Consider the following 51,449-nt stretch of genomic DNA (forward strand, 5'->3'; position numbering starts at 1 on the left):
CCGATCAGATGGCCAACCGAAGGCCCGGTCGGATACCAGCGTGAATAGCCGCGCTGGGCCAGCACGCCGGGCAGGTCGGGCAAGCGCACGCTGACCGCGGCAAAATTGTCCCAATCGAGCCCCGAGGCGACTTCGACGGGGCGAAAGCCGTGGGCTTTTTCCATCTTGTCGCGCAGGTCGGTGACCTTGTCGTCGGGCAGCTTGAGCAGGCGGGCCAGTTCGCTGATCGTCGCGTCGGCGTCGTCGAGCCGGTCTGGGATCAGGTCGACGCGGAAGTCGGCGCGGTTCGAGGCCAGCGGCGCGCCCCGGCGATCAAGGATCCAGCCCCGCCGCGGCGGGATGAGCGACAGGTTTACCCGGTTGCTTTCGGACATCATGTTGTACTTGCTGTTCTGGACCAGCCCGATCCAGCCCATCCGCACCGCGAGCAGCACCCCGACGCCGGTCTGCAAGCCACCAATCAGGACGCTGCGGCGGTCAAAGCTGTTGCGGAGCGTGCCGGAACTGACGTGTCGGGGTTCCCCGAACATCTAGATCTTCCTCACGCGCATCAGCCGCAGCCGGTCGACCCGGCCGACCAGGCGGGCGGCGAGCGGGTAGCATAGCACGGAGATCACCAACTGGGGGACAAGCACGGGTAACAGGGTATGCCCGCCGCCATGATTGGCGATGCCCAGCGAAAGCAGGATATAGGCAACGATGATCGCCGCGGCGGCCACCCAGTTGTGCGCGAAATCGCGCCAGGGAAAGCGCATCTCGATGATGTCCAGCGCGATCATCGCTGCAGACCACAGCAGGACGGCGCTGCCCATCGGTTGTCCGCTGTAGAGGTCGTCGATCAGGCCCAGCGGCAGGCCCGCCCAGATCGGGAACAGGCCGGGGCGCAGTTGCTGCCACGCGACGAGGAACAGGAAACCGAGCGGGGGAACCACCGGCGCGGAGGCAATCAGCGGAAGAAGCGGCGCGAGGCTGCCGAGGATTACAAGCAGCCACGGCGCGGCGATCGCCAACACGGGCGAGGGCGCGCGGTTGATCCTGACGCGGGTGATGCCGTGGAGCGAATCGGACAGCGTCTGGGCCATCACTTCGTCTCCGCCCCCGGTGTACCGGGCTCGGGCTTCAGTTCGCTGCCCTTCTGGGCTTCGTCCCACAGTGGGTAGACAGCGACGAACTCGGTCGCGCCCGGATCGCTCAGCGGGCGGGCAACAGCGCCGTCGCGGGTCAGTTCGCTGACCACGGCAACTGCGGTGCCGGGCCGGAACAGGCCGCCCTGGCCCGAAGTCACGAAGGCATCGCCGATCTTGACAGTATTGATCCCGGCATTGATCAGCCGCAGCTGGATCGTGCCATCGGCCTTGCCCGAGGCATAGGCTGGCAGACCGTCGGTGGCGCGACGCACGGGAACCATGCTTTCGCCATCGGTGATCAGCAGTACGCGGGACGAATTGTTGCCGACTTCAAGTACGCGGCCTACCAGGCCCAGCGGTGAGCGCACCGGCATGCCAACGCGCACGCTCTGCTGGCTGCCCGCGCCAAGCAGCGCAAACCGCCGCGAACTGGTTGAAGTCGAGGCGATCAGCCGGGCAACGACAACGGGTTTGGGTTCCTGCCCGACCAGGCCGAGCATTTCCTTGAGGCGGGCGTTTTCGTTCGCCAATGCCTGGGCTTCGGCCAGCTTGACGCGCGACAGGGCCACTTCCTGTTCAAGTTTCGCCACCCGGCTGCCCGAAGTAAAGAAGCCGGCGATGGTATCGTACCAGCTGCCAGCCTCGCTACGGGTCGCGGCAGCGGCCTGTCCGGCCGGCGCAGTAAGATCGTTGGCGGCCGAGCGCATCCCGCCAAAGACAGAGCCGTTGCCGCTCGAGACAAGCAGCAGCACGCCGCCGACGAGAGCCCCGGCGGCGGCGATCACGTATCCGAAGAATGTACCGTATTGCGCCCTGCGGGAATAACCGGGACGCCGGTTGCTCGGCGGCGCCATGCCTGCGCTACTCCTGCTTTCCGGCGCGCGGGATGAGCGGCCGGGTCATGGGCTCAGGCCGTCATCAGGACGCCGCGATAGATCGGGTCTTCCATGGCGCGGCCGGTGCCCAGCGCGACGCAGGAAAGCGGATCTTCGGCAATCGAGACGGGCAGGCCGGTCTCTTCGCGCAGGTACTCGTCAAGGCCCTGGATCAGCGCGCCGCCGCCCGTCAGGACGATGCCCTGGTCGACGATGTCGGCGGCAAGTTCCGGTGCGGTGTTTTCCAGCGCGATGCGCACGCCTTCGACGATTGCCCCGATCGGTTCGGCCAGCGCCTCGGCGATGTTGGCCTGCGTGATGGTGATTTCCTTGGGCACGCCATTGACAAGGTCACGGCCCTTGAGGTGGATCGTTTCGCCCACGCCGTCAGCCGGAACCGTGGCGCAGCCATAGTCCTTCTTGATGCGTTCGGCGGTGGCTTCGCCGATCAGCAGGTTGTGATGGCGGCGCACGTAGGACACGATCGCTTCGTCCATCTTGTCCCCGCCGACGCGGACCGAGGTGGTATAGGCGAGGCCGCGCAGCGAGAGCACGGCGACTTCGGTGGTGCCGCCGCCAATGTCGACCACCATTGAGCCGACCGGTTCGGTTACCGGCATGTCGGCACCGATCGCGGCGGCCATCGGTTCGAGGATCAGGTACACCTGGCTGGCACCCGCGTTCGAAGCCGCGTCACGGATCGCGCGGCGTTCGACCGAGGTCGAGCCCGAAGGCACGCAGATCACGATTTCCGGTGGGCTGAACACGCTGGTGCGCTTGCCGTTCACCTTGCGGATGAAATGCTTGATCATTTCTTCGGCGATTTCGATGTCGGCGATAACGCCGTCGCGCAGCGGGCGGATCGCCTCGATGCTGTCCGGGGTCTTGCCCATCATCATCTTGGCATCGTCGCCCACGGCCTTGACGCGCTTGATCCCGTTGATCGTTTCGATCGCCACGACCGAGGGCTCATTCAGCACGATTCCGCGATCCTGGACATAGACCAGCGTGTTCGCCGTCCCAAGGTCGATCGCCATGTTCTGGGAACCGAATTTCAAGAATCGCGAAAAGAACGAAGCCATTGAAAAACCTGTTTTATGTCGTGCGGGGCTAGACGCGATTCGCGTATAGACAAGCCGCTGCGTTGGCAAGGAAGCGGACCCCTTAGCGCATGGCCTGTGCAAAGGCCAAAAAATTAATCGGAAATTGCCCGTTTTGCACAGGCTCCATCTCGAATTTGGCGCACTTCGTCGCTACCCGTTTCGCGTGCCCCAGATCCGCCGCCTTCCCGAAGACCTCGTCAACCGCATCGCCGCGGGCGAAGTGGTCGAGCGTCCGGCTTCCGCGCTCAAGGAACTGGTTGAAAACGCGATCGACGCGGGCGCGCGCAACATTGCCGTGCGGCTGACCTCGGGCGGGCTCGACGGGATCGAGGTAACCGACGACGGCTGCGGGATGCGGCCGGACGAAATCGCCCTGGCGTTGGAACGCCACGCCACCTCCAAGCTGCCCGACGAACATATCGAACTGGTCGCAACGCTGGGCTTCCGGGGCGAGGCGCTGCCCTCGATCGCCAGCGTCGCGCGCCTCACCATCGAAAGCCGCCCGCGCGGTGCGGCCGAAGGCTGGAAGCGCGTGGTCGATCATGGCGAGGTGGTGGGCGATGGCCCCGCGGCGCTTCCGCCCGGCACGCGGATCCGGGTGGAGGACCTGTTCGGCAAGGTGCCGGTGCGGCGTAAGTTCCTGCGCTCGGCTCGCAGCGAATACGCCGCCTGCCTCGACGTCGTGAAGCGGCTGGCGATGGCGCGGCCCGATATCGGCTTCGTGCTCGAACACGATGGCCGCCGCGTCTTTGCGGTCCAGCCCGACGAGGAACTCGCAGGGCGCGTTGCCCAGATCGTCGCGCGCGAACTGGCCAGCGACGGCGTGGCGATCGAACTGGAGCGCGGACTGGCGCGGCTGACCGGCGTCGCGGGCCTGCCGACCTACAATCGGGGCGTGGCTGATCACCAGTACCTGTTCGTCAACGGACGCCCGGTGAAGGACCGGTTGCTCGTCGGCGCGGTGCGCGGGGCCTATGCCGATATGCTGGCGCGCGACCGGCACGCGGTGCTGGCGCTGTTCCTCGACGTTCCGCCCGAGGAGGTCGACGTCAACGTCCACCCGGCCAAAACCGAAGTGCGCTTTCGTGATCCGGCCTTCATTCGCGGCTTCATCGTCAGCGGTCTGCGCCATGCTCTCGAAGGCGCGGGGCAGCGCAGCGCGCAGGCTCCGGCAGCGCCCGCGATGGGCAATTGGCAGGCCGAGCCGATTACGCGGCTGAGTGAGCCCGCGCCCGCACTGTCATCGCTGTTCGCGCGCGAATATTCAGCGGCGAGTCTGGGTGTGCGCGAAGCCGCGCCGCAATGGCGCGCGCTTGACCCCGCGCCGCCCGCCGCCCGCGCGGAAGTGGCTGAGGAAGCAACCGTCCCGTCGGTCCAGCACCCGCTGGGCGTGGCGCGCGGGCAGGTGGCGAACACCTATATTGTGGCTGAGGCGGAAGACGGGCTGGTGCTCGTCGATCAGCACGCCGCGCACGAACGACTGGTGCTGGAACGGTTGAAAGCGGCCGGGGCGCAAGGCGCGGTCACAGCCGCGCAGGCGCTGCTGATTCCCGAAGTGGTCGAACTCGACGAGCCGGACTGCGACCGGCTTGAAACTGCTTCGGCACGGTTAGCAGACTTCGGGCTAACGCTCGAACGCTTCGGCCCGAAGGCGATGCTGGTGCGCGCCGTTCCAGCAGTGCTCGGCAAGGGCGACGTTCAGGCGCTGGTGCGCGACGTGGCCGACGATCTGGCCCAGAACGGCGATACGCTGCTGCTGGGCGAACGGCTCGACCTGGTGCTGGCGACGATGGCCTGCCACGGCTCGGTCCGCGCCGGGCGGGCGCTGTCGGTTGCGGAAATGAACGCGCTGCTACGCGAAATGGAAGTCACCCCGCGCTCGGGCCAGTGCAACCACGGGCGGCCCACCTGGGTGAAGCTCGCCCATGGCGATATCGAAAAGCTGTTCGGCCGGAAATAGCCTTCAGGCAGGGGCTCCGCGCACCCGGATCAGCCCGATCGACTTCATCGTGCAGACCATCACATCGTCCTGGTTATAGACCCTGACGATCGACTGGAAGCTGCCCATTTCAGGGCGCGACTGGCTTTGCTTCTTGGAGAGCAGTTCGGTTTCCACGCGCAGCACGTCGCCCGGAAACACGGGGCGCAGCCAGCGCAGTTCATCGAGCCCCGGCGAGCCGAGCCCGGCCTGCTTGCGCTCGGTCAGGTTGCCGACCAGCATCCGCATGACCATTGCGCAGGTGTGCCATCCGCTCGCGGACAGCCGCCCGAAATGGGTGGCTGCCGCGGCGGCATCGTCGAGATGGAAGGGCTGGGGATCGTACTTGGAAGCAAACTCGATCACCTCTTCGCGCGTCACCTCGTAACGCCCGAAGGCTGCTTTCGTGCCGACTACCAGATCCTCGAAATAAACCAGCCCGTCATCCATCCTCAATGCCCCAATGTTATCCTGGCGAACACTGTGTAGCCCCATGGACTGTCCCCGTAATAGGGGTCAAGCGCGGCGGGCTTGGCATAGAGGTTCACGCTGCCGCCCAGCGCCAGCTCGACCGGGCCGAGCGGGATGCGCCGGGCATAGCCCGTCTGGAACTTGCTGACGCGGAACTTCTGGTCGTGAAGCGGATCGTGGTGATCGGGGAAGAGTTCGTCGTTGGCGACGTTCTCGAACCGCCCGAACAGGGTGTTGTGGCGGTCCAGATCCCAGTTCACTTCGCCGATCCACGCGCTCAGGGTTTCGCCCGGAACGCGCTTCTTGGCTGAATATGCCAGCATCGCCGAGACACCGCCGCGCGCATATTGCGCCGAGGTGGTGAAGCGGTGCTCGTCCTCGCCGGGATGGGTCGCCTCGGGCTGCTTGATCTGGCCGTAACTGGCCTGGATCGCCCAGTTCGGCGTCGGGGTCAGGGTGGCGCGAACCGACCAGGAATCGAGCTTGGGCGTCTCGATGTTCCAGCGCTTCTCGTCAGGTTCAGCTCCGCGAAACGCGCTCGCCTCCAGTTGCCAGAGCGGAGCCGAATAGCCCGCCGTCACCACACCATAGGTGATGTGGGTGGAATCGAACCAGTGGTGGGTGATCGGCGGCTCGGGGTTCAGTGCGGCAGAGCCCCGATGCATGAATGCGCTGGGGCCAAGCGCAGGCTCGCCCACAGGACCGCCATAGACGAACAGGCTGCCATCGCCGACATCAAGGTCCACCCGCGCCGATAGTTCCATGAACAGGTCGTGCGGATGCTGCCGGTCGACCAGGGGCAAGCCTTGCGCGGTTTCGCCCGTTGCGAAGAGGTTGGGATAACCCGCCGCGTCCATCGCCGGCTCGAGGCTGAGCATGGACTTGAACTGGATCCGGCCCCAGTCGGTCGTGCGTTCTGCGCCCAGCATGGCCATCGAGGTGGCATAGGTCTTGCTGGCGCCGCGCGGGCCGGTATGGTCGGTATGCTGTAGCGAGACGGTGCCGTGGGCCATGAACATCCAGGGCATGTCCCCGGTAATCACCGCCATGCACGAGGAGCGCATCATCCTTTCGTGATAGCTTGCCTCGTCGCCGGGCAAGCGGCTCGTGCCGGAGCCGTCGACAAATCCGAGCGTGCCGGGCTGGCAGGTGGTGATCGCGGCGTGATCGCCATGATCCATCCCGGCCATATCGTCGTCCGGTTGGGGCTGCGGCATTTCCATGCCCGGGTGATGCTGCATTCCACCCATGTCGTGGCCGGAATGATCCTGCGCGAAGGCAGGCGATGAGAGTGCGCTGGCGCAGGCGAGCGCCAGCCAGATGCGGCTTTTCATGGTAAATTCCTGATCGTTCGTTGGGGGCGGCCCCCTGACTATGCGGTAGATGCGCGCGATCAGGTGCGGGGAGGGGGCGTATCCGGCCTCAGCGCGCTGCCGCTCAGGGCTTTGGCCAGCACCAGGACATGGGCTGTGGTCAACCGGCTCGGCGCGGCAGGCATCGCGGGCAGGCGGCACAGTGGGGCGATGCAACCGATACAGTCATGCGCCGCGGGCGGGCGTTGCTGCTGCTTGCCGTGGTCCGTTGGTGCCTGCTGCTCGTGGCACGAGGGCGCGGCTTCGTGGTGCATCGACCCGGCCATGCTGGTCGGCGCAGTCGACAGCGGCATCGCCGCCGCGGGCAGCGCAAGACACAGTGTCAGCAGGGCAAGAAGCAGGCGGCGCAACATCTGCCGCTGTTTAGGACAAGTTGGCTGCCCATGTCCAATTTTGCCAATAAGCACCTGAAATGGGGAGGGCTTTCTCCTTGACCGATGGGCCGAACAGCGCTTTCTTGTGGCCGAACTTTGGTTCGAGGGGGGATAATGGCAAGGATGAAACTTGCGGGGATTGGCCTCGCGTTAGCGCTGGCCATCGCGCCGATGCCACTGGTGGCGCAGGACAACGGCGGGCAGGCCGATGTCGCCGCGCTGGTCAAGACGCTCAAGCCGCAGCACGGCAAGATCGCCTTGCCCGAAGCGCGCGCCACGCTCGACCTTGGCACCGCCTATGATTTCTATGGGCCCGAGGATGCCCGCACGATCCTCGTCACGATCTGGGGCAATCCGCCGGATTCAGCCGAAGGTGTGCTGGGGCTGGTGATGCAGGCCGGAAAGTCGCCGCTGCAGGATAACTGGGGCGCCGTCGTCACTTACGAGGCGACAGGTTACGTCTCGGATGAAGATGCCGCCTCGACCGATTACGCCGAGCTCATGAAGCAGATGCAGGAGAGCGAGGTCGAGGTGAACAAGCAGCGCCAGGCTGGCGGCTATCCCGCGATCCACCTCACCGGTTGGGCCGAACCGCCCAATTACGACAGCGGGTCGCATTCGGTGGTCTGGGCGCAGGAACTGGCCTTTGCCGATACCAACGTGCATTCGCTCAACTACGATGTGCGGACGCTTGGGCGGGGCGGGGTGCTCAGCGTCAACCTGATCTCGTCGATGCCGCACCTGGCGGAAGTGAAGGCCGCCGCACACGAATTTGCCGGCCATGCCAGCTTCGATGCCGGAGCGCGCTATGCCGATTTCGATCCCAATCTCGACAAGAAAGCCGAATACGGGATCGGCGGACTGGTTGCGGCCGGGGTTGGCGTGGCAGCGGCCAAGAAGCTTGGCCTGCTGGCGATCTTCGCCAAGTTCCTGAAGCCGCTTCTGGTGGCGGTGGTGGTTGCCTTCGGGGCGCTCAGGAACAGGATCATGGGTCTGTTCGGGCGCGGCCGGGACGAGCTGGAGGGCTGATCCCGGCGGCTGGCTTGAACCGGGTCAAACGTTGAACTTGAAGTGCATGACGTCACCGTCGTGCACCACGTATTCCTTGCCTTCCTGGCGCAGCTTGCCCGCATCCTTGGCGCCGGTCTCGCCGCCCAGCGCGATGTAATCGGCATAGGCGATGGTTTCGGCGCGAATGAAGCCGCGCTGCATATCGGAGTGGATTTCGCCGGCCGCTTCGGGGGCCTTGGCGCCCTGGTGCACGGTCCAGGCGCGGGCTTCCTTGGGGCCGACGGTGAAGAAGGTGATGAGGTGGAGGAGGTCATAGCCCGAGCGGATCACGCGGGCGAGGCCGGTTTCATGGAGGCCCATTTCCTCAAGAAAGACCAGCCGGTCTTCCGGTTCCATGCCGACCAGATCAGCCTCGATCGCGGCCGAGACGATCACGGCATTGGCGCCCTCGGCCTTGGCCTTTTCGAACACGCGGGCGGAAAAGGCGTTGCCGTTCGCCGCGCTGTCTTCCTCGACGTTGCAGACATAGAGCACCGGCTTGGCGGTGAGCAGCTGCGCCTGCCGGAACACGCGGGCTTCCTCGTCGTCCTTGGGCTGGGTCAGCCGCGCGGGTTTGCCTTCGCGCAGGAGTTCGAGCGCCTGGCCAAGCACCGAGGCGATGATCTTCGATTCCTTGTCGCCCGCGCTGGCTTTCTTCTGGGCGGCCGGAACGCGCTTTTCGAGGCTTTCCAGGTCGGCCAGCATCAGTTCGGTTTCGACCGTTTCAGCATCCGAGATCGGATCGACCTTGTTGTCGACGTGCTGGATGTCGTCGTTTTCGAAGCAGCGCAGCACATGGACGATCGCGTCCACCTCGCGGATGTTGCCAAGGAACTGGTTGCCCAGCCCTTCGCCCTTCGATGCGCCGCGCACGAGCCCCGCGATATCGACGAAGCCAAGCTGGGTCGGGATGATCTTCTGGCTGCCGGCGATACGGGCCAGTTCGTCAAGCCGGGGATCGGGCACGCCGACGTTGCCCACGTTCGGCTCGATCGTGCAGAACGGATAGTTCGCCGCCTGCGCCGCCTGCGTTTCGGTCAGCGCATTGAACAGGGTGGACTTGCCGACATTCGGCAGGCCAACGATACCGCAACGAAAACCCATCACTCACTCCGCCTGGGGGCCAAGGCGCGGCCCATAGCGGGGGGCGGGCGGTTTGACCAGTGGGGGCGATGGGGCAAGCTAGGCGCTTGCGCGGCGCGGCAATCGCGGCAAAACTTACCGGCAGGGGCAAATCGGGGGTAATTCGATGACTGGGGGGCTTTTCGAGCATCAGGGCACAACCTTGCTCTTTCCAACTCCGCTGCTGACCTATCAGGTTGCCGGGGCCGCGCAGATCAATGCGCTGCTCCTGCAGGAAGTCGAACTGCGCAAGGTGCGCGATCCCAATGTTTCGCGCAGCGGGCGCAACGGCTGGCACAGCCGGGTGGACTTCTTCACCCGCACGGAACCAGGCCACCGCGCGCTTGGCGCGGCCATTCGCGGCGCGGTGGAGGATGCCACGATCCGCCTGTCGGGCGACGCGTCGTTCTTTCAGCGCGTGAACTACCGCATCAACGGCTGGATCAACGTCAACCCACAGCACGCCTACAACGTTCCCCACGATCATCCCGGCAGCTATTGGTCGGGCTGCTACTATGCAGCGATTGCCAGGGCGGAGGAGGGTGGCGGGGCAATTTCCTTCATTGACCCGCGCTGTGCCCCCACCGGGCAGGCGATGGTCAGGGCGGAGGTTTTTTCGGGCGCGCACAGCGTCGTTCCCGCACCGGGAATGTTGCTGCTGTTTCCGGGCAATGCCAAGCACTGGGTCCACCCCAACGAGGCAGAGACCGAGCGCGTGACGGTGGCCTTCAATGTTGCCTTCGGCGGGGCAGGGCAGGGGGGCTAGCCAGCGTCACGGCTGACTTGTGCTTCGTCCGCCCGCTTCAGGTATTCGCGCTTCTTGCGGGTAAGGTAGCTGCTCAGCGCAGCGCCGCCCTTTTCCATTCCCGGATGGATGAAATAGCCCTTCACCCAGAAATTGCACCAGTGGCGGGCCGGGTTTTGTGAGCCATCGATCTGGATCTCCACGTGATAGCCCGGCACGCGGAAGTTATGCCGCTTGCGGATCGAGACGATCTCGTTCCAGCGCAGGCGATGGCAGTAAAGGTTGCCTACGATCCGCAAGCCTGCGCTGTCGAGCTCCACACGGTAGACGAACAGCGCGTTGAGCCCCACGATGAAGCCCACCACCATGACCCATGCGCCCAAAGCGAAGAGGGGGGGCTTCCACCACCCGCCTTCGCCGGGCAGTTTGGTCAAGACGGCAAGGATCATCACGGCCGCAAGGCAACCGATCACCACCGTCATCACCAGATTGAGCAGATGAGCCCACCAGTGCCGGCGGATCACGATCGACCCGGCGGGCATGGTCAGTCCTGCATCCTTCGCGCAACATCGCTCATGAAGCGGGCATCGTCGCCCTTGGCGAGCCAGTCGGCCTCGGCTGAAATAGCGCCCAGCATATCGGTCAGCGGGTCGAGTTCGGCCTTGGCATAGTTGCCCAGCACATAACCCGTCACCCGGTCCTTGTGCCCCGGATGGCCGATGCCGAGCCGCACGCGGCGGAAATCGGGGCCAAGGTGCTGGTCGATCGAGCGCAGCCCGTTATGCCCCGCATGGCTGCCGCCCTGCTTGACCTTGACCTTGAAGGGGGCAAGATCGAGCTCGTCGTGGAACACGGTGAGGGCATCGGTGCCCAGCTTGTAAAAGCGCAGCGCCTCGCCCACCGAACGGCCGCTTTCGTTCATGAAGGTCGCGGGCTTCAAGAGCAGCACCTTCTGCCCCCCGATCCGGCCCTCACGCAGCCAGCCCTGGAACTTCTTCTGTTCGGGGCCGAAATTGTGGACGTCGGCAATCGTGTCGAGCGCCATGAATCCCACGTTGTGACGGTGCATCGCATATTGCGGACCAGGATTGCCGAGACCGACCCAGAGCTGCACGTCATTCTCCAAACGAAAACCGGGCCGCATTGCTGCGGCCCGGTTTGCATTGGGGCAGACTGGCCGCCCCGGTCAACCAAGAGCTGTTTAGGCTTCGGTCTTGCTGTTGTCGCCTTCTTCGCTGCGCAGACCCGAGGGGGCAACGATGGTGGCGATGGTGAAGTCGCGGTCGGTGATCGCGCTCTTCACGCCAGCCGGCAGGGCGACGTGGCTGATGTGGATCGAGGCGCCGACATCGAGGCCGGTCACGTCGATCTGGATGTCGTCGGGGATCTTGTCCGCTTCGCAGACCAGTTCCAGCTCATGACGGACGATGTTGAGCACCGCACCGCGCTTGAGGCCCGGCGAGGCGGCTTCGTTCACGAACACCACCGGCACTTCGACGTGGACAGTCGCGTTGGCCGCCAGGCGCAGGAAGTCGCCGTGCAGCGGGCGATCGGTGACGGGGTGGAAGGCAACGTCCTTGGGGAGCGTGCGCACGACCTTGCCGCCGACTTCGATCTCGACGATCGAGTTAAAGAAGTGGCCGGTACCCAGCTGCTTGACCAGCAGCTTTTCCTCGACGTGGATCGCGAGGGGTTCTTCGTTGCCACCATAGATCACGGCGGGGACGCGGCCGTTGCGACGCAGATCACGGGAGGCTCCCTTGCCAGCCCGTTCGCGCGTCTCGGCCGGCAGGTGCAGAGTATCGCTCATAGCATTGCCTTTCGAATACGAGATTAAATCGATCTTCTCCGCCACGCCTCCAGGGATGACCATGACGGGAAGCGCGCGCCCCTAACGGGCATTCACGCAAAAAGCAAGCGTTCTACTGGAGTCGCGTGACCTTGTAGCCTTGCGCCGCGAGCAGCGCGGGCAGGCCCTCCGGCCCGGCCATGTGCCCGGCTCCCACGGCGACGAAGGGATGGGCCCCGCCGCGCAGCAGCGCGACCAGCCGCGCGGTCCAGGCGCGATTGCGCCCCGTAAGCAGAGCGGTGCGCAGTTCTGGATCATTGAGGAAGCCGCGCTCGGTCTCGGCCAGGATCGGCTGAAGGTCGCCATTTGCCCAGCCTTGCTGCACCGACAGGTCGGCGCCCTTGGGCTGCGCCCCATCGCGCAACACGCTTTCCAGCAGCACGCGCTGGTCTTCCTCGGGCAGCCCGTCGAAGATCGCCAGCTGCCGCCGCGCGCCCTCGAATTCATCGACCGGTCCCATGTAGTCGGCCACGAGCGCACGATCGACGCCGTTTTCGTTCTCGATCCCTTCTTGCGCCGCTATCGCCTGTTGCAGCGCCAGCGCGGCGGCCCAGGTTTCAAGGCCATCGAAAGTCGCCGGGTCGAGCTTGTACTTCGCCATCACCGCATCGAAAGCTGGCCGCATTGCTGGCGAGACTCGTTCGCGCAGCGGCGGCAGGCCGGGCGAGTGCGACAGTTCGGCAAAGATTGCCGGGGCCTGTTCGATATGCGCGACTTCGACCAGCAAGCTGTCGGAGCCGCGCAGCGCGGACTCGATCTTGTCAGAACGCCAGTCGACCGGATCGTGCAGCGCGTGGATCGTCCCGAACAGCCAGGCCTTCTGCCCGTTCGGGCCTTCGACCAGCCACAGCGCGGGGTGGACTTCGACCGGCTTGTGGCAGCCTGCCAGCGCGAGCGCGCCAAGCGCCGCAAGGACGAGCTGTCGCCAGCGCTTACTGGACACGTTCGGACTTGATCCCGGCCTTGGCGAGCTCGTCCTGCACGCTGCCTTCGCCGCCGAGGTGGCCTGCGCCCACGGCGATGAACACCACGCCGGGGCGGTCCAGCCGCTGGCGGATCCACGCGGCCCAGCTCTTGTTGCGGGCGGTGATCAGGGCTTCCTTCATTGCCGGGTTGTCCTCATCGGAATTGAGCGCGCTTGCCAGTGCAGTCGGATCGCCCGCGGCCCAGGCGTTGACCATGGTGTCGATCTGGTTGCTGAGTTCAGGCAGGCCGTCGATCACTTCGAACAGGTATTGCTTCTGCACTTCAGCCGAGAACTGATCGAACAGGCCCAGCTGGAAATCCAGCGTTTCAAGACCATAACGCGGGCGGCCCATCGCCTTGTTCTTCGCGGCAAGCTCGGCTTCCACCCCATAGGACGGATCATAGCCTTCGCGGATCAAGGGCAGGGTGGCCAGGCCGACCGCGGCGTACCACGGCTTGAAGCTGTCGAACGCGGCGGGCGGCAGGCCCAGCCCGGTCATCGCCTTTTCGAAGCGGGCCTTTTCAGCGGGGTTCATGCCCGTGCGCAAGCTCTGGCCCTTGGGCAGCATGCCGTACTTCATCACCAGCCGCGGGGCCTCCGCCTCGGCGCCGTCGGGGATCTCGGTGACCAGCTCATCGGCGCTCTCAAATGCCTTGGCCAGATCGCCGTGATACCAGTCGATCCCGCGCGGCAGCAGATGGATCGTGCCGAACAGGTAGATCGTGGTGTCGGCATCCTGCACGACCCACAGCGCCGGGGTGGCGACGCGGGTGTCGGGAACGGCCTCGACCGGCTGCGGTGTCGGCTCGTGCTGCTGGGCGAACAGGGCGTTCGGTGCAAGCAGCGCCGCGATCGCAAGAAGGGGCGCGAAAAGACGTGATTTGAGGGTCATGGCCGGGCTTCTACCCCGCCAAACCCTGTCAGTCGATGAACGAGTTGGCGGTGCTGGAACTTGACCGGTTCCGGCCCATCGGCCAAAGGCCCGCGCATGAGCGAAAATGCGCCCCTTTGCTTCCAGGAGATGATCCTGCGGCTCCACTCGTTCTGGAGCGCGCAAGGCTGTCTCATCCTGCAACCCTATGACATGCGCATGGGGGCAGGCACGTTCCACCCCGCGACCACGCTGCGCGCGCTTGGTCCCGAGCCGTGGAAGGCCGCCTATGTGCAGCCCAGCCGCCGCCCGACCGATGGCCGCTATGGCGAAAATCCCAACCGGCTGCAGCACTATTACCAGTATCAGGTGATCCTGAAGCCGAACCCGGCGAACCTGCAGGAGCTTTATCTCCAGTCGCTCGCCGCGATCGGGATCGATCCGCTGGCGCACGACATCCGCTTTGTCGAGGATGACTGGGAAAGCCCGACGCTGGGCGCCTGGGGACTGGGCTGGGAAGTGTGGTGCGACGGGATGGAAGTCACCCAGTTCACCTATTTTCAGCAGGTCGGCGGGTTCGATTGCAAGCCTGTGGCGGGCGAACTGACCTATGGCCTCGAACGCCTCGCGATGTACATCCAGGGCGTCGACCGGGTCTATGACCTGCGCTTCAACGATCACGGCGTCAGCTATGGCGACGTGTTCCTGAAGAACGAGCAGGAGCATTCGAAGTACAACTTCGAAGTGGCCGACACCGCCAGCCTGTTCGACGGTTTCGCCAAGGCCGAGGCCGAATGCATGCGCTGCATCGAGGCGAACGTGCCGCTCGCCGCCTATGACCAGGCGATCGAGGCCAGCCACCTGTTCAACCTGCTGCAGGCGCGCGGCGTGATTTCCGTGCAGGAACGCGCCAGCTACATCGGCCGCGTGCGCGATCTCGCCAAGGGCAGCTGTCAGGCCTGGATCGAGAAGAACAAGGACGAATGGGCGGCGAAGTATCCGGAGTGGAGCCTGTGAGCGATTTCCTTCTCGAACTGCGCTCCGAAGAAATCCCGGCGCGGATGCAGGCGGATGCCCGCGCGCATCTTCAAAGCATGTTTGCTCGCTTGATGGCGGAAGCCGGTGTCGATTTCGGAGAAATGGACGCATGGTCGACGCCGCGGCGCCTCGCCTTGATTGTGCGGGATTTGCCTGTTTCCACCAAAGCCGTGCGCGAGGAAACGAAAGGGCCCCGGACGAGTGCGCCAGAACAAGCGCTTGAGGGTTTTCTGCGCAAGACGGGCCTGACTAAGGACGAGCTCGAAGAACGCGACGGGGTTTGGTTCGCGGTTATTGAGAAGCCAGGTCGCTTGGTAAGAGACGTTCTCGCTGAAGCTATTCCGCAAATTGTTCGCCACTTTGGTTGGCCCAAGTCGCAGCGCTGGGGCGTCGCTTCGATCAGCACCGAAAGCCTGCGCTGGGTGCGGCCGCTCTCGGGGGTCGTTGCGATCCTCGGCGAGGATCTGGTCCCGTGCGAAGTCGGCGGCATTGCCTCTGGCTACACCACGCGCGGGCACCGCTTCCACGCGCCGGGCGAAGTCACCATCGGCGGCGCGCATGACTATTCGGAAAAGCTGCGGCTTGCCCACGTGATCGTCAATCACGCGGAACGCCAGGACCTTATCCGCGAGCGTGCCAAGGCCGCCGCCGAAGCCGAGGGGCTGACCCTGGTCGAGGACGAAGGCCTGGTGATCGAGAACGCGGGCCTCACCGAATGGCCGGTGCCGCTGCTCGGCCGGTTCGACGAAGCCTATCTTGAAGTGCCGCCCGAAGTGATCCAGCTGACCGCGCGCACGAACCAGAAGTATTTCGTGTGCGAGAAGGACGGCAAGCTTGCCAACGCCTTCGTCTGCACTGCCAACATCGCGGCGACTGATGGCGGGGCCGAGATCGTCGCGGGTAACCGCAAGGTCCTCGCCGCGCGCCTGTCGGACGCCAGCTTTTTCTGGAAGCAGGACCGCAAGACCACGCTGGAAGAACAGGCGAAGAAGCTCGCCCGGATCACCTTCCACGAAAAGCTTGGCACCGTCGCCGACAAGGTCGAGCGCGTGGCCAAGCTCGCCGAATGGCTGGCAAGCGAGGGCATTGTCCCGAACAGCGATCCCTCACTTGCCCGCCGCGCGGCAGAGCTGTGCAAGGCGGACCTCGTCACCGAAATGGTCGGTGAATTCCCCGAACTGCAGGGCCTGATGGGCGGCTACTACGCCCGCGCCGAGGGGCTGCCCGATGCGGTGGCCGATGCGATCCGCGATCACTACAAGCCGGTCGGGCAGGGCGACGATGTCCCCACCGCGCCGGTTACCGTGGCCGTGGCGCTGGCGGACAAGCTGGATACGATCCGCAGCTTCTTTGCCATCGATGAAAAGCCGACCGGCTCGAAGGATCCCTTCGCGCTGCGCCGCGCGGCGTTGGGTATCATCCAGATCATCACCGCCAACGGGCTGCGCTTTGGCGTGGGTGAGGGCGATGTGCTGGCCTTCTTTGCGGACCGCCTCAAGGTTCAGCAGCGCGAAGCGGGCGTTCGTCACGACCTGATCGACGCCGTGTTCGCGCTGGGCGGTGAGGACGACCTCGTCCGCCTGCTTGCCCGCGTCCATGCGCTCCAGGCCTTCATGGGCACCGAAGACGGCAGGAACCTGCTCGCCGGCTACAAGCGCGCCGCGAACATCCTCAAGAAGGAAGAGTTCGAGGCCGGGGCGATCAATCCCGCGCCGGAAGCCGCCGAGGCCGCGCTGCTTGCCGCACTCGAAGCCGCCGAACCGCGCGCCCAGGCAGCGGTCGAGGCGGAGGACTTCACCGCCGCGATGGCCGCGCTCGCCTCGCTGCGCGCACCGATCGACGCATTCTTCGAAGCGGTGATGGTCAACGATCCCGATCCGGTAAAACGCGCCGCGCGTCTCTCACTTCTCGGGAGCTTTGTTGCTGCAGTGCACAAAGTGGCTGACTTTTCGCGCATCGAAGGCTAGTCCAGCCGCCACACCGGCACCGAATCGCCGGTTCCGGGGAGTGGCGGAAAACCATGGTTGCATACGTATTCACCTTCGGCGGCGGCGTTTCTCACAGCGATCCGCGCGCCAAGGACAAGACCATCGTCGGCGGCAAGGGCGCAAACCTTGCCGAAATGGCCGGAATCGGCCTGCCGGTCCCCCCGGGCTTTACCATCACCACCGAGGAGTGCGTGCGCTACCTCGCCGAGGGTGGCGACTTTTCCGACAGCGTGAAGGCCGAAGTCGCCACCGCGCTGGCCCATATCGAACAGGCGGTTGGCAAGAAGTTCGGTGATGCCGCCGATCCGCTGCTAGTCTCGGTGCGTTCGGGCGCGCGGGTTTCGATGCCCGGCATGATGGACACGGTGCTCAACCTTGGCCTCAACGACGAAACCGTGAAGGGCCTCGCCGCCTCGTCGGGCGACGATCGCTTCGCGTGGGACAGCTACCGCCGCTTCATCCAGATGTATTCCGACGTGGTGCTGGGCCTCGACCATCACCTGTTCGAGGATGCGCTTGAAATCATTAAGGAAGACAACGGCTTTTATGCCGATGTTGAGATGGGCGCGGAGCATTGGCAGGCGCTGGTCAAGCAGTACGAGGAGATCGTTGCCGACCAGTTGGGCCGCCCGTTCCCGCAGGACGTGAACGAACAGCTGTGGGGCGCGATCCGCGCGGTGTTCGATTCGTGGGATTCCGATCGCGCCAAGGTCTATCGCCGCCTCAACGACATTCCGGGTGACTGGGGCACTGCCGTCAACGTCCAGGCGATGGTGTTCGGCAACATGGGCGATACTTCGGCCACCGGCGTTGCCTTCACCCGCGATCCGGCGACCGGCGAGAAGGCCTATTACGGCGAATGGCTGGTCAACGCGCAGGGTGAGGATGTAGTGGCGGGCATCCGCACGCCGCAATACCTCACCAAGTACTCGCGCGAGCGGGCCGGGGCCAAGCCGCTCTCGATGGAAGAGGCGATGCCGCAGGCTTACGCCGAGCTGGCCGAGGTGTTTGAGCTGCTCGAAAAGCACTACCGCGACATGCAGGACATCGAGTTCACCGTCGAACGCGGCAAGCTTTGGATGCTCCAGACCCGTTCGGGCAAGCGCACCGCCAAGGCCGCGCTCAAGATGGCGGTCGACATGGTCGGCGAAGGGCTGATCGACGAAGCCACCGCGATCCGCCGGGTCGATCCGATGGCGCTGGACCAGCTGCTTCACCCCACGCTCGATCCCGATGCCCCGCGCGATCTGCTTGCCAAGGGCCTGCCGGCCTCGCCCGGTGCGGCCTCGGGCGCGATCGTGCTCGATGCCGATACCGCCCAGGCCCACGCCGAGCGCGGCGAAGCGGTGATCCTGGTGCGCGTCGAAACCAGCCCCGAAGACATCCACGGGATGCACGCGGCCAAGGGCATCCTGACCGCGCGCGGCGGGATGACCAGCCACGCCGCCGTGGTGGCGCGCGGCATGGGCCGCCCCTGCGTTTCCGGTGCCTCGGGCCTGTCGATCGACATGGCTGCGCGCACGCTGCGGATCGGCAACCGCGAGCTCAAGGAAGGCGATGTCATCACGCTCGACGGGACCACTGGCGACGTCATGGCCGGGCTGGTCAAGACGATCGAGCCGGAACTGGTTGGCGATTTTGGCACCCTGATGGAATGGGCCGACAAGCACCGCCGGATGAAGGTGCGCACCAATGCCGAAACCCCGGCAGACTGCCGCGTGGCGCGCCAGTTCGGTGCGGAAGGCATCGGCCTTTGCCGCACCGAGCACATGTTCTTCGATGACAAGCGCATTGCCGCCGTACGCCAGATGATCCTGGCCGAGGACGAGGCCGGCCGCCGCGCCGCGCTGGCCAAGCTGCTGCCCGAACAGCGCGCCGATTTTCAGGCGATCTTCGAGGTGATGGCCGGCCTGCCGGTGACGATCCGCCTGCTCGATCCGCCGCTCCACGAATTCCTGCCGCATGCTGACGCCGAGTTCGAGGAGCTGTCCGAGACCATCGGGATCGGCGTCGAAACGCTCAAGCGCCGCGCTGCCGAGCTCTATGAGTTCAACCCGATGCTGGGCCATCGCGGCTGCCGCCTGGGCATCACCTTCCCGGAAATCTACGAAATGCAGGCCCGCGCGATCTTCGAGGCGGCCTGCGATGTAGCCGCTCAGGGCGGCGAGGCGCCGGTGCCCGAGGTGATGATCCCGCTGGTCGCCACCGCCAAGGAGCTGGAAATCCTCAAGGCCGTGGTCGATCAGGCCGCAGCCGAAGTCTTCGCTGAAAAGGGCCGCACGCTGCACTACCAGGTCGGCACCATGATCGAGCTGCCGCGCGCCGCGTTGATGGCGGACAAGATCGCCGAAGTGGGCGAGTTCTTCTCGTTCGGCACCAACGATCTCACGCAGACCACGCTGGGCCTCAGCCGCGACGATGCCGCCAAGTTTCTGGGCGTCTATGTCGAAAAGGGCGTGTTCGCGCGCGATCCCTTCGTCAGCCTCGATGTCGAGGGCGTCGGCCAGCTGGTCGAACTCGCCGCCGAGCGCGGGCGCAAGACGCGGCCCGACATCAAGCTCGGTATCTGCGGCGAACATGGCGGCGATCCGGCCTCGATCGCGTTCTGCGAGCAGGTCGGGCTCGATTACGTCAGCGCCTCGCCGTTCCGCGTGCCGATCGCGCGGCTGGCGGCGGCGCAGGCGGCGCTTGGATAGCAGCGCGGCCTAACGCCTCCAGCCCGACAGGGTCAGAATCTCGAAACGCTCGACCGTGCGTTCCCCAAAGGAGGTACGGGCGCGCGCGAGCGCGGCCTTGCCGAGCGGCGCGCCGCGCTTCGCCAGCACATTGCCCAGCGCCTGCGCGCGCAGGTCCGCGATCAGGCTGGCAAGGCTGGAGAAGCGGACATCGAGGCTGCGGCTGTCGACGACAGGCTCGGCCCAGAGCGCGCGCTGGAGGAGCTGCCCCCCGGCGCGCACGTCCACGGCCGGGTGCATCCGCGGGGCAGGGCGATCCGCATCTGCGGCGAGCATGGCGCCTCTCAGGTGCTCCAGACTGTTCGCGCCGAGGAAGCTCGCAATCGCGAGGCCGCCCTTGGCCAGGCCGGCGCGCATATGGATCAGCGCGCCCGGCAAGTCGTTGACCGTATCGAGCGTGCAAAGGCTGACGATCAGATCGAACCCGCTTTCGGGGTAAGGCCGTTCCTCGTCGAAGCCGTCGGCAGGATCGGCCTCGCTGACTTCGCAACCTTGCGTGCGAAGCTGCGCGGCCAGGGCGCCGGTCCAGTCTCCGATCACCAGTGCCCGTTGCGGGGTATGACGCAGAAAACCGAGCCGCTCGATCACGTCCTCAACCATATCGTCGAGCAGATAGCGCGCTGCATCGGGACGCTGCTGCAAGCGGCGCGCGCGGCGGCGTGCGGCGAGGCGGCGGGCGGGGGCGAAGATCTGTGGCGGGGCGGGGCGGGCGCTCATCGGCTTGCCCTGCCTTGCGCCGCGCCGCCGCGCAAGCGATAGCAGACACAGCCATGCAGGTTCCCGCAGTCCTCGCGCCGGTCGTCGATCTGGTCTTTCCACCGCGCTGTCCGTTGTGTGGCGCGGCGCTGGTGGCGCAATCCGGGCTTTGTGCGGGCTGCTGGGCAGAGTTGGCAATTCCCGGGGAACCAAGTTGCGTCAGCTGCCAGCGTCCGTTTCCGGCGGATGCGGCCTCGGGCACGATCTGCGCGCCGTGCCTTGCCAATCCGCCCAGGCACAAGGGTATTGCGGCGGGTACGCTTTATAACGACGGTTCGCGCAAGCTCGTCCTGGCTTTCAAGCACGGTCACCGGATTGCCTTGGCGGGCCTGCTGGCGCGACTGATCGCGGCGCGGCTTCCGCCGGAGGTTGATGGCGACTGGCGCTTCGTACCGGTGCCGCTCCACCGCTGGCGAATCTGGTCGCGCGGGTTCAACCAATCCGCGCTGTTGGCCAAGGAATTGGCGAAGGATCGCCGCGCTCATCTGCTTGTCGATGGATTGCTGCGCCGTAAGTCCACCCCGATGCTGGGCGGGATGGGACGCAAGGCGCGCGCCCGGTCCCTGGCTGGTGCAATCTTGGCGAACCCGCGCCGCCTGGCGGAGATCAGGGGGGCGAGAATCGTACTGGTCGACGATGTCCTGACCAGCGGCGCAACCACCGATGCCTGCGTTGCTGCGCTGCTGCGCGCCGGGGCAGCCGAAGTTCGCATTGCCTGCTTTGCGCGGGTACTCGACGAAGCGCTGATGCACACCTGAGCCACAAACGAAAACGCCCGGAACCGAAGCTCCGGGCGTTCTCGTGACGAAACTCGCGGGCCTTGCTTTCGCAATTAGGCGATCCCCCCAGATCGCTTGGCCCAATCCCTCATGCGGTTGCCGGGTTTCCCGGCTATACTCGATCCCCGAACCTGGGCCATCAGCACCTATCATCGGCGCCGCCGGACCGGCGGGCGGTGTTTCCGCATTACTTAACTCTGCGAAACCGGCTCCGATTGGAAGGACGAAGGGCGAAGCGAACAGTTTTTGGTCGACACGTGTGGTTATCTTGCAACAAAGGAATTCCATGAGTGGAATCGACACCGAGCAAAGAGAGCAGGGCATCGCGTTCCTGCCAAAGTTTGACGCCAATGGCTTGCTGACCGCAATCGCGATCGATGCGAACAGCCGCGACGTGCTGATGGTGGCCTTCATGGATGCCGAGGCGTTGGCGAAGACGCGCGAATCAGGCCTGGCTCATTTTCATTCGCGATCGCGGGGGCGGCTGTGGATGAAGGGGGAAAGTTCCGGCCATGTGCTGAAGGTTCGCGAAATTCTGGTCGACTGCGATCAGGATGCCTTGGTCATGCTGGTCGATCCGGCGGGGCCGGCCTGTCACACTGGGGCGCAAACCTGCTTTTACCGCAAGCTTGAAGGCGACCGCCTGGTTCGCACAGGCGGTTGACGCTTACGTAAAGGGAAGCTAGATTGGCGGCATGGAAAACCTTGCTGCCAGCTATTCCTCGCATGAGGGCGCGCACCTTGATCGTCCCGACGCGTTACAGCGCGAACAGTTCACCATTTCGGACCTGACCGCCGAATTCGGCGTTACTGCGCGAGCGCTGCGTTTTTATGAAGACGAAGGGCTGATTTCGCCTTCGCGTCAGGGACTTTCACGGGTCTATTCAAAGCGGGATCGGGCGCGTCTGGCGTGGATCATGCGCGCAAAGAACGTCGGCTTCAGCCTGACCGAGATCAAGGAGATGATCGATCTCTATGATCTGGGCGATGGCCGTACCAGGCAGCGCCAGGTCACCATCGAACGCTGCCGTGAAAAGGTTGCCCGCCTGACCGAACAGCGCGACGATATCGATGCCGCCATCAAGGAACTGACCGACTTCATCCGTCTGGTCGAGAATGTCGATCCGGCCAACGCGGCCTGATCCCTAAACCTGCAGGACTAAACCCATGCCGATCTACAAGGCGCCTTCGCGCGACGTCCGTTTTGTCATCAACGAAATGCTCAAAGTCGATGGCTACAGCCACCTGCCAGGCTTCGCGGAAGTCAGCAGCGATCTGGTCGATACCGTGGTCGAGGAATGCGGCAAATTTGCCGCCGAAGTGCTCGCCCCACTGAATCAGAGCGGCGATCAGGAGGGGTGCCGGCGCAATGCCGATGGCACCGTCACCACGCCCAAGGGCTTCAAGGAGGCCTTCGCCAAGTACCGTGAGAGCGGCTGGGGCACGCTGTCCTCGCCGGTCGAATATGGCGGTCAGGGCATGCCGCACGTGCTCGGTTTCGTGGTCGAGGAATTCGTGGCAACTGCCAACCATGCCTTTGGCATGTACCCGGGCCTGACCAACGGCGCGGTCAGTGCGATCCTCGCCAAGGCCTCGCCCGAGCTTCAGGCAAAGTATCTTGCCAAGATGGTGTCGAACGAATGGCTCGGCACCATGAACCTGACCGAGCCCCAGTGCGGTACCGATCTTGGGCAGATTCGCACCCGCGCCGTGCCGCAGGCCGATGGCACCTATGCGATCACCGGCACCAAGATCTTCATTTCGGCGGGCGATCATGATCTGACCGAGAACATCATCCACCTCGTGCTGGCCAAGACGCCGGGCGCGCCGGACAGCACCAAGGGCATCTCGCTGTTCATCGTACCCAAGGTGTTGGTCAACGACGACGGTTCGCTGGGCGAGCGCAATGCCCTTTCGTGCGGTGCGATCGAGCACAAGATGGGCATCCACGGCAACGCGACCTGCGTGATGAACTATGACGGCGCGACCGGCTGGATGGTGGGTGAGGAAAACAAGGGCCTCGCCGCGATGTTCATCATGATGAACGCCGCGCGCCTTGGCGTCGCGATCCAGGGCCTGGCCCAGGCCGAAGTCGCTTATCAGAATGCGGTGAAGTATGCGCAGGAGCGCCGCCAGGGCCGCGCGCTTACGGGTCCTGCCGAACCCGGCGAGAAGGCCGACATCCTGTTTGTCCACCCCGACGTGCGCCGTATGCTGATGGACGCCAAGGCCTTCACCGAAGGGATGCGCGCGTTTTACCTGTGGGGCGGGCTGCTGGTTGACCTGACCCATAAGGCCGCCACCGCCGAAGAGCGCCAGGCTGCGGACGAGATGATCAGCCTGCTGACCCCGGTGCTCAAGGGTTATGGCACCGACAAGGGCTTCGACACCTGCGTCAACATGCAGCAGGTGTTCGGCGGCCACGGCTATATCGAGGAATGGGGCATGAGCCAGTTCGTGCGAGATGCCCGTATCGCGATGATCTATGAAGGCGCCAACGGCGTCCAGGCGATGGACCTCGTTGGCCGCAAGTTGGCGCTGAACGGCGGCCGCGCGGTTCAGGCCTTCTTTGCGGAAGTCGACAAGGAATGCGCGGCGGCCAAGGCGCGTCCGGAACTCGCCGCGCTGGCGGGTCAGGTCGAAAAGGCCAATGGCGAGCTCAAGGCCGCCACGATGTGGTTCATGCAAAATGCGATGGCCAACCCGAACAACATCGGGGCGGGCGCGCATCACTACATGCACATCATGGGGATCGTCAGCCTTGGCCTGATGTGGCTGCGGATGGGCGCGGTTGCCGCCGATGCGCTCGCCGCGGGGGCCTCGGACAAGGCGTTCTACGAAACCAAGCTCACCACTGCGCGCTATTACGGCGAACGCTTCACCCCCGATGCCGGTGCGCTGCGCCGCAAGATCGAGGCGGGCAGCGAGGCAGTGATGGCGCTGCCGGTGGATGCTTTCGCCACGGCCTGACGAGATTGCTTGACGGGCTGCGCTGCCCTGCTGTTTAACCGCCTGGTTAAATCCGGGAGAGAGACATGGTGCAGCGCAGCCCGAAAGAGCTGATCGAACTTTACTGGACCGAGGTCTGGAACAACCGCAACGTCGAGATGATCCGCGAGCTGTGCGCCGACCCGATCATCCGTCACGATGCCGGCAGCACCACCGCACTGTCGCTGGAAGACCAGATTGCCCGTGTGCGCCAGCAGAGCGAAAAGCTCGAACCCTACTTCGAACACGAAGTGCTGCTGGCCGATGATACCCATGTAACATCCGTCTGGAACATGCACACCCGCAAGGGCGAGCGCGTCGAGCTGTGCGGGATCGAGGTGTTCAAGGCGGTGAACGGTAAGTTCACCGATTGCTGGAACTCCACCTATGTACCGGGGCGCTGGGGGCGCGAGGGCGATGCGGCGGTTTCGGCCGACCTGCCGCCGCCCGTTATGATCGCCGCGCTCGACCAGATCACGCCGCAATGGCTGCAGGCGGTGTTCCAGCACGGCGGGATCGAAGCGCCGCGCGTGTCGCTGGCCAGCTCGCAGGAGATCGGGCACGGTAATCTCTCCACCACCTGCCGCACCGAGATCACCTATAACGCCAATGCCGAAAAGGCAGTGCGCTCGGTCGTTTGCAAGATCACCGCGCCGCTGCCCGAGGCCGTCGGCATCGCCGCGATGCAGAGTGTCTACCAGCGCGAGGCGGCGGTCTATGCCTTCTTCGGGGCCGAGCCGCCCTTCGCCACGCCGCGCTGCTATTGGCACAATGCCGGGGCGGATGGGCGCACGCTCAACCTCGTGCTCGAAGACCTGACCCAGCGCACCCGTCCGGGCAACCAGGTGGCCGGATGCAGCCGCGAGGAAGCCCGCGCCGTGGTGGCTGAATTTGCGTGGCTGCACGCGGCCTATTGGCGCGATCCCCGGCTGGACGGGGCGGACTGGCTGCTCAATCGCCGCGCACAAACCGGGCAGGCGGGCGAAACCCAGCTCGCTGCGGCCGCCGAATTCCGCAGGCGCTATGCCGGCCGGATCGCGGACGAGTGCCTTGCCGTACTCGATGCCTTCGCGCCGCAGGTCGATGCCGTCACCCGGGCCTTGCCAGAAGGGCAGACCCTGATCCACGGCGAACTGCGCGTCGATAATGTGCTGTTCGAGGATCTGCCCGAAGGCCCCAAGGCCTGGCTGATCGACTGGCAATTTGCCGACCGGGGCAGCCCGATGTTCGATACCGCCTATTTCCTGGCCGGTTCGCTCGATCCCGAAGATCGCCGCGCGGTGGAGCACGAACTTATCGCGCTGCACCAGGCCGAGATCGCCAAGGTCGATCCGGCCTACACGCTCGAGCAGGCGCAGACCGAGTTCAAGGCGTGCCTGCCGATCGCGTTGTACTTTTCGGTTGGTGCCGTGCTGGCGATCCCGTCCAGCGAACCGGCAGACAGGTTGCTGATCACGCTGGTCGAACGCAATGTCGCCGCGCTCAAGGACTGGGGCTGCGTTTAAGCCGCGCGCTTGCCGCTCAGCAGCATTCCCATCACCTGTCGCACCGGGGGCAGCGCGCCGAGCCGTAGGACGGCACTACGCACCGGGCGGGCGCGGCGGCGCTCGTCGGTGAACAGCCGCACGATGTGCAGCGTCGCCTGGTAGAGCGGCAGGGTCGCCAAGCGGTGGCGCAGCGCATAGCGGCGCAGCAGCCGCATGGCGCCCGGATCGGGCGCCTTGGCGATCAGTTCGGCCAAGCGGTTCGCGCCGAGCAGCCCGAAGTTAAAGCCGTGCGCCGTCACCGGGTGCATCCCCACAGCCGTATCGCCCACCAGCACCGCACGTGGGGCGCTGAAGCGGTTGGCATAGGTCATCGCCAATGGATAGTGCGTGGGCCGCGTCACCAGCGCGATCTGGCCGAGTTGCCCGCCAAGATAGCCCGCGAATAGCGACTCGATCTCCAGCGAGGGCATCGCCTTGATCCGCTTGGCCTCGGCATCGGGCACGGTGACGACCAGCGAGGACATGCCTTCGGCCAAGGGCAGCAACGCCACGGTGCGGCCATGGTCGAACCATTCGGTGGCGACCCCGCCGTGCGGCTTGGGGTGGGCAATGCGCGCGACCATCATCGTGTGGCCGAACCGTTCGACCGATGCGTCGATCCCCAGCATTACGCGCGTATCCGAAAAGCGGCTGTCGGCCGCGACCAGCAAGTCGCCGCGCAGCAGGCTGCCATCGTCCAACGCTACCTCCACGCTGCGCGGGCAGGTCTTGGCACTCACGACCTTGCGCCCGCAGTGCAGTTCGACGTTGGACTGCTCTGCCACGGCGGCAAACAGCGCGCGGCGGATCAGGTGGTTGGAAACCATGTGGCCCAGTGCATCGCCCTTGTCTGGGCCGATGGCGAGCGCGAAGGGCGAGGCCCCGTTTTTCACGCGAGCTTCGCGCAAGGGGTAGACCTCATCCTGCGGGATGCGCTGCCAAACGCCAAGCCCGCGCAGGATTTCCGCTGAGCGCAGCGTCAGCGCAATCTCGCGCCCGTCAGGCAAGGGATCGGCCAGTGCCTCACGCCCTTGCGGTTCGATCAGTACGACGCGGTGCGCGGAACCGGCCAGGCCGCGCGCCAAGCTCAATCCAGCTGGGCCTGCCCCGACAACGATGATCGTCTTGCTCATGCGACACCTCCGCCCGTGCGCTAGGCGCGGGCAGGGGGCGGCGCATTGCGGCAGGTCAATCGGCGGCGAAAACCTCGTCCAGCATCGCCGTCAACGCGGCCCAGGACTGACGGTCGGCGCTGCGGTCATAGCCGATGGCGGGCAGGCCGCGCGTATCGCTCGCCGGATCGGTAAAGCCGTGCCTCACCTTGGCATAGGCGTGAAAGTGCCAGTCGGCGCCGACACCGTCCATTTCCTCCCAGAAGGTCATCACCTGAGAGCGCGGGACCATCGGGTCGGCATCGCCGTGGCAGACGAGGATGCGCGGTTTTATCGGGGTGGCGGCGGGACGCTGGGTGTCGAGCAGGCCGTGGAAACTGGCGACGAGGGCCAGATCCTCGCCCGCACGGGCGAGTTCCAGCACGGCCTGTCCGCCCATGCAAAAGCCGATGGCGGCAAGGCGCAGGCCTGCCGCGGCTTCATGTCCGCGCAGGGCGGCGACGGCAGCGGAAAGGCGGGAGCGGTAGTGATCGACATCGCTGCGCAGCGCCTCGGCCAGGGGGCGCGAGGCTTCGAAGCTGGCCACCGGCTCGCCATAGAAGTCCGCGATCAGGGCGAGGAAGCCTTGCTCGGCCAGCATGGCGGCGCGGCGTTCGATTGCGGGCAGGACGTTGGCGATGGTCGGGAACACCACCACGGCCCCGCGCGGTGCGCCGACCGGGCGGGCCAGCCACCCGGTCAGCGCCGTGCCGCGATCCGCATGGTCGACGCGTTCGAGCGTGCTCATTCGGGCAGGAAGTCCGGCACCGAGAGGTAACGCTCACCCGTGTCGTAGTTGAAGCCGAGCACGCGGGTTCCGGCGGGCAGTTCCTTCAGCTTCTGCGCAATCGCGGCGAGCGTCGCGCCCGAGCTGATCCCCACCAACATCCCTTCCTTGGTGGCGCAGAGGCGGGCCATTTCCTTGGCATCGGCCGGATCGACCTGGATCGCGCCGTCGATGGCCTGGGTGTGAAGGTTGGCCGGGATGAAGCCCGCGCCGATGCCCTGGATCGGGTGCGGGGCAGGCTGCCCGCCCGAGATCACCGGCGAGAGCGTGGGTTCGACCGCATAGGCCTTCATCGCGGGCCACTTCTGCTTGAGGCCTTCCGCGCAGCCGGTCAGGTGGCCACCGGTGCCAACGCCCGTGATCAGCACGTCGATTGGCGTGTCGGCGAAATCGGCGAGGATTTCCTGCGCTGTGGTGCGCACGTGGACGGCGATGTTGGCCGGGTTTTCGAATTGCTGCGGCATCCACGCGCCGGGGGTGGAGGCGACGAGTTCATGCGCGCGCTCGATCGCGCCCTTCATGCCCTTTTCGCGCGGGGTGAGGTCGAAGGTGGCGCCATAGGCGAGCATCAGGCGGCGGCGCTCGATCGACATCGATTCGGGCATGACGAGGACCAGCTTGTAGCCCTTGACCGCTGCCGCCATGGCGAGGCCAATCCCGGTGTTGCCGCTGGTCGGCTCGACGATGGTGCCGCCGGGCTTGAGGCTGCCGTCCGCTTCGGCCGCTTCGATCATGGCGAGGCCGATGCGGTCCTTGATCGAGCCGCCCGGATTGGCGCGCTCGGCCTTCACCCAGACTTCGTGATCCGGGAACAGGCGCGACAGGCGGATGTGCGGGGTGTTGCCGATGGTGGCGAGAATGCTGTCAGCCTTCATGGGGTCGGTTCCTTGTGACGGTATTGCGGCGCGAACGTTTTCGCCCTGCGCAGTTCGGGGAAGATGACGGTCCAGATTGCGGTAACGAGGATAGCTCCCGCGCCGCCAAGTGCAACAGCGCCAACCGGGCCCAGCAGCGCGGCGGCAAGGCCCGACTGCATTTCGCCCAGTTCGTTCGAAGCCGAAATGGCAAGGCCCGAGATCGAGGAGACGCGCCCGCGCATGTCATCGGGGGTGTTGAGCTGGACCAGGGTGTTGCGGATGAACACCGAAACCTGGTCGGCACCGCCCAGTACGGCCAGCATCGCCAGTGAAAGGGGGAAGCTGGTCGACAGGCCGAAGATCAGCGTGGTAAGGCCATAGACGACCACGGCCCACAGCATCTTCGCCCCGACGTTGCGGCTGAGCGGCGCAAAGCCGAGCGCCAGCGCAACCAGCGCGGCGCCCAAGCCGGGCGCACCGCGCAGCAGGCCAAGCCCTTCCGAACCGACATGCAAAACGTCATAGGCGAAGGCGGGCAGCATTGCCGTGGCGCCGCCCAGGAGGACGGCAAACAGGTCGAGCGTGACGCAGCCAAGCAGGAAGCGTTCGCGCAGCACGAATTTCGCCCCGTCGGTCATCTGCTTTACCGGGTGGGCGTTGCGGATTGCAGGACGCGGGATCGGGCGGATCGCCAGAACGGCAAGGATACCGAGCACCAGCAGCAGGCTGGCATACCAATAGGGTAGCGCCGTACCCTTGGCGAAGAGGAAGCCGGCTATCGCCGGACCGATCACCGAGGCGCTTTGCCAGGCGATCGAACTGAAGGCGATTGCCTTGGGCAATTGTTCGGCCGGGACCACGTTGGGCACGATCGCGCTGACCGAGGGGCCGATGAACACGCGTGCCGCACCGTGGAGCGCGGCCAGCCCGAACAGCAGCTCCAGCGTGATGAAATTGCCCGAATTGGCCAGCGCCAGCACTAGCGCGATGACAAGGTCGATTGCCGTCGAAGCAGCGGCGACAAAGCGCCGATCCAGCCGGTCGGCGACCAGCCCGGCGACCGGGGTGAGCAGCAGGAACGGAATAAACTGCGCAAGGCCCAGCAATCCGAGCAGGAAGGCGGCTTCCTTGGGCGGCATACCGTGGGTTTCGCGTGCGATCTTGTAGACCTGCGCGCCGATGATCACGACGATCGCGGTCGTCGCGTTGACCGAACAGAATCGGGTGAGCCAGATTAGCCGGTAATCGCGGATCTTGAGCGGATGGGTAACGTCAGACACGCAAGCGGAATGGCAGTGCGAGGCGCCTTTGCCAAGCGGTCAGAATGTTTGTGTGGGTATAACCCAGCTATCTTGGCGCTACGTCCGGGGTAGCGATCAGCGACGGGCGCGTAGGCGGGGATTGGGTTGCAGCGCGTTGATCAACTTCATGAAATCGTCGAGCCGGATGATCCGTTCGAACTGGAAACCGGCGCGGCCGTCGTTCGACCAGATCATGTGCGCTTCGATCCGGCCGACTTCCGGCAGGCGGATGGTCACGCGCTCACCGCGCGAGATCTCAAGATCGCCTTCAACCATGAAACCGTGCGCCGAGACGTTGATGATATGCATGTGCACGTCGCCGATGCGGCGATGCTCGCCGATCACCTTGTGATCAGCGGGATGACGCGTAGCACGGCGCATATCCGTGACGGTCAATTGTGCTCCAGAAACCATGCGACGGACCCGCCTCTTGTTGCATTTACAGAAGAGCCTTTTGCGAACGAAAGGCAAAAATTCTGTAAACGCCGGCACACATCTGCCGGAAACGCGGCAAGATCACGCCGGTCGCAGCACTCCGTGCTTCTTCTTGCCCGAGGAGATCCGCACTTCCGAGCCGCCGGCGATGTGGTAACCTTCGTCATTCACCGCTTCGCCGTCGATCCGCGCGCCGCCGCCCGCGACAAGGCGCTTGGCCTCGCCCCGGCTGGCGGCAAAGCCGATCCCGACCAGTGCGTCGATGATCCCCAGGCCCTCGGCGGGCAGGGTGAAGACGGGCAGGTCAGAGCCGACGCCGCCGCCCGCGAAAGTGGCGGACGCGGTGGCTTCGGCAGCCTTGGCGGCATCATCGCCCCGGCACAGGCGGGTGACTTCGTTGGCCAGCACAACCTTGGCGGCGTTGATCTCGCTGCCCTCAAGCGCCTCGAGCCGGGCGATCTCGTCAAGCGGCAGGTCGGTGAACAGTCGCAGGAACTTGCCCACGTCGCGGTCGTCCGCGTTGCGCCAGTATTGCCAGAAGTCATAGGACGGGAGTTGGTCCTCGTTGAGCCAGACGGCGCCAGCGGCGGTCTTGCCCATTTTTGCCCCGTCGGCCGTGGTCAGCAGCGGGGTGGTGAGGCCGAACTGTTCCTGTCCTTCCATGCGGCGGGTGAGCTCGATCCCGTTGATGATGTTGCCCCACTGGTCGCTGCCGCCCATCTGTAGCCGGCAGCCATAGCGCAGCGCCAGTTCGCGGAAGTCGTAAGCCTGAAGGATCATGTAGTTGAATTCGAGGAAGGTCAGGGGCTGCTCGCGCTCGAGCCGCAGTTTGACCGAGTCGAACGTCAGCATCCGGTTGATCGTGAAGTGCGGGCCAACCTCGCGCAGCAGTTCGACATAGCCGAGCTGGCTGAGCCATTCGTCGTTGTTGACCATGATCGCGTCGGTCGGGCCGTCGCCAAAGGTCAGCAGCTTTTCGAACACCGTGCGGATCGAGGCGATGTTGGCGTCGATCAGCTCGGGCGTGAGCATCTTGCGGCTTTCATCCTTGCCTGAAGGATCGCCGATCTTGGTTGTGCCGCCGCCCATCACCACGATCGGCTTGTGCCCGGCCTGCTGGAGACGGCGCAGCATCATGATCTGCACGAGGCTGCCCACGTGCAGCGATGGCGCCGTGGCGTCGAAGCCGATATAGCCCGGCACGACCTGCTTCGCGGCGAGGGCATCGAGCCCCTCGGCATCGGTGAGCTGATGAATGTAGCCGCGCTCGTTGAGCAGGCGGAGCAGGGAAGAGGTGTAAGTCATGGCAGCCTTCTGGATTGCGGGGGCGCGCCTAGCACGGAGTTGCGCGGTTTGGAAACCTATTGGCTGACTTGTCATCCCGATACGCCCGCGAAATCAGTGACGGGAATCGCGGCAAGGGTGATGGCCATTCGGCAAGGCTGGCTTGAACTGCGCTGGAGGATCGACGGAGCGGATGCGCTGGCGGTGCCGCCATTCGCGGGCAAGGGCAGGGCGGACGGCCTTTGGCAGACCACCTGTTTTGAACTGTTCGTTCGTCCGCTAGAGGGCGGGGGCTACACCGAGTTCAACCTGTCTCCTTCCGAGCGCTGGGCGGCCTATGATTTCAGCGGCTACCGCGAAGGCATGGCAAACCGGGACATGCCGCGCGATCCAGTCTGCACGATCCGGCGCGGGCAGGGGCTGGCCATCTTCGATGCCGCGATCCCGTTGGCCGCTCTGCCTCCGCTGCCGTGGGAATACAGTCTGACCGCCGTGATCGAGGAACTGGACGGCACCAAGAGCTACTGGGCACTGGCGCACCCTCAGGGCAAACCCGATTTCCACCATCCGGCTTGCTTTGCCGCCGCCCTTCCGGCACCGGATGCCCCATGAAGTTCGGTATCGATCGCCTGCTGGCGGACCCCACCCTGCGCGCGCCATTGGCAGGCAAGCGCGTTGCCCTTGTCGCCCATCCGGCTTCGGTGACCGAGAGCCTTGTCCATTCGCTCGACGCGCTGATTGCGGCGGGGGTGAACGTGACCTCCGCTTTCGGCCCGCAGCATGGGTTGAAGGGCGACAAGCAGGACAACATGGTCGAGACGGCGGACGAGCTTGATCCGCTCTACAACATTCCCGTGTTCAGCCTCTATGGTGAGGTGCGCCGCCCGACCGGGCAGATGATGAGCACGGCCGACGTCTTCCTGTTCGATCTTCAGGACCTCGGTTGCCGGATCTACACCTTCGTCACCACGCTGCTCTACCTGCTGGAAGCCGCGCATGGGACGGGCAAGGAGGTCTGGGTGCTCGACCGGCCCAACCCCGCCGGGCGGCCGGTAGAAGGGACATTGCTGCGGCTGGGGCAGGAAAGCTTTGTCGGCGCGGGGCCGATGGTGATGCGCCACGGGCTGACGCTGGGCGAAATGGGCCGCTGGTTCATTGACCACTTCAAGCTCGACGTTCCCTACCGGGTGATCGAAATGCAGGGCTGGGAACCGGAAGGCCCCGGCTTTGGTTGGCCGCAAGACCGGATATGGATCAACCCCAGCCCGAATGCCGCCAACCTCAACATGGCGCGCGCCTATGCCGGGACCGTGATGCTGGAAGGGGCGACGCTGTCGGAAGGGCGCGGCACCACGCGTCCGCTCGAAGTGCTGTTCGGCGCGCCCGATGTCGATGCCAAGGCGGTGCTGGCCGAGATGCGCGGCCTTGCGCCCGAATGGCTGGCGGGCTGCGCGATCCGCGAATGCTTTTTCGAGCCGACGTTCCACAAGCACGCCAAGACGCTGTGCAACGCCCTGATGATCCACGCCGAGGGCGCATTCTACGATCACCACGCCTTCCGTCCGTGGCGCTTGCAGGCGCTGGCGTTCAAGGCGATCCGGCGGCTTTATCCCGACTATCCGCTGTGGCGCGATTTTCCCTACGAGTACGAGTTTGAGCGCCTCGCGATCGATGTGATCAACGGCGGCCCGGCCCTGCGCGAATGGGTGGACGATGCCGCCGCCATGCCCAGCGATCTTGATGCGCTGGCGGGAGCGGATGAGGCCGCGTGGCGCGAAACCATTCGTCCATACATGCTTTATTGATTGCCCGCTTGACCTTACCCCCAGTCCTGCCGAAGTTGCTGGCCTGACAACAAGGCGGGCTCTGACCTGCCGGGCTGGGAGGTTACATGCAGGCAGGCGCCGCGACGGCAGGTTTTGATCGTTCTACCCGGTTGATGCTCTGGACCCTGCTGGTAGTCTATGTGTTCAACTTCCTCGACCGGCAGATTGTCAACATCCTGGCCGAGCCGATCAGCCGCGATCTAAAGCTGTCTGACACCCAGATCGGCCTGATGACCGGACTCGCCTTTGCGCTTTTCTACACTGTGCTGGGGCTGCCGATTGCGCGTCTTGCCGACAAGCCGAGCACTGACCGGGGCCGCCTGATCGCGCTGGCCCTGACGATCTGGTCGGGCATGACCGCACTGTGCGGGCTGGCAAACAGCTTCGTGCAATTGCTGCTCGCCCGCATCGGGGTGGGGGTGGGCGAAGCGGGCTGCACACCGGCGGCTCATTCGCTGATTGCCGACCGCGTTGCGCCCCAGCGCCGTGCCAGCGCGATGGCGTTCTATGCGTTGGGGATCCCGCTCGGTTCGCTGCTGGGAATGATGATCGGCGGTTACCTTGCCGACGAGGTGGGCTGGCGCAAGGCCTTCATGCTGGTCGGTGCGCCCGGACTTGTGCTGGCACTGTTCGTGCTGTGGCTGATCAAGGATCAGGACCGGGAGGTTCGTGTTCAGGCCGACGCGCCTGCCGAAGGCTTGTTGCGAACCGTCGCGGTCCTGTTTGCCTCGCCCACCTTCGTGATCATGCTGGCGGCGGCATCGGCCTGCTCGTTCCTGTCCTATGGCAAGGCAACCTGGACCACGATCTATTTCCAGCGCAACCATGGCCTCACCCCGGGCGAGGTCGGCTTCTGGTTCGGACTGTGGGGCGGACTGGCCGGCATGGCGGGAACCTGGCTCGGCGGGTGGCTGGCGGATCGGTATGGCAAGGAAGACCGCCGCCAGATCGTGACTGCCCCGGCAATCGGCATGGCACTGGCCGTGCCGCTGGCAATCTCGGCCTATGTCGCGAGCGACTGGCGGATCTCGCTGGTTCTGCTGATGATCCCGACGGTGCTCAATTCGCTCTACTACGGACCGGTGTTTTCATCCGCACAAGGGCTGGTGCCGCTGCGCCACCGCGCGATGGCCAGCGCGATGGTGCTGTTCTGCCAGAACCTCATCGGGTTGGGCCTTGGTCCGCTGTTTTTCGGGATGTTGTCGGACTGGCTGAAGCCGACCTATGGTGCGGACTCGGTCCGCTACGTGCTCTATGGCGCGGCTTGTCTTGGGCTGCTCCCGGCGCTGCTGTTCTGGCTTGTTAGGCCGGGGCTGGCGCGTGACCTTGATCGTCACACGTAATTTGCGATCCAGGCAACGAACTGGGCGGAGGGCAGAAACAGCAACTGCGCCAGCATGGTGCCTGCGAGACGGCTGAAACTGATCCACACGATGGTGCGGCGGAACAGCGCCTCGCTGACCCGGCCTTCGACCACGTCGTCGGTCATCACCGACAATTGCGGATCGATCAGGGCGAACAGCAGGATCGTGGCAAGGCCGTTGATCACGGCGGAAAGCTGCGAGGCGGTGACGCGAAATTCGGGGTTGAGATAGCCCGCGTAAAGCGAAGCCAGCACGCCCACCGTGATCAGCGCCTGGGCCAGACAATTGGCCGCCAACACGCCCCAGCCCACACCGCGCGGCTTGGCCAGTTCCCTGATCTGGCGGATGTGCGGGGGCGAGGCGGCATCGCGGATCGAGCGCAACCCTTCGGGCGAAGCGCTGTGTAGCACCAGTTGCACGGTCGAGCGGTGTTCCTGGAAATATCCGATTGCGCGGGCGAACAGACGCTGGCCGGTCGGAACCAGCGCGATGCCGATCGCCACGGCGAGAGTTGCCGAGCCCAGAACCAGTTGGAAATCGCCGAAGAGGGCATCGCCGCCCCCGTTCGATATGCGTGTTTCGATCCGCTTGGCCAAGAACGGCCCGAGGAAGCTGTTCGACGTGCGGCTGACCAGCACCAGGATGTTGAACAGCGCAAAGCTCATCGCGATCCGCCGGGTGCGCACCCCGGCAATGCGCGCGGCATAGGCAAGCGTACCGATCAGGTTGATCGCCGCGGTCAGCAGGCAGATGATGAGAAGCTGGCGGTCCATTGCGGCGCTGGCTTAGCGGGTGGCTTGCGCGCCGCCTAGCGTCAGTTCAAACCGTCCACCAGTTTTGCATCGCCCAACAGGTAGCTGGTCATGGAGAGCGAGCTTTCAACCGTGTCGTTGAACACGCCAACCTCGTCGCCCGGCAAGCGCCAGCCTTCGGCATAAAGCAGGGGCAAGTAGTGCTCGGCGCTGTTGATGGCGGCGGCGGCGGCCTGGTCCTGCGGGTCGAAGGCGATCAGGGCCGAACGATTGCCCGCCAGCATCGCCGCCGTGATCCGGCTCTGGAAATCGACCGCCCAGTCAGGCCGCTGACCAGCGAAGCGGCCATAAAGCGACAGGTTGTGGACCACGTTGCCGCTGGCGACGAGCAGCACGCCTTCATCGCGCAGCACGGCGATACGCTCGGCCGCAGCGAAGTGTTCGTCTGGCGAGAGAGAGCGATTGAGGCTGAGCTGGATCATCGGAATGTCCGCTTCCGGATACATCGGTTGCATCACGCACCAGGAACCGTGGTCGAAGCCCCAACTCGTGTCGGCCTGGGCCTTGTCCGCGCCGATCAGACCGATCAGGCGTTCGACCAGCGCGTCGTTGCCCGGCGCGGGGTAACGCATATCGTACATTTCCTGCGGGAAACCGCCGAAATCGTGGATCGTGCGCGGATGCGCACCCGCCGTCAGGTGAATCGCGCCCTGCGTCTGCCAGTGCGCCGAGACGACAAGGATCGCCGTGGGGCGCGGGAGCACCTTGGCCAGCGCCTGCCAGGCGCGGCGTTCCGGGACATCGGAAATCACGGTCATGGGTGAGCCGTGTCCGAGGAACAGAGCGGGGAGACGATTTGTCATGCAGGCAAGATGGTGGGCAGCAAGCCAGGCGCAAGCAAGGCAAATCTTGGGGCGCTCAAGCTTTCACTATCAGTGCTGCGCGTGCCGCGTTTCTGGCATGGCCAGGGCGGCGATCGTGCCGGGGATCCAGAGCGCGATCAGGAACCAGGCAATCGCCAGCGGGCTGCCGGTTTCGTGGATCAGCTAGGTAACGGCCAGTTGCGCGCTCGATCCGAACAGCGTGATCGGCAGGGTATAGACCATCGCGAAGTTGCGCGCCCGGCTTGCCTTGGAAATGCTCTCGCTGACGGAAACCACGAATACGCTCGACAGGCCATTGGCGAGGCCGAACAACGCGCAGGTGATCATGAAGCTCTGAGGCGAAGGGCTGCCGATCAGCCAGCTGAACACCGGCCATGCCCCCAGCAGCGGCAGCACTGCCGAGGCGATGATCAGTGGCCGCCGCCCGACCTTGTCGCTCATCCGGCCCGCCCACAGCCCTGCCGCGATACCGGTGAGGTAGGATGCGAGCTGCCCGCCGAGCGCCTGCGCCTGCGGCAGGTGCAGGCTCGATTGCGCGAAAGTGGCGAGGTAGTTGAGGATGTAGCTGGTCGAGGTTCCGGCCGAAAACAGCACAAAGCCAAGCGCCATGATCCGCCATTCGCGCTTGCTGGGCGGCGGGGCAATCTCTGTGCGTTCCTCGTAGGCGTGGGTTTCGGGCAAGGTCCGGCGCACCCACAGCGCATAGGGAATGACGATCAGGCCAAGCCCCAGCGCGATGCGCCAGCCATAGGCGGCGACCTCGTCCTTGGTCAGCACCAGTGTCAGGATCAGGCCGACCAGCGCACCAAGCCCGCCCGCGCCCAACTGGGTCACGCGTTGCAGGCTGCCGATCAGGCCGCGATGGCTATGGGCGGCCGCTTCGATCAGGAAGGCCGTGGAAGGACCAACCTCGCCGCCAAGGGCAAAGCCCTGCAGCAGCCGTGCAATCACCGCGATGATCGGCGCGGCGATGCCGATCTGCGCATAGGACGGGGTGAGGGCGAGGCCCGCGATTCCCAGGCTCATGCAGCCAAGTGTCAGCAGCAAGGCCGGGCGGCGACCATGCCGGTCGGCATAGGAACCGATCAGCCATGCCCCCAGCGGGCGCGAGATGAAGCCCGCGCCAAAGGTAGCAAGGCTGGCGATCAGCGAGAGATACTCGTTGTCCGACGGGAAGAACGCCCGCCCGATCTGGATCGCGAAGATCGAATAGACCAGGAAGTCATAGAACTCGATGGCGTTGCCCACCGTCGCGCCGATGATCGCCCGGCGCGCGTGGTGCCTTTGCCCTGCTTCAGCCTGCCCCCCGTTCAACGGATCAATGCTTCTTGCGGGTGAGTTCGCGCATCGCGTTGTCGAGCCCTTCAAGGGTGAGCGGATACATCGAGCCGCCAACCAGTTCCTTGATCATCTTGGTCGACTGCGAATAGGCCCACTGCTTTTCCGGCACCGGGTTGATCCACACCGTGGCCGGGTAGACGTTGGCGACGCGCTGCAGCCAGGTGGTGCCCGCCTCCTCGTTGAAATGTTCCACCGAGCCGCCCGGATGGGTGATTTCGTAGGGGCTCATCGCGGCATCGCCGACGAACACCACCTTATAGTCGTGCCCGTACTTGTGGAGGATGTCCCAGGTGTTGGTACGCTCTGACCAGCGGCGCTTGTTGTCCTTCCACACGCCTTCGTAGAGGCAGTTGTGGAAGTAGAAGAACTCCAGGTTCTTGAACTCCGCCGTGGCGGCGCTGAACAGTTCCTCGACCAGCTTGATGAACGGGTCCATCGAACCGCCAACGTCAAGGAACAGCAGCAGCTTGACCGCGTTGTGGCGCTCGGGCCGCATACGGATATCGAGCCAGCCTTGGCGGGCGGTGTCTTCGATCGTGCCTTCGAGATCGAGCTCGTCGGGCGAGCCTTCGCGCGCGAACCGCCGCAGGCGGCGCAGCGCGACTTTGATGTTGCGGGTGCCCAGTTCGCGCGTGTTGTCGAGGTTCTGGAACTCGCGCTTTTCCCAGACCTTGAGCGCGCGCTTGTGCTTGCTTTCGCCGCCGATCCGCACGCCTTCTGGGTTATAGCCGTTGTTGCCATAGGGGCTGGTGCCGCCGGTGCCGACCCACTTGTTGCCGCCCTCGTGGCGTTTCTGCTGTTCCTCGAGCCGCTTCTTGAGCGTCTCCATGATCTCTTCCCACGAACCGAGCTTCTCGATCGCGGCCATTTCCTCTTCGGTGAGGAACTTCTCGGCCACGGCCTTCAGCCAGTCTTCGGGAATGTCGACCGGGTTCTGGCCATAGTCGGTGAGCAGGCCCTTGAAGACCTTGTTGAACACCTGGTCGAACCGGTCGAGCAGGCTTTCGTCCTTCACGAAGACCGAGCGCGAGAGGTAATAGAACGCCTCGGGCGTCTGTTCGATCACGTCCTTTTCAAGCGCTTCGAGCAGGACCAGGTGCTCCTTGAAGCTGGCCTTGATCCCGGCAGCGCGCAATTCGTCGACGAAATTGAAGAACATCGGCTTAGTCCTTGGGAGCAGGAGCCGGCGGCTGCTGCGGATATTGTTCGAGTGAGGGGTCGATCCTGGCCCAGGCGGGGGCTTCCTCTGTCCAGATCGCGACTTCTGGCTTCAGCCCGTGGGGTTCGTCGATCATGCCAAAGCGCACGGTCTTGAGGTGCGGGCGGGCCGAGCTTTGCGCATAGGCCTGGGTCCCGCATTCGGGGCAGAACCAGTGGGTGAGGGTATTGCCGCTGGCCGCGGTCCAACTGGAACTGGCGAGTGGGCCGGTGAACGACACCGCCTCGGAAGGAAAGATCGCGTTATGGCTGGGGCCGCCGGCGGCGATCTGCTGGCATTGGCGGCACCAGCACTGGCGCGTGCCGACGGGCTCAGCGTCAATTGAGACGGTCAGCTTGCCACAGGCGCAGCGTCCATTTCGAATCATGCCGAGGCTCCCGTTGCAACTTGTATGTAGTGCATACAATTGATAGTCTGCGCCCGATAAGAGAGGATCCTGTCAAAATGCTCAAGCTCTACAGTTTCGGCCCTGGCGCCAATTCGCTCAAGCCCCTGCTCACGCTTTACGAGAAGGGCCTGGAATTCGAGGGAATTCGGCTGAATCCCGCCACCTTCGAACACCACAGCGACTGGTACAAGGAAATCAACCCGCGCGGGCAGGTGCCGGCGCTGGTCGATGACAGCTACCCCGGCGGGCGCGTCATCACCGAATCGACGGTGATCTGCGAATACCTGGAAGACAAGTACCCGACTGCCGTAAAGCTGCGCCCCGACGACTATGCCGACCGCGCCGACATGCGCGTCTGGACCAAGTGGGTCGACGAATACTTCTGCTGGTGCGTGTCCACCATCGGCTGGTCGCGCATGGTCAGCCAGATGGCCAAGGCAATTTCGGCGGAAGAGTTCGAAGAACGCGTGAAGGCCATTCCCATCCCCGAACAGCAGGTCAAATGGCGCCGCGCACGCGACGGCTTCCCGCAGGACCTGCTCGACGAGGAAATGCGCAAGATCGCCGTCTCGGTCCGCCGCCTCGACGATCACCTCGCCGACAACGAGTGGCTGGCGGGCGGAATGTACAGCCTCGCCGACATCTGCAACTACGCGATCGCGGGCGGGATGCAGCTCGGTTTCTCCGAACTGGTCAACGCGAACGACACGCCCCACCTGCTGCGCTGGATCGAGCAGATCGCCGCGCGTCCGGCGGTCAAGCGGATGTACGCCGAAGTGCCGATGGAAAGCCTGAAGCCGCAAGATTGATCGCCCTCTGAAATCCCCCTCCTCGGGAGAGGAGGGGAGTTTCGCGCGGGTTCTGGATCAGTTCTGGCGCCGGGCCATGAAGGCCAGACGTTCGAACAGCATCACATCCTGCTCGTTCTTGAGCAGCGCGCCGTGGAGCGGCGGGATCGCCTTGGTGGGATCCTTCTGCTGCAGCACGTCGAGCGGCATGTCCTCATTGAGCAGCAGCTTGAGCCAGTCGAGCAGTTCGCTGGTGCTGGGCTTCTTCTTCAGCCCCGGCACTTCACGCACTTCGTAGAACACGTCCATCGCCTTCGACACCAGAGTCTTCTGGATGCCAGGGAAGTGCACGTCGATGATCGACTGCATCGTCTCGCGGTCGGGGAACTTGATATAGTGGAAGAAACAGCGGCGCAGGAAGGCGTCGGGCAGTTCCTTTTCGTTGTTCGAAGTGATGACCACGATCGGACGTTCCTTGGCCGCGATCGTTTCACGGGTTTCGTAAACGTCGAAGCTCATCCGGTCGAGCTCCTGCAGAAGATCGTTCGGGAACTCGATGTCGGCCTTGTCGATTTCGTCGATCAGCAGCACCGGCAGCTTGGGCGCGGTGAAGGCTTCCCACAGCTTGCCCTTCTTGATGTAGTTCGCGATGTCGTGGACGCGCTCGTCGCCCAACTGGCCGTCGCGCAGGCGGGCCACCGCGTCGTATTCGTAGAGGCCCTGCTGCGCCTTGGTGGTCGACTTGACGTGCCATTCGATCAGCGGCGCATCGAGCGCCTTCGAGATCTCGTGTGCCAGCACGGTCTTGCCGGTGCCCGGCTCACCCTTCACCAGCAGCGGCCGGCGCAGCAGCACGGCTGCGTTGACGGCGACCTTGAGGTCTTCGGTTGCGACGTAATTGCTGGTGCCTTCGAAACGCGCCATGGCTCTCCCCGTTCACTTAATCGGTCGGTTAAGCAGCCGGGATAAGTGTAGCTGCGCCGCGTTGCAAGCTGCAATCGAGCAGGGCCGTCTCAGTTCTTGTCGACGGTGTACTGCAGGCGAATCACGCTGTTTGCCGGGATGTCGATGAAGAAGATCGGCTGGCCATCCTGCTTTTCGACCGGCAGCGTCGCACGGCGGACCTTGGTTGTGCCCCAGGTCTGCAGCTTGAGCTCGAACCGCACCGGTTGGTCCGAGGCATTGCTCAAGGCAAACTCCTCGATGCTGGCGCCACCTTGCCACAACGCAAGCATGTCACCTGAGAGCGTTTCCGGCTGGGGATCGTTTGCCTTGGGATTGCGGCGCAGCGTGCGGCGGGTGGCGGTAATGTCGGGTGCGTCGCCCAGCACCAGTTCGATCTTCTCGCCCTCGGCCGTATCGCTCAGCGAGGGTTGACCGACCAGCATCGTGCGGCCCCAGTGATCCTGTTCAACCACGAACGAGCCCGCTGGCAGCGGCAGGCCCAGCTTGTGCTCCTTGTCGTTCTTGGTGCGGACCAGCGCGATTGCCTGCCAGGTCTGGGGCCGGTCGCCATAGCCCTGCGCGGAGAAGGTCTGGGTATAGATTCGGTCGAACGGCACCCCCTTTTGCTCGACGAGGCGGGATTGCTTCATCTGCTGAGCCGCAACCGTGGTGCGCTGCGGAACGCGGTAGAGCTTGAGGTCGCCAAGCTGCTCAGGCGGCGGCGGAGGCGGTGGCGGTGGAGGGGGCGCCATCATCATTGGTGCCGGCGGCGGGGGGATCATGCCTTTTTCCGCAGACCGCTGCGCCGTTACCACAACGTCTTCATAGGATTCGTAATCCTCGCCCATGTAGGGGCTGACGAGTTGATAGGGGCGATCCGGCTTGAGCGGGATCTGGTGCGTGCGCTGCATCGGCCAGCATTTCGCCACCACTTGTGCTTCGTTGCCGACGTACCGGTTGACGTACTCCCGGTTGAGTCCACCCGCCACGATCTGGGTCCGGGCATTGGACAGGGATACGGTGTTCCCGTTGGCCAATGTCATCCAGCCACCAATGTCCATCGTCTTGCCGTCGGGATTGATGTGCGCGGTGTAGTTGGCGCTCCAGTCGAACCCCTCGGCGATGTAGGTCAGCGTTACGGTGGTGGTGATCGGCTTTTTCGCCCGCGTCTTCACGCTCAACGTGGGAGTGGCATAGAGACCGCTGCCAGAGCGGCTGTACGAAAAGGTCTCGGGGTTGCCCGAGCAGCGCAGCGCTTCCTCGCCTTCGGCGGTCTTGAACACCACCCCGTCCGGTCCGGCCGAAACAAGCGTGGCAGGAACCAGCCGGGTCTTGCCGGTCTTGCGATCGGTGCGCTTCAAGGTCAGCGACTTGCCCACCGTGGCCCGCGCCAGCGCCGAAGGGGAAAGCAACGCCGCGTTGCGGTTCTTTTCGATCACGCCGCCCGGCAGGCCGGAGACGATCGCGCTTTCCGGAATGATCCCGTCGACAACGCCCTCAAAGCGCAGTTCGCTCTCACCGGCGGGCAAGCTAACCACGCGCGTTTCGGTGATGACGGCGAAACCGCCCAAATAGTTGAGCTGGATTGTCCCGCCATTGCGGTACGGCGCGCGGTAGATCGTTACCGACACATCCCTGGGCGCCGAGGCGGCGACGTCACCAGCCAATGACGGAGCTGCCGTCAGCGCGGTTACCGCAATGAGGGCGAGGGTGGCCAGACGGCGCACAAGCAGGCCCTCCTCAGTACTTCGAATCGAAGGTCGCGGTCAGATCCGTCTTGCCGTTCGCCGGCACGGTTACGGTCCAGGCAACCGAATCCGCATCGAGCCGTTCGCTCTGTTTGCTTTCCTTGTCGACCTTGGTGTCACCCCACAGTCCCGACTGGATGACCCGCACCGTGACCGGCTTGGGCAGCGCGTTCGTGAGCGTGTAGCGCATCGAGGTGGACCAGCGGTTCTTGCCGGTCTTGGTTCGGGCTTCGACCACGGGTTGGACCTTCACGTCAAAGGCATCGCCGGTGCTGATCGACAGCTTCGAGCCCATCGGGGTGTGGCCGATTGCCTTTTCACCGATGAACTGGGCCTGCCCGCGCGAATCCTTGATGTAGAAGCGGACCACGCCGGCGGGCAGCTGGTCACCCAGGCCACCCTTCGCCGAATTGCTGAACTGATAGACCGTCACCGCGCTGATCGGCTGGTCCGAAGTCTGCAGCCAGCCAAAGCGCGATTCATAGCCGTGGGTCGCGGGCGCGCCGTGTACATCGAGGAAGCTGACCTGCTTGGTCTGCATGTTGGCGATCGTGGTGCGTTCGCTCAGCGGGTAGAGATAATAGTCTCCCAGCCGCTCGCGGTCACCGCTTTCGGTTCCGGCTTCGACCAGCGTGTCGCCGCCGCGCTGGTAGTTGTCGTACTGACCGAGGAACTTCGGATTGCCAGCCACGAGCACGGTGTTCGCGTTCTCGTAAGTGGTGCCCGAATTGTTGGTCAGCGTGACCCAGCCTTGCACGTCGATCGTTCCCTTGGCCTCGTCATAGAGCGCGACATAGTCAGCGCGCCAGCCAAGGCCCGGGGTGAGGTAGCGCAGCGCCGCTTCGCGTTTGCCGGGATTGCCCTGCAAGGTGATCGACAGCGTCGGTTCCGCGCGCATGTTGGGCGGCACCTTGTCGAAGATCACGCGCACCGGCAGCCCATCGTCGCGCAGCACTTCGATGCGGTTGCCGATCTGCAGCACCACACCGCCGTTGGCCGCCAGCACCACCGCTTGTTCGCGGGTTTCGGCGCCGGTCGCGGGATTGGTGCGGACCAGTGTGATCGTCTGGCCGACCGCGTTCTCCATGATCTTGGCCGGCGAGAGCAGGTCGTAATCGAAGTTCTGCTCAATGATTGCCATGTCGCTGGCCACCAGGCTTGCCGTTTCGGGGCGGATCTGGGCCGAAACGTTCTTGAACTCGACCTTCTGCTTGTCACCGGTGAAAGTGATTTCGCGCGTATCCTGCACCAGCGCCTGATTGTCGGCGTAGATGGTGATGTCGATCCCCGGCTGGGCGGACGCAGCGGCGGACAGCGCGATAAGCGAAGCGGCGGCGATCAAAGGCAGGCGCGGCATGATTGAAGGTTCCCTCTCCTGTTGCGTGTAACAACGTATCACATGATTCTGACGTCAGTATGAACCAAATATTGCGATGTAAATCTTTGCTTGATTCCAATTGTGTAAGAGTATTTTCTGCGTTGGCAACGTGGGGAGAAAGGCAATGCGCAAACTCGTCGCTTCTTTGGTTGTCGCCGCATTGATCGGATTGGGGCAAGTGCCGGTGAAAGCCCAGGCTTTTGATCCGCGCCAGCCGCTGGGCATCATCATCAATGCATTCCAGATGTGCGGACCGCCCCAGGCTTACCAACTGCTGGCACCGACCTTGTTCAACCAGGTTGCGATGCAGACTGGTGGTCGGGGTTGCTATGCCGACATTTCCAGTGCCGGGCCGATCACAAGCATGAACGTGCTCGGTTCGCAGGAGTTTCCAATCGGTCCGCTGTTCCTGATCCGCGTCACCCATACCTCTGGTGCCGTCGCCGATTGGTTCGTTGGCTTCAACCGGATGTCCGGGCAGATCGAATATCTGCGTTATCAGGCGCCGCAGACGGGAATCACACCATCGATTTCGACAGGCCCCTCGCCAACCGGCAATGGCCCGAGCTCGTTGCCGACGTCGCAACCTCAGCCTCAGCCTCAGCCGCAACCCCAGCCCGGGCCTGGCGGCAGCGACACGCCGAAGGGGTGCCAGCTTTATCCCGCGATGTGCTCCTGACATGGCGGTGGAGCGCAGGGTAGTCCTTGGCGGATTGCTGACAATCGTACCGGCGCTGTGCTGTTCGAGGCACGCATTCGCTGAAACCAGTGGCGGGGGCTGCTGGGTTCCGGGCGGTTCGGCAGCGCCGTACTTTGCATCGGTGCAGGGGCAGGTAAGCCGGTTTGAAACAGGCTCGGAGAAGCTCGAACCGCGTTCGGGCAATCCCGATCTCGATTATGCCCTGGCGCAGGCGCTGGCTAACCTCAGCGAACTGTTCGGAGTGCTGCCGGGGTTCTGCTATTACGACGATAGCGGATCGCCGAACGCGCTGGCTACCTCCGATCAACTGCTCGACCGGACAGACGGCACCGTGATGATGGGCCTGTCGTTCCTGGGCGAGATGCTACGCATGCCGGAGCGGCCCGATGCATCGATCGTTGCGGTTTGCGCGCACGAGTTCGGCCACATCGTTTCCTACAAGACCGGTTTGATCAATCAGCTCAAAGGCGGGGGCGGTGTGTTCCGGTCGGAACAGTTCGCGGACTATATGGCGGGCTATTTTGCAGGAACGCGCAAGCTCTTGAGGCCGGACTATCCGGCCGTCGTATTCGCCAGCACACAGAATTATTTCGGTGGGGGCGATCACGGCAGTTCGAGCCAGCGCGGAGAGGCGGTGCAGGCTGGGTTCATGGCGGCTTATCAGCGCAAACTCGGCATGCAGGACGCAACGCAGGCCGGTCTGCAATTCTGCCTTGGCCGCTCGCTCTGACTGAGCTTCTCGTTTGCTCGTGCAGTCTTGGAAGGGCTTCACCTGCTGGCGGAATCGCAGCTTGCATGGCGCTGGATCCAATCTTGGGTCCGGTTTGACTATTGTCATGGGAATCAGGGGCGAGATGTGATCTAAACACGCTTGCGGGGACTCACAGCCAAGGCAGCGCATGGCGCGCTTCTTGGCTCATGGAGTGCCGCTTATGTCGCAAGCTGTGTCCCGCAGGGACAACGCGCGCCGTGCAGGCAATCGCGTCAAGTCCCGTCCTTGGCAGTTGTTGGCATTTTCACTGCCCGTCAGTGCCGCCATCGCCATTTTTGCATTTGCACCCTATCAGGCCAAGGCCGTGCCGGCCTTTGCCGAACAAACCGGTTTGCCCTGCCAGGCCTGCCACGTTGGCGGATTCGGGCCGCAACTCACCCCGCTGGGGCGCGAGTTCAAGCTCGACGGCTATACGATGCGCTCCAAGTCGTCGAACATCCCGCTTTCTGCCATGGCGATAGCCTCGTTCACGCATACCAAGGCCGATCAGAATCCTCCCCCGGATGGCGTCAATCATCCCAACGACAATGTCGCCTTCGATCAGGGCAGCATTTTCCTGGCCGGCGGCATGGGCCAGCATTTCGGAGGCTTTGCGCAGTTCACTTATGACGGTGTGGGCAAGGCCTGGTCATGGGACAACCTCGATCTGCGGGCCGTCACTAAGGGCCGCGTATTTGGGCAGGATGCCGTCTTCGGCCTTTCGCTGAACAACTCGCCGACCGTTCAGGATGTCTGGAATACCACTCCGGCCTGGGGCTTTCCTTATACCGATACGGCCGTGTCCGGCACTCCGGGGGCGGCGCCCCTGATCGATGGGGGGCTGGCGCAAAACACCCTGGGTCTCAGTGCCTATGCGTGGATCGGACAGAAGTTCTATCTCGAAGGCGGGGCCTATACGACGCCGAAGGCGGGAACGCTGAGCTGGCTTGGCGCCGATCCCGCGTCGCCGGGGGATATCCACGGTCTTGCCCCCTATGGCCGGATCGCCTGGCAGGGCCAGCTTGCCGGAGGCACGGCGCAGGTCGGCGCGTTCGCGCTCAAGGCCCAGATCAATCCCGAGCGGGACCGGTCGACCGGGCTGACCGATCATTATTCGGACGTTGGCCTGGATACCTCGTGGCAAAAGCCGACTGCCAATGGCGACGTCATTTCGGCACAGCTGCGCTATGTCCACGAAGCAAGTGACCTTCATGCCAGTTGCGAACTTGGCCTGATCGGCGCGGGCGGCGATCCAGGCTGCGCCAAGACCAATCTCAACGAAGTGCGCGGCGACATCGGTTACAGCTGGCACAACAAGATCGGGGCGACGGTGGGGGCATTTTCCATCACCGGTGACAGCAACGCTGACCTCTATGGCGGGCCGAACGCCAGTCCGGATAGCAGCGGGGTGATGGCCCAGCTCGATTATACCCCCTGGGGTGACGGGACTTCGCCGCTGGGAACGCGCTTCAACATGCGCGTTGGCCTGCAATACACCGCCTATCGCAAGTTCGATGGCGCGGTTCACAACTATGATGGAGCCGGGGCCAATGCCTCGGACAACAACGCAGTGAGGGTCTTCACATGGGTCGCATTCTGATGCGCGGCGCGCTTGCCGCAGCTTTGCTGGCGCTGTCTTCCGGGCCGGCCTTTGCCGGAAGTCCGGCCCAGGGCGCCAAAGTGTTCGCGTCGCAATGTTCGGCCTGTCATGGCAACCGTGCCAACTCGCCGCAAGCGGTCGGGCCGCGCCTGTTCGGTGTCGTGGGCAGGCATGCCGGAACCTCACCTGGCTATGTTTACTCCCCGGCGATGAAGGGATCGGGGCTGGTGTGGACGACCGATCAGCTCAAGGTCTATCTGAAGAGCCCGGCCAAGGTCGTCCACGGGACCAAGATGCCCTATTCCGGGCTGAACAATCCCGCGCAGCTTGAAGACCTGCTGGCCTATCTGGCCACCTTGCATTGAACAGGGCCGGGTGCCGGGGGGGCGTCCCGGTACCCGGTTCGTCAGGCATCGATCAGTTCCGGATCGATCTCGCTCGCGCGGTTCTGGATGAACATGAAGCGCTGGGCCGGATCGCGGCCCATCAGGCGCTCGACCAGGTCCTTCACCGCCGCGCGGCCCTCGTATTCGGGGGGCAGGGTGATGCGGATCAGCCCGCGCGTGGCCGGGTTCATCGTCGTGTCGCGCAGTTGCTGCGGGTTCATTTCGCCAAGCCCCTTGAAGCGCGATACTTCCACCTTCTTGCCCTTGAACAGGGTGGCTTCCAGTTCGGCGCGGTGCGCGTCGTCGCGGGCATAGGCGCTCTCTTTCCCGGCGGTCAGGCGGTAGAGCGGCGGCTGGGCGAGGTAGAGGTGCCCGCGCCGCACGATTTCCGGCATTTCCTGGAAGAAGAACGTCATCAGCAGCGTGGCGATATGCGCACCGTCAACGTCCGCGTCGGTCATGATGATGATGCGGTCATAGCGCAGGTTGTCGGGATTGCAGTCCTTGCGGGTACCGCAGCCCAGCGCGAGGCCAAGGTCGGCGATTTCGCTGTTGGCGCGGATCTTGTCGGCCGTGGCGCTGGCGACGTTGAGGATCTTGCCGCGGATCGGCAGGATCGCCTGGGTCTTGCGGTCGCGCGCCTGCTTGGCGCTGCCGCCCGCGCTGTCGCCTTCGACGATGAACAGTTCGGTCTCGCCGCTGCCTTCGCCGCTGCAATCGGTGAGCTTGCCGGGCAGGCGCAGCTTGCGGGCGTTGGTTGCGGTCTTGCGCTTGACCTCGCGCTCGGCCTTACGGCGCAGGCGCTCGTCCATCCGCTCCATCACGTGACCGAGCAGCGCCTTGCCGCGCTCCATGTTGTCGGTGAGGAAGTGGTCGAAATGATCGCGCACCGCGTTCTCGACCAGCCTTGCGGCTTCGGGGGAGGTCAGACGGTCCTTGGTCTGGCTCTGGAACTGGGGATCGCGGATGAAGACCGAGAGCATGATCTCGCTGCCGGTGACGACGTCCTCGGGCGCGATATCCTTGGCCTTCTTCTGTCCGACCAGCTCGGCGAAGGCGCGGATGCCCTTGGTCAGCGCGGCGCGCAGGCCCTGTTCGTGGGTGCCGCCATCAGGCGTCGGGATGGTGTTGCAGTAGAACGAATAGGCCCCGTCCGACCACAGCGGCCACGCAATCGCCCATTCGACCCGGCCCATTTCCTCGCCCGCGTCATTGGCCGGGAAATCCTGAGTGCCGGAAAAGAACTGGGTGGTAACGCATTCGCGCACGCCCACTTGTTCCTTGAGATGATCGGCAAGACCCCCGGGGAACTGAAATACGGCCTCGGCCGGAACCTCTTCGCTGGTCAGCGAGGCCGCGCATTTCCAGCGGATCTCGACCCCTGCGAACAGGTAGGCTTTCGAGCGCACCAGCTTGAACAGCCGCGCAGGCTTGAACTTGGCGTCGGTGCCGAAAATCTCGGTGTCGGGGACGAAGGTGACGCTGGTGCCGCGCCGGTTGGGCGTGCCACCCAGGTGCTTGATCGGCCCCGTCGGCACCCCGCGCGAGAATTCCTGGGCCCACAGTTCCTTGTTCCGCGCCACCTCGATCCGGGTGAGGGTGGACAGCGCGTTGACCACGCTGACCCCCACGCCGTGAAGGCCGCCCGATGTCGCATAGGCCTTGCCCGAGAACTTGCCGCCCGAATGCAGCGTGGTCAGGATCACTTCCAGCGCCGACTTGCCGGGATACTTGGGGTGTTCGTCCACGGGGATGCCGCGGCCGTTGTCGGTGATGGTCAGGCGTCCGGGCGCGCCCGGTTCGTCCTCCAGCGTCACCTCGATCCGGTTGGCATGGCCCGCCACCGCTTCGTCCATCGCGTTGTCGAGCACTTCGGCGGCGAGATGGTGCAGGGCGCGCTCGTCCGTCCCGCCGATGTACATGCCGGGGCGGCGGCGGACGGGCTCCAGCCCCTCCAGCACTTCGATTGCGCTGCCGTCATAGGTTTCGCCGCCCGAAGCGGGCAATTTGTCAAACAGGTCGTCGGCCATGGTGCCTGCTATAAAGCGCCGGGATTCCGCCGCGCAAGCGCCGCGCCAAGGTTATCGTCAGTCGACGAACTTGGTAGGCGCGGCATTGATGATGCTGACCCCGCCCTTGCGCACCTCGCGCACTTCCAGCGCGCGCTCGCCAATGCCGGTGGGGGCAAAGCGGAATGGACCGTCGAGACCGAGGAACCCGCCCGCATCGGTGAGCCGCGCGACCGGGAACGGCGTTCCGGGCTTCCAGTCGCGCGCGATCCGCACGGTCAGCAGTACGCTGTCATAACCAAAGGTGGCGAGGCGATAGGGTGCACTGCCGAAGCGGGCCTTGTAGCTTTCGCTGAACTGCCGGAAGCGGGTGTCCGAAATCGCCGCGAACCACGCGCCTTGCAGCGCCGGGGTGGCGGTGATCACGGTTTCCCCGCTCCATAGCTCAGTGCCAAGGATGCGCGGACCAGAACCACCCGCCTTTTTGAGCTGCGGCGCAGCCATCGCGGCAAAGCGTCCGCTGTCAGCGATCAGCACGGCATCGACCCCGCCTTTGGCCTTGATCCGGTGGGCGGCGCTGACAATCGAGGTGTTGGAGCGCTCATAGCTTTCGGCGGCGACCAGCGTTCCGCCGACCGCACCGACCGACTGCGCATAGGCCGCCTTGGCCCGCGCGCCGTAATCGCCGGCGGGATAGAGCAGCGCGAAGCGGCGCGAACCCTGCGCATAGGAATAGCGCACCACCCGGTCGATCGCCCCGGCCGGGACAGTGCCCATCACGAACACGTCGCGCGAGGCCACTCCGGCATCGTTGCCATAGGTGATCAGCGGGATCTTTGCCGGGCGGGTCACCGCGACGATGGCGGGCACTTCGTCGGGCAGCAGCGGGCCGAGGATCAGCTTGTTGCCATCCTGCACCGCGCGCCGCGCCGCGCCGGCGGGATCGGTGGAGGTATCATAGGTCGTGATGCGGATGTTCTGCGCGTTGGTATCGAGCAACGCCATGGTCGTGGCGTTCGCGATGCCCTGGCCCACTGCGGCATTGGTTCCGCTCAGCGGGACGAGCAGCGCGATGCGGTGGCGTTGCTGATCGACGGGCAGGGTTTCGCTGGGGGTCGGCGCGGGCGCTGGCTTGGGTTCGGGGGCAGTCGGGATCACCTTGCAGCCCGCCAGCAGCGTGGCGGTTGCCAGGGCCATGAACTTGCGCCGGCTGGCGCGCGTGTCGAACATCACTTGTCGCTCCCGTGTCGCGGGTCCATGCTAAACGCGATGGAACAAACGCTCACTCCCGGCCTGTATATAGTCGCGACCCCGATTGGCAACTTAGGGGACATTACTGCGCGTGCCGTAACGGTACTCGGTGCCGTGGCTGCGGTAGCCTGTGAAGATACTCGCGTCACGGGCAAGCTGATGCAGCACCTTGGAATCAAGCAGAAGCTGATCCGCTATGACGATCACGCCAGCGAAGCGACGCGCGAGCACCTGCTGGGCCTTGCCGCCGAACAGCCGATCGCGCTGGTCAGCGATGCGGGCACGCCGCTGATTTCCGATCCCGGCTACCGCCTGGTGCGCGCCGCGCGCGAACGCGGGATTGCGGTGACCAGTCTGCCGGGAGCGAGCGCCGCGATCATGGCGCTGACGATTTCCGGCCTGCCGAGCGACCGCTTCCTGTTCGCCGGGTTCCTGCCGAACAAGGCCAAGGCCCGCGCTGAGATGCTGGCGGAACTGGGCGGCGTGCGCGCCACGCTGGTGTTTTACGAAACCGCGCCGCGCCTTGAAGACGCCCTGACCGCGATTGCCGAGGTGCTGCCGGGCCGCGAGGTGGCGGTGGCGCGAGAAC

Annotated in this window: 49 protein-coding genes and 1 pseudogene; 20 read left to right on the forward strand and 30 right to left on the reverse strand. The window is 64.7% G+C overall.

What is annotated here, in order from left to right; translation table 11 throughout:
- The 4 genes and pseudogenes from ACE3SN_RS03145 to ACE3SN_RS03160 form a co-directional block, all read right to left on the reverse strand.
- A pseudogene (locus tag ACE3SN_RS03145) lies at window positions 1-530 on the reverse strand (penicillin-binding protein 2); the annotation flags it as partial.
- A complete protein-coding gene (gene mreD / locus ACE3SN_RS03150; RefSeq protein WP_374527385.1) occupies window positions 531-1,082 on the reverse strand; it encodes a rod shape-determining protein MreD in 552 nt (183 codons plus the stop codon). It abuts the pseudogene before it with no gap.
- Window positions 1,082-1,981 (reverse strand): rod shape-determining protein MreC, encoded by a 900-nt coding sequence (gene mreC, locus ACE3SN_RS03155; protein WP_374527386.1) that lies wholly within the window; start codon window positions 1,979-1,981, stop codon window positions 1,082-1,084. The genes mreD and mreC overlap by 1 nt, the downstream gene beginning before the upstream one ends.
- Before the next feature lie 53 nt (window positions 1,982-2,034).
- Complete coding sequence (locus ACE3SN_RS03160) at window positions 2,035-3,084, reverse strand: rod shape-determining protein (RefSeq protein WP_374527387.1); 1,050 nt, start codon at window positions 3,082-3,084, stop codon at window positions 2,035-2,037.
- Between the two features lie 184 nt (window positions 3,085-3,268).
- Here ACE3SN_RS03160 and mutL point away from each other — a divergent pair, with 184 nt between their 5' ends.
- A complete protein-coding gene (mutL, locus tag ACE3SN_RS03165) occupies window positions 3,269-5,065 on the forward strand; it encodes a DNA mismatch repair endonuclease MutL (RefSeq protein WP_374527388.1) in 1,797 nt (598 codons plus the stop codon).
- 3 nt (window positions 5,066-5,068) lie between these two features.
- Here the strand turns inward: mutL and ACE3SN_RS03170 are convergent, their stop codons facing one another.
- From ACE3SN_RS03170 to ACE3SN_RS03180, 3 genes are read right to left on the reverse strand one after another with little or no spacing between them, the layout of a single operon-like run.
- Entirely contained in the window at window positions 5,069-5,533 is a 465-nt protein-coding gene (locus ACE3SN_RS03170; RefSeq protein WP_374527389.1) for a MaoC family dehydratase, read from the reverse strand.
- Window positions 5,534-5,535: 2 nt separating this feature from the next.
- The gene (locus tag ACE3SN_RS03175) at window positions 5,536-6,888 is read right to left on the reverse strand and encodes a hypothetical protein (protein WP_374527390.1); all 1,353 of its coding nucleotides are present in this window, start codon (window positions 6,886-6,888) and stop codon (window positions 5,536-5,538) included.
- A 59-nt stretch (window positions 6,889-6,947) separates the two neighbouring features.
- The gene (locus ACE3SN_RS03180; protein ID WP_374527391.1) at window positions 6,948-7,280 is read right to left on the reverse strand and encodes a hypothetical protein; all 333 of its coding nucleotides are present in this window, start codon (window positions 7,278-7,280) and stop codon (window positions 6,948-6,950) included.
- A gap of 135 nt (window positions 7,281-7,415) precedes the next feature.
- On the opposite strand from ACE3SN_RS03180, the gene ACE3SN_RS03185 reads away from it, so the two are divergent.
- On the forward strand, window positions 7,416-8,330 hold the full coding sequence (locus tag ACE3SN_RS03185; protein ID WP_374527392.1) for a DUF2167 domain-containing protein: 915 nt from the start codon (window positions 7,416-7,418) through the stop codon (window positions 8,328-8,330).
- Window positions 8,331-8,354: 24 nt separating this feature from the next.
- Here ACE3SN_RS03185 and ychF read toward each other — a convergent pair whose 3' ends face one another.
- Window positions 8,355-9,455, reverse strand: a complete 1,101-nt coding sequence (ychF, locus tag ACE3SN_RS03190; RefSeq protein WP_374527473.1) for a redox-regulated ATPase YchF — start codon at window positions 9,453-9,455, stop codon at window positions 8,355-8,357.
- Between the two features lie 145 nt (window positions 9,456-9,600).
- Here ychF and ACE3SN_RS03195 point away from each other — a divergent pair, with 145 nt between their 5' ends.
- A complete protein-coding gene (locus ACE3SN_RS03195; protein WP_374527394.1) occupies window positions 9,601-10,239 on the forward strand; it encodes a TIGR02466 family protein in 639 nt (212 codons plus the stop codon).
- On the opposite strand, the gene ACE3SN_RS03200 is transcribed toward ACE3SN_RS03195, so the two are convergent.
- The 5 genes from ACE3SN_RS03200 to ACE3SN_RS03220 form a co-directional block, all read right to left on the reverse strand.
- Window positions 10,236-10,760 (reverse strand): hypothetical protein, encoded by a 525-nt coding sequence (locus ACE3SN_RS03200; protein ID WP_374527396.1) that lies wholly within the window; start codon window positions 10,758-10,760, stop codon window positions 10,236-10,238. The two genes, ACE3SN_RS03195 and ACE3SN_RS03200, sit on opposite strands and share 4 nt — an antisense overlap.
- Before the next feature lie 2 nt (window positions 10,761-10,762).
- Window positions 10,763-11,332: an aminoacyl-tRNA hydrolase gene (pth, locus tag ACE3SN_RS03205; protein ID WP_374527398.1), complete on the reverse strand. Its 570-nt coding sequence runs from the start codon at window positions 11,330-11,332 to the stop codon at window positions 10,763-10,765.
- A gap of 87 nt (window positions 11,333-11,419) precedes the next feature.
- Window positions 11,420-12,028 carry a 50S ribosomal protein L25/general stress protein Ctc gene (locus tag ACE3SN_RS03210; RefSeq protein ID WP_374527399.1) on the reverse strand — a complete coding sequence of 203 codons (609 nt, stop codon included), beginning with the start codon at window positions 12,026-12,028 and terminating at the stop codon, window positions 11,420-11,422.
- 112 nt (window positions 12,029-12,140) lie between these two features.
- A complete protein-coding gene (locus tag ACE3SN_RS03215; protein WP_374527401.1) occupies window positions 12,141-13,010 on the reverse strand; it encodes a TraB/GumN family protein in 870 nt (289 codons plus the stop codon).
- Window positions 13,000-13,926, reverse strand: coding sequence for a TraB/GumN family protein (locus ACE3SN_RS03220; protein ID WP_374527403.1), 927 nt, complete (start codon window positions 13,924-13,926; stop codon window positions 13,000-13,002). The genes ACE3SN_RS03215 and ACE3SN_RS03220 overlap by 11 nt, the downstream gene beginning before the upstream one ends.
- Window positions 13,927-14,022: 96 nt before the next feature.
- Here ACE3SN_RS03220 and ACE3SN_RS03225 point away from each other — a divergent pair, with 96 nt between their 5' ends.
- The 3 genes from ACE3SN_RS03225 to ppdK are packed head-to-tail and all read left to right on the forward strand — an operon-like array spanning window position 14,023 to window position 19,627.
- On the forward strand, window positions 14,023-14,922 hold the full coding sequence (locus ACE3SN_RS03225; protein ID WP_374527405.1) for a glycine--tRNA ligase subunit alpha: 900 nt from the start codon (window positions 14,023-14,025) through the stop codon (window positions 14,920-14,922).
- The gene (glyS, locus tag ACE3SN_RS03230) at window positions 14,889-16,910 is read left to right on the forward strand and encodes a glycine--tRNA ligase subunit beta (protein ID WP_374527407.1); all 2,022 of its coding nucleotides are present in this window, start codon (window positions 14,889-14,891) and stop codon (window positions 16,908-16,910) included. Before ACE3SN_RS03225 ends, glyS begins: the two co-directional genes overlap by 34 nt.
- 53 nt (window positions 16,911-16,963) lie before the next feature.
- Complete coding sequence (gene ppdK / locus ACE3SN_RS03235) at window positions 16,964-19,627, forward strand: pyruvate, phosphate dikinase (protein WP_374527409.1); 2,664 nt, start codon at window positions 16,964-16,966, stop codon at window positions 19,625-19,627.
- 9 nt (window positions 19,628-19,636) lie between these two features.
- Here the strand turns inward: ppdK and ACE3SN_RS03240 are convergent, their stop codons facing one another.
- Window positions 19,637-20,383: a methyltransferase domain-containing protein gene (locus tag ACE3SN_RS03240; protein WP_374527412.1), complete on the reverse strand. Its 747-nt coding sequence runs from the start codon at window positions 20,381-20,383 to the stop codon at window positions 19,637-19,639.
- A gap of 53 nt (window positions 20,384-20,436) precedes the next feature.
- On the opposite strand from ACE3SN_RS03240, the gene ACE3SN_RS03245 reads away from it, so the two are divergent.
- The 5 genes from ACE3SN_RS03245 (at window position 20,437) to ACE3SN_RS03265 (ending at window position 25,694) form a co-directional block, all read left to right on the forward strand.
- On the forward strand, window positions 20,437-21,180 hold the full coding sequence (locus tag ACE3SN_RS03245) for a ComF family protein (protein ID WP_374527414.1): 744 nt from the start codon (window positions 20,437-20,439) through the stop codon (window positions 21,178-21,180).
- A gap of 307 nt (window positions 21,181-21,487) precedes the next feature.
- Window positions 21,488-21,865, forward strand: a complete 378-nt coding sequence (hisI, locus tag ACE3SN_RS03250) for a phosphoribosyl-AMP cyclohydrolase (RefSeq protein WP_374527416.1) — start codon at window positions 21,488-21,490, stop codon at window positions 21,863-21,865.
- A gap of 31 nt (window positions 21,866-21,896) precedes the next feature.
- Entirely contained in the window at window positions 21,897-22,343 is a 447-nt protein-coding gene (locus tag ACE3SN_RS03255; protein WP_374527418.1) for a MerR family DNA-binding transcriptional regulator, read from the forward strand.
- 25 nt (window positions 22,344-22,368) lie between these two features.
- Entirely contained in the window at window positions 22,369-24,171 is a 1,803-nt protein-coding gene (locus ACE3SN_RS03260) for an acyl-CoA dehydrogenase C-terminal domain-containing protein (protein WP_374527420.1), read from the forward strand.
- Window positions 24,172-24,236: 65 nt separating this feature from the next.
- Complete coding sequence (locus ACE3SN_RS03265; RefSeq protein WP_374527422.1) at window positions 24,237-25,694, forward strand: phosphotransferase; 1,458 nt, start codon at window positions 24,237-24,239, stop codon at window positions 25,692-25,694.
- Here the strand turns inward: ACE3SN_RS03265 and ubiM are convergent.
- The 6 genes from ubiM to tyrS all read right to left on the reverse strand — a co-directional run bounded on the left by ubiM (window position 25,691) and on the right by tyrS (window position 31,551).
- Window positions 25,691-26,848, reverse strand: a complete 1,158-nt coding sequence (ubiM, locus tag ACE3SN_RS03270) for a 5-demethoxyubiquinol-8 5-hydroxylase UbiM (protein ID WP_374527424.1) — start codon at window positions 26,846-26,848, stop codon at window positions 25,691-25,693. The genes ACE3SN_RS03265 and ubiM overlap by 4 nt on opposite strands.
- 55 nt (window positions 26,849-26,903) lie before the next feature.
- Window positions 26,904-27,614, reverse strand: coding sequence for a dienelactone hydrolase family protein (locus ACE3SN_RS03275; protein WP_374527426.1), 711 nt, complete (start codon window positions 27,612-27,614; stop codon window positions 26,904-26,906).
- Window positions 27,611-28,528 (reverse strand): cysteine synthase A, encoded by a 918-nt coding sequence (gene cysK / locus ACE3SN_RS03280; RefSeq protein WP_374527428.1) that lies wholly within the window; start codon window positions 28,526-28,528, stop codon window positions 27,611-27,613. The genes ACE3SN_RS03275 and cysK overlap by 4 nt, the downstream gene beginning before the upstream one ends.
- On the reverse strand, window positions 28,525-29,790 hold the full coding sequence (locus ACE3SN_RS03285; RefSeq protein WP_374527430.1) for an MFS transporter: 1,266 nt from the start codon (window positions 29,788-29,790) through the stop codon (window positions 28,525-28,527). The genes cysK and ACE3SN_RS03285 overlap by 4 nt, the downstream gene beginning before the upstream one ends.
- A gap of 96 nt (window positions 29,791-29,886) precedes the next feature.
- Window positions 29,887-30,225, reverse strand: coding sequence for a PilZ domain-containing protein (locus ACE3SN_RS03290; protein WP_374527432.1), 339 nt, complete (start codon window positions 30,223-30,225; stop codon window positions 29,887-29,889).
- A 102-nt stretch (window positions 30,226-30,327) separates the two neighbouring features.
- Window positions 30,328-31,551 carry a tyrosine--tRNA ligase gene (gene tyrS, locus ACE3SN_RS03295; RefSeq protein WP_374527435.1) on the reverse strand — a complete coding sequence of 408 codons (1,224 nt, stop codon included), beginning with the start codon at window positions 31,549-31,551 and terminating at the stop codon, window positions 30,328-30,330.
- A gap of 120 nt (window positions 31,552-31,671) precedes the next feature.
- On the opposite strand from tyrS, the gene ACE3SN_RS03300 reads away from it, so the two are divergent.
- The 3 genes from ACE3SN_RS03300 (at window position 31,672) to ACE3SN_RS03310 (ending at window position 34,699) form a co-directional block, all read left to right on the forward strand.
- On the forward strand, window positions 31,672-32,142 hold the full coding sequence (locus ACE3SN_RS03300) for a DOMON-like domain-containing protein (RefSeq protein ID WP_374527437.1): 471 nt from the start codon (window positions 31,672-31,674) through the stop codon (window positions 32,140-32,142).
- Window positions 32,139-33,335 (forward strand): exo-beta-N-acetylmuramidase NamZ domain-containing protein, encoded by a 1,197-nt coding sequence (locus ACE3SN_RS03305; RefSeq protein WP_374527439.1) that lies wholly within the window; start codon window positions 32,139-32,141, stop codon window positions 33,333-33,335. The genes ACE3SN_RS03300 and ACE3SN_RS03305 overlap by 4 nt, the downstream gene beginning before the upstream one ends.
- A gap of 134 nt (window positions 33,336-33,469) precedes the next feature.
- The gene (locus ACE3SN_RS03310) at window positions 33,470-34,699 is read left to right on the forward strand and encodes a spinster family MFS transporter (protein WP_374527441.1); all 1,230 of its coding nucleotides are present in this window, start codon (window positions 33,470-33,472) and stop codon (window positions 34,697-34,699) included.
- Here ACE3SN_RS03310 and ACE3SN_RS03315 read toward each other — a convergent pair.
- The 5 genes from ACE3SN_RS03315 to ACE3SN_RS03335 form a co-directional block, all read right to left on the reverse strand.
- Window positions 34,690-35,493 (reverse strand): lipid II flippase Amj family protein, encoded by an 804-nt coding sequence (locus ACE3SN_RS03315; RefSeq protein WP_374527443.1) that lies wholly within the window; start codon window positions 35,491-35,493, stop codon window positions 34,690-34,692. The genes ACE3SN_RS03310 and ACE3SN_RS03315 overlap by 10 nt on opposite strands.
- Window positions 35,494-35,534: 41 nt before the next feature.
- Entirely contained in the window at window positions 35,535-36,335 is an 801-nt protein-coding gene (ygiD, locus tag ACE3SN_RS03320; protein WP_374527445.1) for a 4,5-DOPA dioxygenase extradiol, read from the reverse strand.
- Between the two features lie 183 nt (window positions 36,336-36,518).
- On the reverse strand, window positions 36,519-37,604 hold the full coding sequence (locus tag ACE3SN_RS03325) for an MFS transporter (protein ID WP_374527446.1): 1,086 nt from the start codon (window positions 37,602-37,604) through the stop codon (window positions 36,519-36,521).
- Between the two features lie 70 nt (window positions 37,605-37,674).
- Window positions 37,675-38,856, reverse strand: coding sequence for a VWA domain-containing protein (locus ACE3SN_RS03330; RefSeq protein WP_374527448.1), 1,182 nt, complete (start codon window positions 38,854-38,856; stop codon window positions 37,675-37,677).
- Window positions 38,857-38,860: 4 nt separating this feature from the next.
- Complete coding sequence (locus tag ACE3SN_RS03335; RefSeq protein WP_374527450.1) at window positions 38,861-39,283, reverse strand: GFA family protein; 423 nt, start codon at window positions 39,281-39,283, stop codon at window positions 38,861-38,863.
- A 77-nt stretch (window positions 39,284-39,360) separates the two neighbouring features.
- Here ACE3SN_RS03335 and ACE3SN_RS03340 point away from each other — a divergent pair, with 77 nt between their 5' ends.
- Window positions 39,361-40,113, forward strand: a complete 753-nt coding sequence (locus ACE3SN_RS03340) for a glutathione S-transferase family protein (RefSeq protein WP_374527452.1) — start codon at window positions 39,361-39,363, stop codon at window positions 40,111-40,113.
- Window positions 40,114-40,170: 57 nt separating this feature from the next.
- On the opposite strand, the gene ACE3SN_RS03345 is transcribed toward ACE3SN_RS03340, so the two are convergent.
- The 3 genes from ACE3SN_RS03345 to ACE3SN_RS03355 all read right to left on the reverse strand — a co-directional run bounded on the left by ACE3SN_RS03345 (window position 40,171) and on the right by ACE3SN_RS03355 (window position 44,142).
- Complete coding sequence (locus ACE3SN_RS03345; protein ID WP_374527454.1) at window positions 40,171-41,016, reverse strand: AAA family ATPase; 846 nt, start codon at window positions 41,014-41,016, stop codon at window positions 40,171-40,173.
- An 89-nt stretch (window positions 41,017-41,105) separates the two neighbouring features.
- A complete protein-coding gene (locus tag ACE3SN_RS03350; RefSeq protein ID WP_374527456.1) occupies window positions 41,106-42,764 on the reverse strand; it encodes a DUF4139 domain-containing protein in 1,659 nt (552 codons plus the stop codon).
- Between the two features lie 13 nt (window positions 42,765-42,777).
- Window positions 42,778-44,142 carry a DUF4139 domain-containing protein gene (locus ACE3SN_RS03355; RefSeq protein ID WP_374527458.1) on the reverse strand — a complete coding sequence of 455 codons (1,365 nt, stop codon included), beginning with the start codon at window positions 44,140-44,142 and terminating at the stop codon, window positions 42,778-42,780.
- A 145-nt stretch (window positions 44,143-44,287) separates the two neighbouring features.
- Here ACE3SN_RS03355 and ACE3SN_RS03360 point away from each other — a divergent pair, with 145 nt between their 5' ends.
- The 4 genes from ACE3SN_RS03360 to ACE3SN_RS03375 all read left to right on the forward strand — a co-directional run bounded on the left by ACE3SN_RS03360 (window position 44,288) and on the right by ACE3SN_RS03375 (window position 47,579).
- Complete coding sequence (locus ACE3SN_RS03360; protein WP_374527460.1) at window positions 44,288-44,842, forward strand: hypothetical protein; 555 nt, start codon at window positions 44,288-44,290, stop codon at window positions 44,840-44,842.
- A 34-nt stretch (window positions 44,843-44,876) separates the two neighbouring features.
- Window positions 44,877-45,593, forward strand: a complete 717-nt coding sequence (locus ACE3SN_RS03365; protein WP_374527462.1) for an ImmA/IrrE family metallo-endopeptidase — start codon at window positions 44,877-44,879, stop codon at window positions 45,591-45,593.
- Between the two features lie 277 nt (window positions 45,594-45,870).
- Window positions 45,871-47,214, forward strand: a complete 1,344-nt coding sequence (locus ACE3SN_RS03370) for a hypothetical protein (RefSeq protein ID WP_374527464.1) — start codon at window positions 45,871-45,873, stop codon at window positions 47,212-47,214.
- A complete protein-coding gene (locus ACE3SN_RS03375) occupies window positions 47,199-47,579 on the forward strand; it encodes a cytochrome c family protein (RefSeq protein WP_374527466.1) in 381 nt (126 codons plus the stop codon). The genes ACE3SN_RS03370 and ACE3SN_RS03375 overlap by 16 nt, the downstream gene beginning before the upstream one ends.
- A 41-nt stretch (window positions 47,580-47,620) precedes the next feature.
- Here ACE3SN_RS03375 and ACE3SN_RS03380 read toward each other — a convergent pair whose 3' ends face one another.
- Window positions 47,621-49,630, reverse strand: a complete 2,010-nt coding sequence (locus tag ACE3SN_RS03380; protein ID WP_374527467.1) for a DNA topoisomerase IV subunit B — start codon at window positions 49,628-49,630, stop codon at window positions 47,621-47,623.
- Between the two features lie 57 nt (window positions 49,631-49,687).
- On the reverse strand, window positions 49,688-50,839 hold the full coding sequence (locus ACE3SN_RS03385; protein ID WP_374527469.1) for a penicillin-binding protein activator: 1,152 nt from the start codon (window positions 50,837-50,839) through the stop codon (window positions 49,688-49,690).
- Window positions 50,840-50,878: 39 nt separating this feature from the next.
- Here ACE3SN_RS03385 and rsmI point away from each other — a divergent pair.
- The coding region (gene rsmI / locus ACE3SN_RS03390) for a 16S rRNA (cytidine(1402)-2'-O)-methyltransferase (protein WP_374527471.1) at window positions 50,879-51,449 on the forward strand (571 nt) is incomplete at its 3' end.

This window comes from Novosphingobium sp., assembly GCF_041915465.1.
GTDB lineage: Bacteria > Pseudomonadota > Alphaproteobacteria > Sphingomonadales > Sphingomonadaceae > Novosphingobium.

Coding starts and splice junctions, on each gene's coding strand:
- mreD (WP_374527385.1), bottom strand. CDS start 1,082: ATGGCCCAGACGCTGTCCGATTCGCTCCACGGCATCACCCGCGTCAGG.
- mreC (WP_374527386.1), bottom strand. CDS start 1,981: ATGGCGCCGCCGAGCAACCGGCGTCCCGGTTATTCCCGCAGGGCGCAA.
- ACE3SN_RS03160 (WP_374527387.1), bottom strand. CDS start 3,084: ATGGCTTCGTTCTTTTCGCGATTCTTGAAATTCGGTTCCCAGAACATG.
- ACE3SN_RS03170 (WP_374527389.1), bottom strand. CDS start 5,533: ATGGATGACGGGCTGGTTTATTTCGAGGATCTGGTAGTCGGCACGAAA.
- ACE3SN_RS03175 (WP_374527390.1), bottom strand. CDS start 6,888: ATGAAAAGCCGCATCTGGCTGGCGCTCGCCTGCGCCAGCGCACTCTCA.
- ACE3SN_RS03180 (WP_374527391.1), bottom strand. CDS start 7,280: ATGTTGCGCCGCCTGCTTCTTGCCCTGCTGACACTGTGTCTTGCGCTG.
- ACE3SN_RS03185 (WP_374527392.1), top strand. CDS start 7,416: ATGGCAAGGATGAAACTTGCGGGGATTGGCCTCGCGTTAGCGCTGGCC.
- ychF (WP_374527473.1), bottom strand. CDS start 9,455: ATGGGTTTTCGTTGCGGTATCGTTGGCCTGCCGAATGTCGGCAAGTCC.
- ACE3SN_RS03195 (WP_374527394.1), top strand. CDS start 9,601: ATGACTGGGGGGCTTTTCGAGCATCAGGGCACAACCTTGCTCTTTCCA.
- ACE3SN_RS03200 (WP_374527396.1), bottom strand. CDS start 10,760: ATGCCCGCCGGGTCGATCGTGATCCGCCGGCACTGGTGGGCTCATCTG.
- ACE3SN_RS03210 (WP_374527399.1), bottom strand. CDS start 12,028: ATGAGCGATACTCTGCACCTGCCGGCCGAGACGCGCGAACGGGCTGGC.
- ACE3SN_RS03220 (WP_374527403.1), bottom strand. CDS start 13,926: ATGACCCTCAAATCACGTCTTTTCGCGCCCCTTCTTGCGATCGCGGCG.
- ACE3SN_RS03225 (WP_374527405.1), top strand. CDS start 14,023: ATGAGCGAAAATGCGCCCCTTTGCTTCCAGGAGATGATCCTGCGGCTC.
- glyS (WP_374527407.1), top strand. CDS start 14,889: ATGGGCGGCGAAGTATCCGGAGTGGAGCCTGTGAGCGATTTCCTTCTC.
- ppdK (WP_374527409.1), top strand. CDS start 16,964: ATGGTTGCATACGTATTCACCTTCGGCGGCGGCGTTTCTCACAGCGAT.
- ACE3SN_RS03240 (WP_374527412.1), bottom strand. CDS start 20,383: ATGAGCGCCCGCCCCGCCCCGCCACAGATCTTCGCCCCCGCCCGCCGC.
- ACE3SN_RS03245 (WP_374527414.1), top strand. CDS start 20,437: ATGCAGGTTCCCGCAGTCCTCGCGCCGGTCGTCGATCTGGTCTTTCCA.
- hisI (WP_374527416.1), top strand. CDS start 21,488: ATGAGTGGAATCGACACCGAGCAAAGAGAGCAGGGCATCGCGTTCCTG.
- ACE3SN_RS03255 (WP_374527418.1), top strand. CDS start 21,897: ATGGAAAACCTTGCTGCCAGCTATTCCTCGCATGAGGGCGCGCACCTT.
- ACE3SN_RS03260 (WP_374527420.1), top strand. CDS start 22,369: ATGCCGATCTACAAGGCGCCTTCGCGCGACGTCCGTTTTGTCATCAAC.
- ACE3SN_RS03265 (WP_374527422.1), top strand. CDS start 24,237: ATGGTGCAGCGCAGCCCGAAAGAGCTGATCGAACTTTACTGGACCGAG.
- ubiM (WP_374527424.1), bottom strand. CDS start 26,848: ATGAGCAAGACGATCATCGTTGTCGGGGCAGGCCCAGCTGGATTGAGC.
- ACE3SN_RS03275 (WP_374527426.1), bottom strand. CDS start 27,614: ATGAGCACGCTCGAACGCGTCGACCATGCGGATCGCGGCACGGCGCTG.
- cysK (WP_374527428.1), bottom strand. CDS start 28,528: ATGAAGGCTGACAGCATTCTCGCCACCATCGGCAACACCCCGCACATC.
- ACE3SN_RS03290 (WP_374527432.1), bottom strand. CDS start 30,225: ATGGTTTCTGGAGCACAATTGACCGTCACGGATATGCGCCGTGCTACG.
- tyrS (WP_374527435.1), bottom strand. CDS start 31,551: ATGACTTACACCTCTTCCCTGCTCCGCCTGCTCAACGAGCGCGGCTAC.
- ACE3SN_RS03300 (WP_374527437.1), top strand. CDS start 31,672: ATGGCCATTCGGCAAGGCTGGCTTGAACTGCGCTGGAGGATCGACGGA.
- ACE3SN_RS03305 (WP_374527439.1), top strand. CDS start 32,139: ATGAAGTTCGGTATCGATCGCCTGCTGGCGGACCCCACCCTGCGCGCG.
- ACE3SN_RS03310 (WP_374527441.1), top strand. CDS start 33,470: ATGCTCTGGACCCTGCTGGTAGTCTATGTGTTCAACTTCCTCGACCGG.
- ACE3SN_RS03315 (WP_374527443.1), bottom strand. CDS start 35,493: ATGGACCGCCAGCTTCTCATCATCTGCCTGCTGACCGCGGCGATCAAC.
- ygiD (WP_374527445.1), bottom strand. CDS start 36,335: ATGACAAATCGTCTCCCCGCTCTGTTCCTCGGACACGGCTCACCCATG.
- ACE3SN_RS03330 (WP_374527448.1), bottom strand. CDS start 38,856: ATGTTCTTCAATTTCGTCGACGAATTGCGCGCTGCCGGGATCAAGGCC.
- ACE3SN_RS03335 (WP_374527450.1), bottom strand. CDS start 39,283: ATGATTCGAAATGGACGCTGCGCCTGTGGCAAGCTGACCGTCTCAATT.
- ACE3SN_RS03340 (WP_374527452.1), top strand. CDS start 39,361: ATGCTCAAGCTCTACAGTTTCGGCCCTGGCGCCAATTCGCTCAAGCCC.
- ACE3SN_RS03345 (WP_374527454.1), bottom strand. CDS start 41,016: ATGGCGCGTTTCGAAGGCACCAGCAATTACGTCGCAACCGAAGACCTC.
- ACE3SN_RS03355 (WP_374527458.1), bottom strand. CDS start 44,142: ATGCCGCGCCTGCCTTTGATCGCCGCCGCTTCGCTTATCGCGCTGTCC.
- ACE3SN_RS03360 (WP_374527460.1), top strand. CDS start 44,288: ATGCGCAAACTCGTCGCTTCTTTGGTTGTCGCCGCATTGATCGGATTG.
- ACE3SN_RS03375 (WP_374527466.1), top strand. CDS start 47,199: ATGGGTCGCATTCTGATGCGCGGCGCGCTTGCCGCAGCTTTGCTGGCG.
- ACE3SN_RS03380 (WP_374527467.1), bottom strand. CDS start 49,630: ATGGCCGACGACCTGTTTGACAAATTGCCCGCTTCGGGCGGCGAAACC.
- ACE3SN_RS03385 (WP_374527469.1), bottom strand. CDS start 50,839: ATGTTCGACACGCGCGCCAGCCGGCGCAAGTTCATGGCCCTGGCAACC.